We start from the raw sequence: 53,327 nt of genomic DNA, 5'->3' as shown, positions 1-53,327 counted from the left end.
CCTGTTTGGCCTGCCTGCTGCAAGCGGCTGGACTGGCTGGAAAGCCTTCTGGGTGCTGTTCTATGCCGCAGCCACCTACGGCAATGCGGGCTTCCTGCGCGAACAGGTGTGCCGTTCGCTGTGCCCGTTCGCGCGCCTGCAGCCACTGCTGACCGATCCGCATACGCCGCGCATGCTCTACGACGCCCGCCGTGGCGAACCGCGCGGCGCGCGGCCTGCCGCCCTGGGTGGCGTGCTCGGTCGCGGCCGTGGCCTGCTCGACCCGACAACGGCACAGGACTACGTATTCCGCGCCGCCCATCCGCTGCTGGCCGGGCCGATGCCCACCTTCAGTGCGGACCGGCTGGGGGATTGCACCGATTGCGCGGCGTGCGTGACCGCCTGCCCGATGCAGCTGGATATCCGCCATGGGCCACAGGCCGATTGCCTTGCCTGCGGCGCCTGCCTGGAAGCGTGCGCGCAGCAGCAGCACCGTGCCGGCTTCGGCGAAGGGCTGGTGCGCTACTGCAGTCCGCAGTCCATGGCCGGGCAGGCGCGCCGCCGGTGGCGCACACGCACCACCGCGCTGGCATCGCTGCTGTTGGCCCTGCTGGCCTGCGGCGCCTGGCGCCTGTGCTGACTCAGCGCGGGCGCCCGCCGTCCGGCGGCACCAGCTGCGCACGGCGGACGATGCCGAGCTGCTCGATGATCAGCGCCAGATCATTGGTGACTTCGGTACGCTCGGTTCCCTGCGGAACCAGGCGGTCAAGCACCTGCTGGTAGGTATCCCAGAACGCCGGACCGCATCCGTGTTTGTGGTAACTGGCTTCCAGTTCGCGGCGTACCCGTTCAGCCAAGCCATGCATGCCGTATTCCATACGACCTCCGTTGGACTTGTCCTGCATCGTTGACGGTCAACCGATCCACTTGCGTGCTACTGAAAGACTCCCGGTCTTCACGGCCGATTGATGCCAATTAGTCATAATTTTCACGACAGGTCAATTACAGGGGGCGACTTTTGTGATTGAAATTATTAATCGTTCATGATGCGAGAGGCGTCACTGCCTCACCCCCGGGTCGCGCCAAAGCCGACACCGGCGCCCGCTCCGGACCTGCCGTCCACCCGTCGTCCCGTTGTCCCGTTGTCCCGTTGTCCCGTTGTCCATCGAATTCGCCTATTGCGATAAGCACGCTTAACAAAATGGGTGGACCGATCCGGATGCGACATTTTCGGTCGTTAATCAGACCGATTCTGCCTGATTGCTCTTTTCCGCCGGGAACAGATCCGGATAACGCTGTTGCAGCATGTAGCGCCGCAGCGCGGGAATCGGAACGTCGCCGGGCCATTGCGAGACAGCGGATCTGCTGATTCCAAAGAGCCTGGCCAGCTCAGCGTCGGTGCCCAGGCCCAGCCGCATGCGCACGTGACGCTTGCACCACTTTTCGTCCATTTTCGATCTCTTTCGTCATCAGACTTATTTTGGTGGCAAGGATTCTTTTGAATCCACGCGTTAAGCTGGCTTGCATAGATGAATACTCTTGGACAACGACTCGCCGCCGCCATGAAGGACGCCGGGCATACCCGCCCGGCTCACCTGGCCCGCGCCGCGAAAAGCACCACGGCCACCGTCAGCAACTGGCTCAACGACAACGTCAAAGCCGACCACGTAAAAGCCGAACAGCTCTTCCGCATCGCCGATGCGGTGAAGATGGATCCACGCGAGCTGCTGTTCGGTCCGGTCGATGGCGCAGTGGGCGAACGTGGCACCGCCTACATGTACCTGCCCAGCGAGGCGTATCTGGATGTCTGGGAAACGGCCTATGAAATGGTGGCCAACATCCTGGCCCGGCGCGGGCTCGACGTTGGTTTCCGGCGGCAGGCATCGCTGGGGTTGATGGCCAACGACCTGCTGCGCGAAGGCATCAGCCGCAGCAAGGTGGCCCGCGTGGTGGCGACCGCCCTGCCCTGACCGTTCCTGCGCAGGGCAGCCTGTCGCTGGTAGCATGGACGGTGATGGGGATGGGGCTCCCCCGATAACCGCCTTTGATGGCTGATGGCTCCTGTTGTTGACGAACCCGGCGTTCGTCGATGGCAGGCCGTGCCCGCCATTGCGTACGCCGTCGATCCTGCGAACCAGCACTCGAGGCAAACGATGCAAGCACTGAACAACTATGTCCTGGTCTTCCTGGGGGGCGGCGCGGGCGCGTGCCTGCGCCACGCCTGCAACCTGCTCGGCGCGCGGGTTGCGGTTGGCAGCCCGTGGCCCTGGTCCACCTTCCTCATCAACATCAGCGGCGCGCTGTTGATGGGCGTGGTGGTGGAGGCGTTCGCCCTGCGCAACGGTGCATCACCGCAGCTGCGGCTGCTGCTGACCACCGGCATCCTCGGTGGCTACACGACGTTCTCCACCTACTCGCTGGAAATCGGCCTGCTGCTGCAGCGCGGCCAGCATGGGCTGGCCGCCCTGTATGCCGGCGGTTCGGTCGCACTCGGCCTGGCCGGCCTCTTCGGCGGCATGAAGCTGGCCCGGCTGGTGATGGGCTGATCGCTCAGGCGGCGCTGGCGCGATCCTGATCGCGCCACTGCCGTGGCGACTGCCCGGTGTGCGCCTTGAATGCACGTGACAGCGCAGCCTCGCTGCCGTAGCCGACATCGTCGGCAATGCGCTTCAGCGGGCGGCCCTGGCGCAGCGCCTGCTGGGCCAGGCTGACGCGCCAGCCCTGCAGGTACTGGCCGGGCGTGGTCCCCATCGCCTCGCGGAAGCTGGCGGCGAACACACTGCGCGACATCCCTGCGGTTTCGGCCAGGTCCTCCAGCGTCCAGGCCTGCGACGGCGCCTCGTGCATGGCCACCAGGGCCAGCCGCAGGCGCGGGTGGCCAAGCCCGGCGAACAGGCCGCCGCGCATCTGCCCGCCTTCCATCAACTGGCGCAGCACCTGGATCATCACCACCTCGAACAGTCGGTTGACCATCACCGTGCGCCCGCAGCGCTGCTCGAAGGCTTCCTCGAACAACAGGTCCAGCGCGGCGCTGCCGCCATACAGATCGGCCAACGGCATGCAGATGAAATCCGGCAGGGCCGCGCTGATCGGATTGAGCCGGCCGCCTTCGAAATGCAGATTGGCGCAGGCCATGTCGGCGCCGTGCTGCGGATCGGTGCTGAAGCGGTGCGGCATCGGCCGTGGGTACAGCAGCAGGCTCGGCGCATCCACCTGCACGGTCTGCTGGCCATGGCTGACCTGCACCGGCCCGCGCCGCACCAGATGCAGCTGGCCAGCCTCGTCCTCGCCCTGCAGGCTGTTGATGCCACACAGCGCGCCGGCATGGAACACCGAGGCATTGACCGCGAAACGTTCCAGCAGGATGGCAAGGCGGTCGACCATGGCAGGACTCCAGATCAAGCAGATGATGGCTGATGCGACCCATCGTATCGAATCCGGCCGTGCCGTGGGCAACCGCGTTGTTCAACCGGCCAGCGTGGCCTGCAGCGCCCCCAGGCCGTCACGGTAGATGCCCTCGAACAATGCCGAGGCCGCTTCATCGCTGACGCCCACCGGGGTGAACGTGCCGGACCAGTCGATGCGCGCACCGTGGTCCAGTTCGACCACGCGCAGGGTGGACCGGTAGCCGGTCACCGGGAACGGTGCCTGCAGGATCGAGTAGGTGTAGCTGCGCCCGGCCTGGTCGAACGCCTCCAGCCGCTCGACGATGACATCACCGTCGGGGTTGGCCAGATGGCGCACGCGACCGCCTTCGCTGAGCGTGCTGGTGGGAATGTACGGCAGCCAGTCCGGCAGCGAATCGAAGCCGCCGATCAGGTTCCAGACGCGATCGGCGCTGGCCGGTACGGTGAGTGATGCAGATGCGGTTGCCATGGCAGGTCTCCTCCGTGCTCAGCGCAGATCGATGGGCAGCGGCGCGTCGGCGGACACCAGCCCCTGCGCGCGCAGTTCCTGCCAGAACGCAGGCGGAATCACTTCCTTCAGCGCCGCGTAGTCTTCGGCGATGCGCTCGGGACGGCTGGCGCCCGGGATCACCGCCGCGACGGCGGGGTTGGCCAGCGAGAACTGCAGTGCGGCGGCCTTGATGCTGATGCCGTGCGCAGCAGCAATGGTCTTCATGCGTTCAACCTTGGCCAGGATCTGCGGCGAGGCCTGCTGGTATTCGAAGTGGCTGCCACCGGCCAGCACGCCGGAACTGTACGGCCCACCCACGACGATGCCGGTGTTGCGCTCGGCCGCCTTCGGCATCACCCGCTGCAGCGCGCGCTCATGGTCAAGCAGCGAGTAGCGGCCAGCCAGCAGGAAGCCATCGGGGCGCGCCTCGTCCAGATCCAGGGTCAGTTCGATCGGCTCCACGCGGTTGACGCCCAGGCCCCAGGCCTTGATCACGCCCTCCTCGCGCAGCCGGGTCAGCACCCGGAAGGCGCCGCGGCGTGCGGTCTCGAAGTAGGACAGCCACTCATCGCCGTAGAAGTCCTGGGCGATGTCATGCACCCAGACAATGTCCAGGCGGTCGGTCTTCAGCCGCTTCAGGCTGTCGTCGATGGAGCGCAGGGTGGCGTCGGCCGAGTAATCATTGACCAGCTTGTTGGGCCGGCCGGCGACGAACAGGCCGCCCTTCTCGCCCAGGTCGCGGGCGCTGGTGTCTTCCACTTCATCCAGGATCAGGCGGCCGATCTTGGTGCTCAGCACGAAATCTTCGCGGTTGCGCCTGGCCAGCGCGTCGCCCAGGCGGATCTCGGCCAGGCCGGCGCCGTAGAACGGGGCGGTATCGAAGTAGCGCGTGCCCTGCTCCCAGGCCGCGTCCACCGTGGCCTGGGCCTCGGCTTCCGGGATGTCGCGGAACATGTTGCCCAGCGGGGCGGTACCGAAGCCGAGGGTCTTGCCGGCCAGCAGTTCATTGATGCTCATGGGGGTCCTCTTGGGGAGGTTGTTGAGGTTGAGGCACAGGCTAGGCTTGCCCGGTAAGACTGTCCAAGACATAATTTTCCAATCTTGAGTCCCGGACGGTCTTATGCTCGATCTCCGCCAACTTCGCTACTTCGTGGCTGTCGCCGAAGATGAACACGTCGGCCGCGCCGCCGAGCGCCTGCACATTTCCCAGTCCCCGCTCAGCCGCCAGATCGCCCAGCTGGAGGAACGGCTGGAGCTGCAGCTGTTCGAGCGCTCGCAGCAGCGCATCCGCCTGACGGCCGATGGCCGTACCTTCCTGGCGGAGGCGCGGGCCCTGCTGACCCACGCCAACCGGCTGGAGTCGCTGGCCCGGCGCCTGGGCCGGGGCGACGAGGGCGGCCTGTGCATCGGCTACCTGGAATACGCCATGCACTCGGGCGTACTGCCCACCGCCCTGCGCGCGCTGCGCGGCGATCGCCCGGCCGTGCATATCGCCCTGTACAACCAGCAATCGGACGTGCAGCTGGAAGGCCTGCGCCAGCGCAGCCTGGACATCGCCCTGGTCTGCGAACCGCCCGCGTTCGACGATCCTGATCTGCAGGCCACGCAGGTGCTGAACGACCCGATGCTGCTGGCCCTGCCCGCGGGACATCCCCTCGCCAGTGCCGAGCAGATCACACCCGATGACCTGGCCAGCCAGCAGTGGATCGGGGTGATGCACAAGGAAAGCGCGCTGCGCCACGACACTTTCATCGCCGCCTGCGCGAAGGCCGGTTTCACCCCGAGCATCGCCATGGAAGCCAGCGAGCCACTGGCCGCGCTCGGCCTGGTGGCTGCCGGGCTGGGCCTGACCACCCTGCAGCGCAGCCTGGACCACCAGGCACCGGCCGGCGTGGTACTGCGCGAGCTGCCGTGGTTCAGCTACCGCACGCCGTTGTGGGCCGCCTGGCACCGCATCAACCTGCGGCCGCTGGTGGAAACCTTCCGCCATACGCTCATCGAAACCGCGACCGGCCAGCAGCCGGCCTGAGCCCGGCATGCGCGTGCTGTCGCAGTGCAGCGCGCGCACCGCAGGGGCTGCGCCTATGCTCGGCACATTCCTGCAAGGACGAACGCGATGCGCCTGCTGCTTCTACTGGCCTTGGCCATCGGCCTGTTGCTGCCCACGACCGCACTGCACGCCGCCGCCCCGCCTGCGCCACGCTCGCTCAACGGCGAACTGCAGGGCGCGCCATGGCGGCTGGATGTACCCACGCACTGGAACGGCGAGCTGGTGATGCTGGCCCATGGCTACGAACCGGTCGGCGTGCCGCGCGCGACGCCGATGGCCGCTGCCGACAGCACCCAGGCGCTGCTGGATGCGGGTTACGCGGTCGCGCAGAGCGCCTATTCCAGCCAGGGCTGGGCGGTGGCCGACGCGGTGGCCGACATGGAACGCCTGCGCCAGCACACGCTGGCCGAACTGAAGCCGGTGCGCAGGACGTGGATGCTCGGCTTCTCGATGGGCGGCGCGGTCACCGTAGCCAGCCTGGAACAGCATCCGCAGGCCTATGACGGCGGCATTTCGCTGTGTGGGGCCAACCTGCCGGGCGAAGCGCTGGCCGAGGATCTGCTGACCACCCTGGTGGCCTTTGATTACTTCTTTCCCAAGGCCGACGGCCTGCCTGCAGGCGGCCTGGTCTCGCGCGAGGCCGCTGCGCTGCCACAGATGGCGTTGTACCAGGGCATTGCCACCGCGCTGGCAACCCGGCCGGCAGCTGCCGCACAGCTGGCCACCCGCCTGCAGGTGGCGCCCGATGCACTGGCCGGTGTGATCAGCCTGCACGCACTGGTCCTGCACGAACTGGCGCAGCGCGCCGCCGGCATGCCGGCCGGCAACGTCGGCACGGTCTACAGCGGCTTCGGTGACGATGCCGCCTTCAACGCGGGCGTGCAGCGGTTGCAGGCCAGCGCGGCAGGGCAAGCCTACGTGCGCGAGCGGCTGGCCTTGAGCGGCACCCTGCAGAAGCCGCTGGTGATCCAGTTCAACCACGACGATCCAACCATCGTGCCGCGCATGCAGGCGGTGTATCCGCAACAGGCGGCGCGTGCGGGCAGTGCCGCGAAACTGCGCGTGCTGCCTCTCGCCGGCGAAGGGCATTGCGGCTTTTCCGGTGCACAGGTGCTGGATGCGTTGAAGGCGGCCGCTGCGCGTTGAGGCGTTCGCGCGCAGGCGAGGCTGCGGGCGCGGCGCTACGATGGCGGTTCGGCGCACAGCGCGCCGCGCATCCCATTCCACTGCCCCGTGAACCGATGGCCTTCTTTGAACGACTGAGCGACACCCGCTACCTGCCCACCGCACACGTGGGTGGCGCCTGGAACACCCACGAGCAGCACATCGCACCGGCGATGGGCCTGCTCGCCCACCATCTTGAGCGTGATGCCGCCGCGCGTGGCCACGGCTTCCTGATCGGCCGCCTGTCCTACGACATCCTCGGCACCATTCCGATCGAAGCGATGGACGCACACGTGCAGGTGCTGCGCGGTGGCCGCACCATCGAGCTGGTCGAAGCCACCCTCAGCCACCAGGGCCGTGCGGCCCTGCGCGTGCGTGCGTGGCTGATGCGCCCGAACGATACCGCCGCCATTGCCGGCGCGCCGCTGGCGCGGATCGCCGCCGCAGACACCATGCCCGAATGGGACCCGGCGACGGTGTGGCCGGGCGGCTTCATCCAGAACGTGCAGATCCGCCGTGATGACCAGGGCCCCGGCCGTGCGACCTACTGGGCACGCGCGAAGCAGCCGCTGCTGGATGGCGAGACGGTGAGCCCGCTGGCACGTGCCGCCACCTTGTTCGACCTGTCCAACGGCATGGCCGTGCGCGCCGACCCGAAGGAGATCGCCTTCCCCAACCTCGACCTGACCGTGCACCTGTTCGGCACGCCGCAGGGCGACTGGCTGGGCTTCGACACCTCGGTCTCGTTCGGCAGCGAAGGCATCGGCCTGACCAGCACGGTGCTGCACGACGAACGCGGCCCGATCGGCAGCATCGGCCAGGTGCTGACCGTGCGGCCCTGAGGCAGTGGAGTGACCGCAACGGGCGGCGTCAGCCGCCCAGCGTGCCCATGGTGAAGGTGTAACCCGAGCGCATCAGGAAATCGCGCATGCGCAGTTCAGCGCGGCGCGGTGATGCGAGGTCGGAGGGGCCATACAGGGCGTAGACCACGCCCGAGCCCTCGATGCGCTCGCGGCGCACGCCGCAATGGCGCGTTTCGGCGGCGATCACCCAGCCGTCCTTCAGTTGATCCGGCCCGATCGACTGACCGTTCTTGAGCCGGAATGTCAGCCAGCGCACATCCGCGGAGGATCTGCTCATCGCTGGCCTGCCGCGTGCTGCATGCGGTGTTGCATGTCCCTGCGTGCCATTGCTGCTCCCGAAGACCGAACCTCGACCATACCCCCTTCTCATGTCGTCCCGGTTTGAGATTGGTGACGCGGCCAGCTCACCCGCCTGCTGGCCCCGCACTTGGATGCGGTGCTGGGGCTGGATTCCAGCGCCGACCAGCTTCGCAATACCGAACCCACACCCGGCGTCAGCTACCCGTTGGAGCAGCGGGTACCGGATGCAGGACGCCCCGGCGCAGTCTGAGTACGCGTTGGCTTCTGGCGCGGCGTATTGCTGCTGCACCCGGTCTTCCTGGTCACGGCGCACGGACGCACAGCGATCGCGTGCCGTGGACATCTGCGCATCGGCGGCGACCCGCTCCGAACTCAATGACTGCTGCAGGCTGGAAATCTGCGCACGGATGCCCGACTCGAGGGTCGCATTGGGCAGCGTGCCGCCCGCATCCGGCGGTGTGCTGCGGGCGGCTGCCAACTGCCGGTCCAGCTCGGCCACCTGACGGTTGACCGCCTGCGTGCGCGACTCGAGCGGACCATAGATGCGCGACTGCTCGCCCTGCAGGCAGTTGCGCTCGGCGATGCCCGCATCGCTCATGCCGGTGGTGCGATACACCGCCGCGCGGTTGGATGCTTCGCCCGCGCTCTCGGAGGCAGCGCGGTTGGAGCGCAGTTTCATCGGCTCGCTGCCCGCACCGCAGGGATCCTGCGAATAGATCGTCTCGCCCGACGACCCCTTGCACTTGTAGACCTGCGCCGAAGCCAGCGGTGCCAGCAACAGCAGCGCCAGGCCAATACCCGTTTTCACGTTCATCCAGACCTCCTGTCCGTGGCCATGCCGGCCCGCTGGCGATTACGCTACGACGGATTCCCGGCAGCGGCAAAGCCCTGGCCGGCCCGTGCAACGCGGTTCCGTTCATACAACGCGTCCGCCAGCACCTGGATTTCCGCGCGCATGGCCAGCACCTGCAGCCAGTGCGCGGGGATGCCCGCAGCGCCATGGAAGGCGCCGGCCAACTGGCCGAGCACCGCGGCGGTGGTATCGGCATCGTCACCGAGGTTGGCCGCTTCCAGCACCGCAGCGGCGAAACTGTCGTGCTGGTGGAAGCACCAGAGCGCCGCCTCCAGGCTGTCCACGACATAGCCACTGCCGCGGATCTGCTCACGGCTTGCGTGCTGGTAGTGTCCCGCGGCGATCTGCTGCAGGCGCTCGCCCTGCACCGGGATGTCACGCAGGTCCAGTACCGCCTGCTTCGATTGCCCGTCCAGCGCGCGCTCGATCGCAGCAGCCAGCAAGCGGCAGGCATCCAGGCATTCGCGCGCGGCATGGGTCGTGCGCGAACCCAGCTCGGCCATCGCCGGCAGTTCCGGCATTCCTGCATAGCGCAGCACCACCGGTGCCAGGCGCATGATCGAACCGTTGCCGGCACTGCGCGGGTCTTCATTGCCCGACAGCGGCTCGCCACTGAGCAGGAACTGGTCGATGGCCGCGCGCGTGGCCATGCCGATATCAAAGCACTCGCCGGTCGCGCTCCAGTAGCCGTTGCGGTACCAGTTGGCATAGCGGGTCATCTGGTCGTGTGCATCGAATTCGTCACGACGCACCAGGCTTTCGGCCAGGCACATCGCCATCGACGTATCGTCGGTCCACTGCCCCAGCGCCAGGTTGAACGGGCCACCGCCAACCATGTCGGTGAGCGGGCTGAAACTGCCTCGCGGCTTGAACTCCACCGTGGTGCCGACGGCATCGCCGCAGGCCAGTCCGAGCAGTGCGCCGCGGAAGTTGTCGATCTGGTTCATGCCCCGAGTGTAACCAGACACGGCATCAGGTGTTCCCGAACACCCGTCTCAGTTCCAGCGCTGCAAAGGTGTACCAGCCAAATGCAGGCAGCAACGCGATGCGCTGGGTCAGCCCATGCCAGGGCTGCGGATCGAAGCCGGACAGCATCAACCACAGATAGAGCATCCCCAGCAGCGAGGTCGCGCGCGCAACCCAGGCGATGCGCCGGGAGGCATCAGCCCCGAGTTCGACCAGGAACAACAGCGGCGTCAGGATGGAAAAAATGCCGATGGAATACATGCCATGCAGCGGGCTGCCCGTAGTGAACACCCCGTTGCTGAGCATGGCCACGCCGAACAGGAGGGACGTGAGCGCGGTGAGTGCGAAGCGGCGGCCCCAGCCCAGCAGCGCAAGACTGAAGACGATGATGGCCGCGCCATTGACCGCGATACAGGCCGTCAACGTGTTTGCCGGCAGGCCTGGCATCAACCCCATTTCGCTGAGGTGCTGCGACAGCGAGCTGTAACCGGGCACGGTGAAGCCGAACGCGATTGCGGCGAACATCGCGCCGAGGGGAATGTAGATCGCCTGCCGGATTGCCATTGCGCGCACTGCATGCCCCTCTTGCTGAGTGTGAAGGCGGACGTTAGCAGGGGCGGCTGCGGGCCAGCAGTGCGGTTTGGCAGGGGGCCGCGCAAAGAAAAAGCCCTGACCGGAGTCAGGGCTTTTCAATTGGAGGCCTCAAGCGGAATCGAACCGCTGTAAACGGATTTGCAATCCGCCTAGAATCCATATAAATCAACAGCTTAAAATTGCACGACACCCGCCACGCCACTTCTTGGCACTTGATTTTTTCTTTTCCCTAACCTTTTCCCGTTCACACCGAACCTCAGTGCCAACAGAATGCGAGCTTCACTAGTGCCAGACCAGCGTCGCTGAGGCCGCCCTCCAAGGCGCTATCCAGGGATGCATAAGCAGCAAAGAAGAAGACCAGTGCCGATAGGGCGAGCACCACATTCAGCGTTCTTTGCTGGGTGTTGACTCGCCTCTCCAAGGCGGAAAAAGCGGGGATGTACATTGCCGCAACGGCGTCTGGCTGACCCTCAAGATTGGCTCTCCGAAGTGCAATTTCCGCACTGATTGCAGACACAGAATTTTTCTGATTCCTAATCAGTAGAAACATAAGGACCACAAATATAGCCACACCAAGAAAAATGGCCGCATTCTTATAGACCTTGCCCGTCTCGAAGGCGGCGCCGGCAACGAGAAGCGCCGCGGGCAGTGCTAGGAGCTGGTTCTGAATTTCAGAGAAGGTCTTATTGAGGCGCAGCGTATCCTCCAAATTCTGTTTATCCACTTCTTTCTGAACGGATGCCGCAGAGAACTTTGACAGTAGCAAAGCGTAGGAAGCCTGAGCGTTCTTCATCACCGCATCGAATCCACGGGCCACTACAACGAGCGGGACCGTAGTCATGCCCTTTGCCAAATCGGCCAAGCAATCCCGCACGATCGCCCGCTTCTCATCTACGTGAAAATCAGAAAGAAGAAAGCCCGATGAAAACTCTTCAATCCCCATAATGGGAACCAAATCCGTAGCTGAGAAATCCATCTCTACACGAAACTTCGCATCCGGCCGTACAACAAAATTGGCAAACCTATCCGCTGCGGAAGGATAATCCGCTACGTTCCTTACTATTTCGGCCAAGCAGATCATGTCGTAATAGCTTGCGACGTCGGCCGGAGCCTCGTTGCGCACCCCGGGCCCGAAATACCGACTATCACGGATGAAGAAACGGGCGGGAACGGTTCTCCGATGACTCACGCTGGCGGACAAGAACTCCGACAGCGACGTATACACGCCTGCATTCTGAGGAGTGAACGTAATAAGACGCCCTCGCTCCTCAGCGGCCCATACAAGTCGCGGTGCGACCTGAGCCAAGCGCTCGACGACACCTAAGAAGTCGTGACCTCGGGAAAGACGACCCTGCAGTAAAGCGTCATCCAAATCCGAAGGCTGTACTTCTTCCAGCTGATCTAGAAGCCATATGGCCGCAGACTGAGCATCATCAGGAACCAGGTGTGACATTGTCCTCGATTTCCTTCTTCAACTCTGCAGAGGGTCCGAAAATCAGAAGGGCATCGCTATTTTCGTCATATGCAACGCGCCCCTGCCGCACATCCTCGACCTCGAAAGCTACCGCTACGGTACCCATTTTCCCACGAATACGACGCAAACTGCTATAGGTCGTCCTATCAGGCTTGAACTGATGGCTGACCTGATACGTGCTCGCCCCCGCCCCAGTCGTGACGTACTCTTCAAACAAATGAGGCTGCAGAGGATCTACTGCCACTGCAATTGCGGCCAGAACCACCTCTTCCTTGTTTGATGAGAAACAGTCAAAAAGGCGCTCTCTTACATCAGTCCACACCTTCTTCTTAGACTCCTGGTCAAGCAGCGGCAAATCCGCAACATATGCACCAGCCGCAGCGATCATCTGTGAGGTGTGATGCCTACTACTCGTATAAACGACGCAAGAGAGTGCCTCTCGGAAATAGGCGGTGACCTCATCGGCTCCACGACCCTTGATAAAAGTGAGGTAAGGCTCGTCGCCGAATTGCCACCTCGAGACATTAAGCCTTGCGGCCTCATGCAGCTTATCGGTATCGATAACCAACGTCGGCATCAGATCCAAACTAATCTCATCGATGCCAGCGCCCTCGCGCAGTTTAAGCATCGCGATCAACAGGAACTCATCACCACCCGAAGTGTAGTGAACGAAGAAGGCGTGCCCACCATTTGAAAGAGGAGCCTGCTCCATTTTGTCGCCGATGATCTTGACCACATGGGCGGTAAATTCACTGAAGGTCAACTGTGAACGTACAAACTCTCCGACGCGCACAGGGAACCTATGGATATCCACATCGACACCAAATGTTCCGGTGTTATTGCCTTTGCGCTGGAAGAGATTCAAAGTCTGTGAGCAGACGGACGTAAGCGTGCCATCGAGCGGCAATGGATTATCGCGCAGATGTACCTGCACGCTCCCTGGGCCGGACGAATGCTGATCCTTGCCAAGCTTGTGAACAACCGCACCCTTGATTTCCATTGCGCCCCCTTGGCACTTCCATGCGTTATCGCGCCGTAGCTTATAGCGCATTAGCGGCGAAATTGCCCCATGCCAAAGGCATTGAGGCTCCCGGCCTTACCCTTGAGTTGGCCGCCTCAGACCCACCCTCACCCTCGCCTTCATCGGATCTTTCGCCCTGGGCTTGGTGACTGCCGGCGGCCGGATCGGCTCCAGTGCTGCGAACACCCGAGCGGATGCAGCTGCAGCCGCCTCATCCAAGCGCTGGGCCTGCAGCTGCTGTTCGCGGGTCGGCGGAAGGCCTGGCAACGGCGGTGCCGGCTGGATCGGCGTGCTGTCGGTCAGGCGGACGACCGCCTCTCGCAGAGGCAGGTCCGGAAACAGCCTAGCGGCGCACCAGCGCTCGGCGAAGCGCTTGCCCTGTCGGATGCTGGCGACCCGGGCGTTCTTGGTCTGCCACATCTTCAGGGCGTTCAGATGGAGACGATAGCCACCCTCGCGCGTCGGGGTGACGCTGGCCACCTCGCGCCCGTTCCACCACAGCGCCCAGCGCTCGCCCATCTGCACCCAGCCGGACGGGATGGGGGCGGTACGAAATCCTTGGTAGCCGAGGGAAGGAAGCATGGCGGCAGCATACGCGCGGCCGTCGCAGATCCTGCGAACGGGGCGTCGGCCCTTGATGAACATTTCACCCCAACGTGCGAGACTGCTGTCTCTTGGCTCTTCTCCGGCGGGATATCCCTCTCGCCCGTGTCCAGCCCCAAATTGGCTGGACCCCATGACCACCTGTACTTCGTTCCGGATCCTTAGGATCTATGCTTTGCTGCGCGCCAATGGCAGCCTTGATGGCATCAAGGCAATGATTTGCAGATGCCAAGTCTGCAGAAACGAGTCAAAGCTTTCTCACGGCTTGGGACTTGAAGAACTTCCCACGGGCGTTCAGCTTACCTGCCCGGCATGTGGCGCCAACACTCATGTGCCAGGGGCGCATATCTGGGCAGAATGGGCCGAACAGTTGCGACGTGACCGCATGCTGGTCCGGGCAGGAATTGATCCTCACGACCTATATGGCCCCTAGATCGGAAATCACAGTGCCCGAAATGCGCACCTGGGCAGCAAGCAATCGGCCACCGGCAACCTGCTTCCCGCAAGCGTTGTTCAGCCAAGCCGCCTGAGATCGTCCTGCTGCCAACACATCCTCAGGCGCGAAGCTATCCGGCCTTCCCCGCAATGGCTCACCAGGGGAAGCGAGTCCGCCGAGAAGCGGCTGCACTCGAGCAGGAGCCTCGCTGACGCTTTTGGCATATGCCGTGGCCACCATACGGTTCGCCTGCGGCGACCACCCGCCCAGCACGAGCTCGGTCCCTATAGCTGATGGTGCGATACCGGCCTCCAGCGCGGCCTTCTCGTAGGCCGGCCACAGCTGGTCAACGACTAAGCCAAGCTCCCTGCCGAGCTGCTCCATGGTGAAGTCCGCGCGGAAGCTTGCCTGCAGGGCCAGCTCGTAGATTCTGAGGAAGAATAGCGCGCTGCCACGGCTGGCCAGCACCAGGTTGTGCTGGGGGATAAGAAGCAACTTCGCGCCGGCCGACTTGGCACCCGTCCGCGAGTCCTCAGCCAAGGTATCTACAGCAACCAATAGTTGATCTGGGGAAAGCATTACGTTCAGGATGCTCATGGCGCCTGCCTAGTTGCCTGCGCGGACTATCACTTCTATTCATGCTCTAGTCGAGCCCGCCATGACACCCGCCTTGAATCAACTTGCCGACCGCCTGCAGGCCTGCGAGGCAGAACTGGAAGCTCAGCGTGCCTATCTGAAGGCGCTGGAGTACGGCTTACGCTTTTCTCTAGCGACTCACCCGGCCCGCGCGCAGCTCTCCGACGCGTGGAAACACCTTCTACCCAGTATTGCGGCGAAGCACCGTCAGGACGGCGGCGAACTTTTCGCCGCCGCGTTCCAGCAAGCACTCACAGTCCTAACGGAGCAAATAGGCGAGCCCAGTGAGCAGACCTAGGCCACCCTGGCGTGGGGCTCAACCAGTGCGACCAAAAGATCCATGGCCGTCGGCTTAGTACCTTCGGCCTCCCCACGCTGGTTGAACTTTGTCCAATCCGCATGGGCTATGCGCCTCAGTTCCTGAGAATCCACAGGGAGCCACTTCATCGGCCAGAATGGCAGACGCCGCTGCCCCACCCTGGCCCGTTGCAGCTCCACAATCCCGCTGTGGCTGGTTGCACCCAGGACTCGGGAATAAGCAACCGATAGGCCATCCTCCGGGCCTTCCATGTACTGGAAGAATCTGTCTCCATCGAACAAAAGAACGCCTGTGACACCTGCGCCTCGGTTAAAACGTGCCGCGTCGTCTACTAGAGAGTCCAGCTTCTCGCTATGTAGGCCAAACCTGTCGCCCGCAATTGCGGGACCCGCCTCACTTACGTAGACAACCGCCCTGATGGGCATTTGATGCTTCTCCTTAGCAAAGATCCCCCCGGTTCAGTCAACGCACCGTACCACTTAGGACGGGAGCGAATGTTCCTTTGGGGTGATTACGCCAGGGGGTAATCTGAAGGAGTCATGCGCTGACTTACACTTCAGGCGTAGTCTGCAGCCATGTGCGGAAGATTCGTTCAGCTCCCCGTTGTCGACTTTGGCCAGCCCGGTCTGGCGGACCTTGCCCCGGGCCTGGCCGAGATCCAGCCGAGCTTCAATCTGGCCCCTACCCAGCGGGCATCGGTAATCCTCGATCGCGGCGAAGGCCGCCACGCCACCCGGCTGGCTTGGGGCCTCCTGCCCTTCTGGGCCAAGGCCAAGGGCCTGCAGGGCTCGACCATCAATGCCCGCATCGAGACGGTGGCCACCAAGCCGGCATTCCGCACGGCTTTCAAGAAGCGCCGTTGCGTCATACCCATGGCCGGGTACTACGAATGGTCGGTGAGCCCAGAGGACGGGAAAAAGGATCCGTGGTTCATCCACGCCGCCGGCCCGCTGCTGGCGGCCGGCCTCTGGGAAGACACCAGCCCGCTACTGCCCGATGGCAACCTGGGCACCTTCACCATCATCACAGGCGACAGCAGCGGCGTCTCTGCGGATATCCACGACCGCATGCCGGTGTGGCTGCAGGCCGGCCAGATCGATGACTGGATAGCAGCCAGTGCGGAGGACGCCATGGCGATGCTGCTGGCGAGCCAGACGCCCGCCATGGAGGCGTACCGTGTCAGCCGGGCGGTCAACACCCCTCGCAACAACGCCGAGGGGTTGCTAGACCCTGTCGCCTGACCGCTACAGCAGGGCCGCCTGCCTATCATCCCAGCTCTTGATGATCAGCTCGCCGAACTTGCGCCCCCGGCCCTGCCCGCCGCCAATCGTGTAGTCGAGCTGCAGAGGGACCAGGTCGAACCCGGCGAACACCTCCCGGATCTGCGGGTGGTCGTTGATCGAGACCACGAACCGGCCAGCAGCACTACGCATCAGCCCCGCCATCGCCTCGTACTCACTGAAGGGGAAGTCGACGCCGTAGCCCTCTGTCTCCCAGTACGGCGGGTCCAGGTAGAACAGCGTGCCGGGCCGGTCATACCGGCGCACGCAGTCCTGCCAAGGCAGGCATTCGATGATGGTGTTGGCCAGGCGCAGGTGGACCGCACTGAGCTCTTCCTCGATCCGCAGCAGGTTGAACCGCGGGCCGCCCGTGGTCACCACACCGAAGGTCTGCCCCTGCACCTTGCCGCCAAATGCCAGCTTCTGCAGGTAGTAGAAGCGGGCCGCCCGCTGGATGTCGGTCAGGGTTTCGGGACGCTCCATTTGCGCCCACTCGAACATCTGCCGCGACACCAGCGACCAGCGGAACATCCGCACAAATTCGTCCAGGTGATGCCGGACGCAGCGATACAGCCCGACCAGGTCGCCGTTGATGTCGTTGAGTACTTCCGTCGACGCTGGATATGGGCGCATAAGCAGCGAGGCGGCGCCGCCGGCGAATGCCTCCACGTAACAGTCGTGCTCAGGGAAGTGTGGATACAGGTGCTTCAGGAGCCGGCGCTTGCCGCCCGGCCAGGAAATGATGGGCTTGGTCATGGGATCTCAGGTTTTGCGATGGGTAGGTCCGACAATCCCAGCCGCTCTCGAGGGCGACAGGGACGCGGCCAATGCCAGGTGCTGAGATCACCTGTGTTGAGGTACTGCCCGGGCGCTTGCCGGCGCCCGGGCAGTGCCCTGTTTCTTTAGACGGTCAGTTCGTAGAGCGGGAGGTTTGGCGCAGCCTCAATCAGCCGGCCGCCACGCACCCACACGTTGTAGGGCAGCGACAATGGCAGCTGCCCGAAGGCGCGCATCTGCACGCCGTCGTAGGTGGTCAGGCTGCTGGTGCCATCAGAGTTGTGCGCGGTGACGGTGGCGATCAGCCGCGGGCTGCCGCCAACCAGGTCGCCGAACTGGTCCCATAGATCAGTCCGCATCGGTGTAGTGCCTCTCCAGGGTTGCTGTCTGTTCGATCACCACGGCCTGGTCGTCGGCCGAAACCTCGATCCGCAGCGACTCGCACTGCCCGTGCCAGGTTCCGTCAGCACCGACCACTTCAACCAGGTCCAGCGGAAGCACCAGCCCGACCTGCCCGGCCTTGAGCGGCTGCGCGAACAGCGGCACCGTCAGGTCGACGGCCGCCTGCTCGCCGCGATCGCAGAGGACGTTCCTACCTCGCTCCGCGCCGGCCGCAGGCACCGTGATCAGCGGGCTGCTGACCTGCTGGGCATAGAGCCGCCCTTCTTCTCCCGACCTGCGCACCTTGCAGGTGACACCCTTGCCGGCCAGCTCGCCAGTCACCACAACGGCGTCGTACAGCGGCGCGCTGCGCATCTGCAGGCTCTCCGTAAGCACGATGTCCTCCTGCAGCACGTGGTCCGGCGGCGTGGTGCGCCAATCCCAAGGACTCACCGGATAGGCCGCACGGACACGCATAGCGAGGGCGGCAGGGTCCGACTGTACGACACCCCCGCCTGCCTCTGCGAGAGCGCTGATGGCATCCAGCGGCGTGCTGGCGTCATAGAACCAAGCACCTGCCGGAACGTTCCAGTCGACGGTGTCGTATTCGCTGGTGAAGCCCGTATCGGCGAGCTCCTCGGCGACCAGCTGCGCCATGCTGCGGTCTTCGGTCGTGGCCTTGACCCGAGCCGGCGCGTACGGCGCGGCCAGCAACGCGGTGCGCGAGCGACCGCTTAGTCGCACGCCGCCGCCACTGAACTCCCGCTGCTTCTGGAAGCTCTCGATGATGCCCGTCCAGACGTAGCCATTGAGCGTGACCTCAAACTGCCTGGGTCCGGCGGCAGTAGGCTTCAGCAGCGCCAGCTGCTGCGGGTCTGCCAGCTCGATGTCGAAGGTCCACCCCCAAGTGCTGCGACTGGAGCTGAGCGAGATCCGCACGACCTCGATAGGCGCGCGATCAGGGAGGCGGACAAAAGAAATCGTGTTGATCACGACATGGGTCCTACGTTGGGGACGCACCACATAGCAAGCGGCGACGCCAAGATTCAGGGGAACCGAACGGAGGGCGCCGACAACCGGGCATCCGAGGTTCAGACCAATCTCATTGCCTTTGGGAAACGGATTCTCCGGCTCCGGATCTGGTCCAGGACCCGGCCTCGGGCGCACGCCCCACGGAATTCCCTCCGCTGGACCCCATGGCAATCGGGCAAACCGTCTAGACAACGACGGACGCATCCACATAGCTGACACTCTGGCGGCAACAAGCCGAGTGCTCCCGCGCCAAGTGAAGCCACTAGCCGCAGCGGCCAAGGCAAGAGATCGCCACGCCACAGCAGTTCCCTCAGTCACGGTGGCGCTCACTTGGCGCCATCGAACCTGCTGGCTACGCTCAGCCAGCCCTAGAGACCCCCACCCCAACGAGCATATGGCTGCAGCCGATCCCATAGCCTGGCTCCACAACAACTGACGGTCACCGCGCAAGACAGGGGCCGTGTTCCACGCGACCCCAGCTGACTGCCACAACGGCTTGGAGCTATGCCAAGAGATGCCAAGACTTGGGGTAACCCGGCCCGACTCGCTCCAACCGAAGCGCACCACCCTTCGATGCTGGTCGGCCCGTCGCCACGGCATTAAAGCCGAATGGCGAATCCCACGGATCACTGGCTCAGGAAGCTCGCTGCCATCATCAACCCCTAGGTTGAGGCCAATCCACTGGCCGGCTGGCAGCTTGAGGGTTCCCAGGCTCAGGCCTACAAACTTTCCGTCCGTCCCAGCCACGGCTTACTCCATTGGGGCCGGCACGACCCAGTCCTGCACAGCAGCGTTCACGTTTCCGCGATCGTCTAAGCCCACTACCAGGAGCTGCATGCCGAGCATGATTCGGTCGACCCGCCAGGTGCCGTCTGGCCGAGATCGAGTCGTTGCAATTACTTCAAACGTACGGCGATCCAGAACCATGATTCTGCCAATGGCGGGTTGGTTCAATATCCGCAACCGACCATCTGGAGCGTCAGGATCACTTGACACTGGCGCACTGCCAGCGAGAAAACCAAGGCCCGCCCATCTGCTGCCAGTGGAGCATCTGACACGCGCGATCTCTCGACCATTCACTGCCACCAGTCACCCCCTTGCTGAAAGATGACCTGCCCCTCCTGACTTACACCGGCACCAGAATAGATCCAAGCGACGAAGTTGACTGGAAACAGCGACGTAGCGCCCCCCATGCCTTGGCCCGCAGCCTGGCTGACCAAGGCCGGAAAGGGACGGTTATGCAGAGGCACAATGATTCCGGGGAGCTGGCCCCTGGGCCGAGTGCCCGTTTCGAAAATCTGGACGGCGCTGAACAACAAACCCTGACTGATGGGATCAGGGTAGGTGACAGAATAGAAGCTATCCCCGCCCCAAGCTGAGTAACTGCCCTGGCGATAGCCGCCCACCAAGTAGCCAGGTGCAGCCTGCGTCGGACTGGCGACGGTTGTGGGCAGGAACAGTGCGGGCCGACTGCCGTCCATAGCGCCATAGGAATTGAGCGTCGTAAAGATGTACTGGTCCAAGTCAATGTTTGATGCGAACGATGCAAGCCCGTTCGATGCGATGCACCAGTTGGCAGTGTCCCCCGCCTTGTAGGAAATGAAATCCCCAAAGAAGTACGGGTGATAGTTGTTTGCCGCCGGCCAAGGGTTGACGAACAGATAGATGATTCTTTCGTCGGCCACGATCAGCCATCTACGCGAGTTTCCGTCCAAAGCAGACGACTTGGCGACGACGACGCCATTCGCATTGGAGGCAAAAGAAGGGGTCGGGTTCTGACCATTGTCGAACCCAGTCATCGCCGAGAAGCCTCTTACGAAAGCGTATCCCGCGTTTCCCGCGGCGCCCGGGTCATCCACCTGAAGGTGAAAGCCTGTTCCAGAAACCGGACTATTGCGATAAACCCGCTTATTCGCTCCGGTGAATTCCTTCGTCCACCCTGCACCGTCCTTTCGTTCAACCCCGACACCGTAGCCGTCAACAAGCACAGCATCCAGCAAGGAAACCAAACTACCAGGTTGGCCGGAGAGCTGCGGAGCACCGCTGTCGGTGCTCATATAAACTTTTGCCATCTTATTGCTCCCCCGCCACATTGCCGACGACTTGCAGTCGAGTTGAGTCTGTCGCGCCCTCCGGAGTGCCCGGCAACGTCGTGCGAATCATCCACACGGGAGCCAGCCCACCCACCGTGTTGAAGCGCACTACGTTGTTGGTGGACCAGCCGCCGCCCCAGCCCTCCTTTCGCATCAGGAAGTACGGCTGATTGGTTCGCGGATTTACCGGCGCGAGGTCCGAGGTCGTCGCGCCAGTGGCGATCACACCGACCGTCTCACCGATCAGCTCGAACTGCGTAGCGGACGTGAACCGCACAGCCCAGCGCTCAGTGATCGCATCCGCATTGGTAACCACCAGAGGATAGTCAGTGTCGTTGTAGGTGCCCGGCGCCACGCTCCCGGAAGGCAGATCCGCCCACACGTTCGACCAGGCTGCCTGATCGAACAGGCTCACCACTCGCGCCTGCAGGTCCAGCGAGCCATTCGCCTCGCCCAGGCGAAGCGCAGTGCTGATCATCGACTCGCCAACCGGATAGTCATGAGTCAGGCCAGTGTTGATCTCGATCTCACCCGTGATCTGCGCCTGCACCACCAGCCGACGGTCCTCCACGCGATCACTGATCGTGATGGGCAGCGCATAGGCAGAGAGGTTCAGGGGATCACTGAACTTGAGCGTGCCCAGGTCGAGGTCCGCCACGAACCACGCCGCATCCACTGGTGCGCCGAGCGCGTCGCGAACCTCGATTGCAGCCACCCTCCCTCGGCCGAACGAAACCGCCTGGTTTGCCTGCGGCGAGGCCACCACATGCTTTGCGGTGTGGTGAATCAGAACGGTCTGCCCAGGCTTGAACGCCGGGGCGCGGCCATCGCTGGGCAACCGAACGGACGACAGGCCGATGACGACCTCCGAAAGCGGGATCGAGCGATAGACCACCGCGCCCATGTAGATCGATCCTGCTTTGACCAGCCCCGGCCGCCAGATCTGGTCGCCCTCTACCAGATCAGGATCGAACCAGGGCTGGCCTTCATTGCCAGCCACTGGCACCAACTGACCAAACTGCACCTTGGCAACACCGCTCTCCCAATCCACGGAACCCCGGATCTGGGTACCGGAAATCCTGCCGTTGATGTCGGCCGTCGCCGTGAGCAGCTCGCCGTCCAGCCGGTTAGCTCGCAGCGTAAACATACCCGGCCGCAACGGCGACCCTGGCGCGCGGAAGAAGCTGTTGGCAACGCCGGGGTCACCGATGCGCGTCAGCAGCGACTGGATCTGCACGCTGTTGGCGCCACCAGCCAGCCACTGGGTCAGGCTCACTACGCCGGCGCTGTAGTCGATGGTGCCAGCGTAAACACCCGCCCCGGTCAGCGGATCGACGGTGTGATAGAGGCCGCCGTTGCGATCCACGTAGGTACGGCCACGGAAGGTAAACCTCACGCTGCCAGGCACGATGCTGTCGCTGATGGTCGGCGTCAGCTGCAGAGACACCGGCGGAAGCTGCAGCGATTCTTCTGCCGATTCGGCTCCCGCGCTCGCGAGCGTCCAGCCAGCGGAGACCAGGGTGCCGGCCGAGAACTGCGCCAGCACGTCCACGCGGCCATAGCCCACCACCTTCAGTCTTCCCGAGCGCAGCTCGTATTGCGGGTAGGACACCTGGCGGACCATGAACTTGCCGGCCTGCAGGGTCACCACGCCGGTGCTGTAGTCGACGGCTCCCAGCGCCGTGGTCGCCGCTGTGTCGCCCACCGAGACTGCCACCAGGTTGCCGTTGCCGTCGTCCTTGGCGATAACGCGCATGGGCTGGGGCGCGGAGGCCAGATCGTAGGCGTCCCGCATCACGGTGATGACCCAGTCCAGCATCAACGAGCCCGGCCTGACCGGCCCCTGCGGCAGGCTGAAGGACACCAGCCCGTTGCCGTCTGGCGCGGGCTGCGGCGCGGCGTGAAGCGACTCTGCCCAGTCGTACTTGACCGCCAGTTGGGTGTTGGCGTCCGGCAGCGTCTCCAGCTGCAGCAGGCATTCGCCGGTAGCATAGACGACCGAGCCACGAAGCTGCCCGGCGATGAGCAGGCCACCGATGCCATCGTCGATCACGCTCACATCAGCGCCGCCCACCCGCACGGTAAGGCGCACGGTGCCAGGTGTCGCGCCGGAGTGCCCCAGCAGGAACCGCAGCGCAGGAGGCTGGATGTTGGCGTCACCCGCGCGGGCCTCCGCAATTGTCGAGGTGCCCCACGCAGAGATGATGCTGCTGTCCAGGTCGGGCAGCGCTCCTGTGGTCAGCACCAGAGAGCCGGTCACGTAGTTAACGGTGCCGCTGCCCTGCCCCGGCTTGCCAATAAGCTGGCCGCGGCCATTATCGGTCAGACGGTACCAGCGCCCGAGAGCACGGTAGTCCACAACTACGGTGCCTGGCGCCGGCAGCGGCTCAAGCTGCGTCAGCCAAACCATGCCTTGATTGTTCTGCGTCACCGCGACCTCATCGGTGAAGCCCTGCATGGGAATGGTGCCAGCGGGCGTCGCGGTGATGGTGACGCTGGTGCTGCCCGCACCGGTGGCGTGAACCAGCGATACTGCACCGGACTGGTAATCGACACTGCCCGCCCAAGGCGTCACAGCGGAAGATGCCAAGCCACCAGTGCCGTCATCCGCCAGCTCGCTGCTGCCGACCAGCACCTTCACACTTCCCACAGCCATGCCCGTGCCCAAAAAGCGGGTTACTGCAACGCCCGCCATGAAGTCGCTGCTGAAATTCAGCGCCAGGCTGTTTGCCGGACCCGAGGGAACATGGCTCAGCGTACCCATGCCGGCCAGCACGTCGCTCACGGCCGTCTCAGCGGTGGAGGTGGGGACGATCGGCACATAGGGCGAGTCGATCTGTACCGACAGGTCGCCGGGCTTCCCGACAGCCGTGAGCCGTTTCACGCTGTGATAGCTGGTTGCGTCGACCACATTGGTCTCATACACCCGGGTGCCTGGCTTCGTGGCCGAGTAGCGGATGACTTCCTGGCCGTAGAAGTTGAGCAGCAGCGCGTTGACCAGCTCGATCACCAGGACATCCCGCTCGAAGGCGCCTTGGTCATCAGTGAAAGTCCGCGTTGTCCGAGAGAGCACGTTCTTCACCCGTACGTACTGCTCCCCCAGGTCGCGGCCCGAGGCAGCCGCCGTCAGCAGGCTCAGGTTGTCGTTGATGTCCGGGCTCGGCGCATCCTTCGTGGTGTAAACCTGGATAGTCATCTGGCCGATGAAGTGGTCGCCCAGCAGAATGAACCGCGATTCGGTGCCGCGGGTGATATAGCTCTCCACGCGGTTCTTGGCGTCCAAACGCACGTCGCTGTAGGAGCCGGTAGCGAACATGGTCACCGTCACGCGCGAGTCGGATGGCGGGTCGATCAGCACCGCGATCGCATCCTTCAGTACGTCCGGACCCGGGGTGTCCACGTGGACGAACATCTTGCGCAGCGTGGAACGGCCGGTAGTCCGCTCTTCATCGCCGATGTCGGGGAACAGGTTGTTCATGGCCCCGTCGATGATCTCGGCCTGGACCATACGGCCTCCGCCATCCGGGTTGTCGGTCAGGCGCTGCGACTGGCGCATCTTGATATCAGTTGCAAGGATCGTCATTGGTCAGACCGTCATAAGGCGAAGGGTGATGGAGAAGTAGTCGGCATCGAGCGCCGGCACCGCGAATCGGCAGGGATCAGCCTCCACGGCGGCACCATCGGTCCGGCGCCACCGGACCTGGAAGGTGCGGTCGCCGCCGTTGTGCGCCGGCAGGGTCAGCGTCATCGGGGCAACCTGCAGCTGCCCGCTCAGCTCCTGCAGCTGGCGCAGCACATCCAGCTGCACCGGACCGACGTACGCCTGGCCATCGCGGGTGGTTTGCAGGGTGATCGGCCGACCGGACTGTCTCGCCGACTCCTGCACGATCAGCGCCCCGCTCAGGCTGGTACGGACCTGTTGCCCGATGCGCCACGCGGTGAACTCATCGGTCCACTGCAGGTCCGCCGGCAGCTCGACCCCGGCAAGCACGACCCGGCTCATCGGGCGCCCCTTACCGAGACCGCGCGGCTGCGCTCGATTCTGCGAAGCACGATCGGTGCGACCAGGCCAGCAATGCGCTCCGCCTGCTGGATCTCGGCCGCAGTGGCACCGGCCACCACTTCCTTGCTGGGAGCCTTCCAGTCGATGGTCAGAACCTGTTCCTTGTTGTCGCCGGCCTGGATGCGGGAGGCGTCTGCCTTGGCCTGCGCCTCAGCCTCAGCAAGGGCGGCGCGGCGGCGGTCTTCGGCCGCCTGCTTTGCAGCCCGCTCCTTTTCCAGCCGCTTGGACTCGATCTGGTTTTCCAGCTGCACGATGGCGTCCAGCTCGCTCGCTCCAACCATGTCAAAGCGCTCGGACAGCTCCTTCCGCTTACCGGATACCTCTTCCATGCCGTCCAGCAGCTTCTTCTGCTCCTCGGTGTATTTCGCCAGATCCTGTCGCTGCTCGAACAGCGCGTTCCAGACGTTGGCGAACTGCTGCAGGCCATTCGGCCCGTTCATCTGAGCAAGCAGATCCCTGGTGTGTTCCGAGATCTCACCCATATTGAGAGAGAACCCGCCGGCGGCGCTGGATGCGCTTTCCAGGCTACCGCCCGCACTGGACGCACTCGCCGCGACTTGATCCACGCCACTGCTGGCTTCGTCAGATGCCTGCTTGACGTCACGCAGTGCACCAGAAGCCCTCTGCGCCCCCTGTTCAACACGGCCCAGAGCCGACTCGCCCTTGGCACCAAGCTCACCCATTGCTTCGCCGGTCTCATAGATGGCGCCCTGAACATCCAGCTGGGACTCCACTTGAGCGCGCCGCCAGGCATCGCTGTCTGCCACGGCGGCTTTCGCCGTGTCGGCGTAAGCACGGAAGGCACGACGAACATCCTCGACCGAGGCCTTGCCGTTCGCAGCGCCCTTACGGATGGTCTCGAACGCTTCCCAAGCTGAATCGCGCGCAGCGTTCAGCGACTGCTGGGACTGGATCCCCAGCCGCTGGAACTCATCAGTCAGTGGATTCAGGCCTGCCTCGATCTCCCGCAGGCGGGCACGCAGCGCGGAGGCTGCTCGTGCAGCAGAGTCGAAGCCTACCCGCCCCTGCTCGCCGGCTGCCTGCAGCAGGTTGCCCAGCGCGCGCGCTTCATCCAGCGTGGCAACATTACCCAGCGCCGCCTTGAAGGCCGCCTCGATCTGGGTGCCCGTAGCCACCGCGTTCTCGGTGACGGCGCCGAAGGCGGAAATGGCGTCCCGGCCTGATTGGGTGAAGCTGACCCCCAGCTGGCCCGAGGCCACGCCGAGCTTGGTCATCGCCGCCAGCAAGGTGGTCTGCAGCACTGCCGCAGCATTCACGGCCGCCTGCGGCAACGAGTCGAACGCCGCCTGGGCAGCGCCCTGGAACCGGGCCAGCTCTTCGCCCGACAGCTGCTGCAGCGTCGCCAGCAGCCCGTCACGCACGTTGCGCTCTGCTGCGCCACCTTGGGTGGCAATGAAGCCCAAGGCCTCGCCTACGGAGGCAAGGGTGGCCGTGTCGGCGAAGTTGAGCCCGGAGAACATCTTCTGGATGGACTCGTTCGCCAGCTTGGCGTTGCTGCCGATGCCTTCGAGCTGCGTCACAACCTGCTGCGCCGCGCCGCCGATACCGTTTTTCATCGCATCGGCGGCAGTCTGGACGCCTGTTCGCAGCGCGGCGAATCCGGTCGATACGTCCAGCAGCTGCTGCGTCACCTGGCCCAGCTGCTGCAACTGCTCCGCCGTCGCCATGCCGGACTTCTGCTGCATCAGCAGGAAGCCTTCTTGAGCGGTCAGGTACTGCTCAAGCCCCGCCAAGCGCTTTTCGTAGGCCAGCCGCTCGGCCTCTCCCAGCTTGGAGACTTCCTCGGCCGACTTGATGACCACGTCACGATAGGCGATGAACTCCAACGACTGCTGCCGCAGCTGTGTCGCCGAGTCGCGCACCTGGTTGATGTACGCACGCTGCGCCTCACCCGCGCGCTTCAGGGCCGGGTCGTGATGCTTCCAGATGTCCTGGGCGACGATCTTGAGAGCGTCCAGGCCACCAATGGCCGCTTCCAGCCCCAGCACCGCCACGGTGATGGGCACGGCCTTCGGCAGGCCGCGCAACAGCGCGCCGAACCGGGTAATGCCTCGCCCGCCACTGGCAACTGCGGCGTTGTTGGCGATCTGGGCATTCGTGGCCGCGATCAGTCCAGCACGCCAGGCGTTCAGCTGGACCAGCGCACCGACGATCTTGAACTGGGCGTAGGCGGCTGCCATCAGCCCGATCACGCGAGCGTGGTCCACCACCCACTGCGTCGCGCCCTTCACCGCCTCGGCCATGGTGATGATGGCCTGCGCGGTCTGCTTGGCCCAGCGCGACAGGCTGCCATCGGCGGCCAGTCGATCCAGCGTCCCCAGCAGGGTGGTGAGCTGTTCCTTGAAGTAGGTCAGCACGCCCTGGTCGGCGACTTCCTGCTTCCAGTCCTTGAAGCGATCAGTGGCGGTCTTCCACAGGCCGGCAATGGTGCCCACCTTCGCGGCCGCCGCCGCGCCGCCGTAGGACTCGGCCAGCAGATCGAGGATGATCCCCTGCGCCTTGGCCACCTGGCCGGTTGCCTCCAGGCTCTTGATCAGCGCTTTCTGGCTGTCATCCAGCGTGAACCCCTGCTTGCTCAGGCTCTCCATCGCCTTGGACGGCGTTTGCAGAGCCTTGCCAACGGTCTCGGCCGACGACTCCAAGGAGATTTTCAGGCGTTCAGCCTGGTCGATAGTGACCTGCATCGCCGCGGGGAACTGCTCGCCCACGATGTTGGTGTAGGACAGCAGGCGCACCTGGGCAGCGCTGATCTCTCCATCGTCAAAGAGTCCACCCTGAAGCTCCTTGCGCATGGCAGCCAAGCTCTGCGCGGTGAATTCACCGGCTCGCCCTGTCGCCAGCAACGCTGCCTCCAGCTGGCCGACCTCCTGCTCGGCGTCGCTTCCTTCCTTGACGATGGCCTTGATGCCATCGACCACGCGGCTCAAACCAATGAACGCTGCAGCTCCGATGACAGCCGCTTTCAGCTTTCCGAACCAGCTGACCGTGCTCTCGGTGGCAGAGGCCAATTCGCCGCTGCCGGCGGCAGCATCAGCGGCGCGCTCGCGGTATTCGGCCAACGACTTCGCAGCCGCCCTGCTGGTGTTGGCCTGCTTCCGGAACGCGGCCTCGCCTTCCTCGATCTGCTGCTTGCGGCGGCGCCCGGCCTCGGCCTCGGCCGCAGCGGCGCGGGCCTGCTCGGTAAGGGCGGCCGCGCTGCGGGTGGCTTCCACACGTAGGCGCTGCTGGTGGTCGGCCAGGTTGGCCGTGTTGACGCCCAGCGCGGAAAGTTCGGTATCAGCCTTGGCAACCGCGTCCCACTGTTCGGTGAGCGCCTTCTGCAGCCGCTCGCCCTCTTTGCGCAGCTCGCGCTGGGCAGCCAGCACCTCACGCGATGGTTTGTCCATCTCGCCGATGCCGAGGCTGAGCGACAGGGCAGCCTGCTGGTTCTCCCCGAACTGCTTTTCCAGTTCTGCAAGGTCGGTCAGCATGCCTTCGAAGGCATCCGCCTTCGCTGCCGCCGCGTTCAGCCCGGTGAGCGAGTCGAGCAGCTTGGAGGCCTTGCCGGCGGTCTCGACCGACACGTCGCCCAGTTCGCCGAACGCCGCGCGCAGGTCGTCTACGCCCTCACGGCCTTGGGTTTCGATGACAACCCGAATTGCCTCTTCCAGCCGATCAGCCATTGGAGCTTCCGTTGATGCGCCACTGGCGGCGCAATTCAGTCACGTAGGTGGTGTGCAGCCGGTCCATCAGCCGACGCCGTGCGGTGAGTGCACGGCTGTTGCCGTCAGCGCCGGAGAGCATCTCGAAGGGGCTGGGCCCGCGAAGGATGCGAACCGGACCGCGGCCGTGGCGCTTCTGCGTGGCACGGTCCCAACTGCGCACGCGGATGGCCTTGCGGCCCTTGATCGTTGCAATGAAGGCACCGTCGTAGGTCTTCGCTTCGCCAAGGCCGATGCTGGCCGTGGCGCCCTTGGACTTGCGGCCGGTCCAGCGGCCACCGAACTCGATCAGCGAGATCTGCCGGGTGCTGGCCCAGATCGCCAGGAAGTCATCCCTGCCGCGCTTGCCCTTGCTGTAGCCCCGCTCACCCGTCTCCACCCGGTACTTCCCACGGAGGGCAGAAGCGCGGATGTTGTAGGAGGCACGGACTTCCTGCGTAGTAGCCGGCCCGGCGCGGCGCTGCAGACCGATGAAAGCTCGCTGCACCGACAGGTCGTAGCGGTTCAGCACTTCGCCAGCCAGGTCGGTCAGGCCGTGGAAGCCCTTCGCGCGACGGCCGCTGACGTAGTACTTGAGCAGGTTGTTGGCGCGATTGGATGCCACGAAGCCCTTCCTGATTCATCCCAGGAGGGCGCCACACAGGCGCCCTCCCCTTGCCGAGGTCAACAGCCCGCTCAGTCCGCCGACTGCGCCGCGATCTTGAAGGTGTAGAGATCGGCCTCGCCGGACTGGAAGATCACCGGCCCGGTCAGGGTCACCTGGATCGGCTCATCGCTGAACCAGTCCACATCGCCATCCACGGTCAGGTCGACGTTCGGGATCGTCAGCAGGCCTTCATCGCCACTGATGCGGTCCTGCATATCGCCCAGGATCTGGAAGGACTTGCTGGGCGTGGTGCCGCCGCTGATGGCGGTTTCCAGATAGGCGTCGTAGGTGTAGTTGGCCACCACGGTGTTGCCTGCCTGCAGCGCGCCGCCGGGCTTCGGGATCAACAGGCCATGCACCGAATCGAGGGTGTAGTCGGTGCCTTCCACCAGGTTGTCGGCACCCTTCTTGAAGACCGGCGCGGTGTCGGCCAGCAGGAAGTTGTGCGGCAGCTTGACCGGCGTATCCACGTTACCCACGGTCACGGACACGTCGGTGGCGGTACCGGCGGCGACCTGGGTGGCCACCAGGGTGCCGTACAGCATGCGGGCCAGGATTGCGGTCGGCACTTCCAGCGCGGTGATGGACACGCTGGTGACACCAGGGTTGGAGTCCTTGTGGATGATCTGCTGATAGCGCGCATCACGGCGCTTGCTCTTGATCTCCACCGAGTCGCCGGCTTCATAGCTGAACGTCAGCGACGACTGTTCCAGCGGCTGGTTACCGAACTTGTCGGCCGGCTCGGGGATGACGGGAATGCGGACGCCGTTCGCGCCGTGCTCCCAGAAACGCAGATCACCTGCGAACTTGCGGACTTTGGGCTGTGCCATGGTGTTGCTCCTACGGGTTCGGGTTGGGGACGGGCTCGAAGGTCTCGGTCAGACCAGCCCGCGCGGTGATCTGAGCGACGACGGCGGAGTGCCCTGCGTCGTCTTCCAGGGTTGCCATCTGGGTTGTCAGCAGTTCGAAGGCGGTGACGCCTATCGGCAGCATCTTGGCGTTCAGCGTCAGAGCGCGGATCAGGTCGTGCCTGGCACGGTGAACCAGCAGCCGTGGGTTCTCCCGACCACTCCCGCGAGGAACTTCGAACTCGATGGTGATAGCGGCGTCGGAGCTGGCCTGGGCGCTACCGCCGCCACTCCGCGAGAGCTGCTGGACCGAGATGACGGTGGCAGGCTCGTACTGGTCCTCGGGCACCTCATCATCGTCCACCACGATCAGCCCGCTCCCAATATCGGTGCGGAATCCGGCCGAGGTGCGGATCAGCTTCACGCGATCGCGCAAGAACTCGACCAGCTGCCAGGAGAGGGGCTCTGCCAGCTCAGGCACGGCGCACCAGCCACCGGCTGCGGGAGCCGTCGTCACTGAGCTTCTTCACGTTCACGAAGGCCTCCCCAGCTACCTCCAAGCGATCACCTTGCTCGGGATCGACATCGGCTCGCAGGTAGACAACCTCTACGCGGCCAGCAACGAACTGCTGCAGATCGCCGATGGTCTCCACATCCCGGTCGATGTAGATCCGCACACCCTCAGTCAAGGCGCCGGACTTCGCCGACTTGACCGTGGCGGTGGAAACCATGCCTGCGATTGCCAGCGCGCCATGAATGGTTGCGTCCATCTGGCGTAGGAAGTCACGTTCGCTCACCGGGCACCTCCCGAACACAGAAGCGCATACGCCTGCAGGCCCCTCACCTGGGCGTCGCACTGGGCGGCGGCGCCAACAGCTCGACCCGCACTTTCAATTCGGTCGTCGGCTCGACCATCAGGCTGGCTGGCGGCAGCGGCGGCCGCGGACAGCTCTGCGGTGGCGACGGATGCTTGCCAGCGCTGGTGCAGGCGCTGGTTCCCAGCGCGCAGATCAGCAACAAGGCGATCAGATGCTTTCTGTGCATCGCTCTTTTCCTTTTCGTACTGGGAAGCCAGGGCGTTCGCGGCGGCAGCGCTGCCGCGCTCGGCCTTAAGGGTTACGGCCACGGCATCAGCCTCAGCGCGGGCTGCGTCCCGTTCGCCTTCCATGGCATCACGGCTCGACGCAGCCTGGTCAGCCGCACGGTGTGCGCTGGAGACCGATCCGCGCTGCCATACGACGACGGCCAGCAGCAGGAGGATGGCGACGATGAGGGCGCGGATCATGCTGATTCCACCGGGTCTTCGGGGGGGATGACCGCACCAACTCCGCGCATCGCCGCCTCCAGCGACATGATCCGCAACCGCAGCCGGTGGGCCTGCTCTTGCGCGGTCATGCGCAGCTTGATCTCTTCAGTGAGCTTCATCGTCGTCTGAGCCTGCGACTCTTCCAGCGACTTCACGCGCTGGATGAGCCCATTGAGCAGATCCACGTTGGCATCGGTTTCGGTGCGGTCTTTACGACGCGCCAGCAGTGCCGTCCACACCTCCCGGAACAACCAGAGCGCGACGACGCTCCCGGCCGCCCACCAAGGCGCTTGGGCGGTAACGCCGCCGCCGACCATCAGCGCAGCGCCTCGGCTACGCCGGCGTCGATCACATCCTGCCGCCAGTACATGCCGCCGTTTTCGTGCCTGGCGATAGCGGTAGCCATACGGCTCAGGGTGACCGCGTTGTCCAGGCGGATGACTTCCGAGGGCGCGACGCCCACGGCAGTGGCAACCTGCTGGACATAGGCACCGGTGTTGTTTTCCACCGGCGGGGCCCAGCGCCCGATGATCTCCTTCACCGTGCGCAGGCCGTGCTTGCGCTGGTAGGTGAGCAGGGTTTTCGCCAGGGCGCGGAACCCGGCCTGCGGGGTCAGGAACACGCAGAAGCGCTGCTCGCGGGCGATTGCCGCGGCGGACCGATCCTCACCCTGCCACGGCGTGCTGGTGCGGTCGATGTTGCCAGGATTGTTGTTGCGTACGCCGCGCGGCGTGCTGGTGGTGCCCATGCGATCCCCCGTTGTCGCTGTGGAAGAACCGGCACCGCCCACGCCACCCGGGCGTATGTGAGCGGTGCCGGCCAAGACTTACGCCGACTTCAACGAGCCGGAGCCCGGGGTCAGCTTTGCGAACACGGTTGCCGTGCCGGTACCAGCGACGGCGACGGCCACCGCGCAGTTCTCCAGGTCGCCAGCATCGGCGCCGCTCACGATCAGCTGACCGGCCTGGGCGTCCCAGGTCAGGCCGGCACCTTCGAGGATGTTGGCGCTGGCAAGCTTCGGCAGTTCGAACACGCCCTCGATCTGGGCACTACCCTTGGCGCCAGCAGAAATGTCCACCAGCGCGACCGCCAGCAGCTTGCCAACGATGGATGCCTGGCCACTGACCAGGTTGGTGGCTGCGGTGATATCGATCACTGCACCCGGGAACTTGTAGTTCTTCGCCATGACGATGGTCCTCAGTTGGCGTCTTGCATGGATGAAGTCGGAGACCGCAGCTGCGGCAGGAGCGCCGCAGCTGCGTAGCCGGTTACTCGCCCGGGTTGTAGGCTGCGCCGCGCCAGCCCACTGCACCCACGCCGTACTTATGGACGACCTTCCAGCTGAGTCCGTCAGTCCGGAAGTTGGTCTCCTGCTCCAGCACCGGCGTCTGCACGCCATTGAGGAAGGCGACTTCGATCACCGGCTCCACGTTCGGATCAGCGAAGCCATACCAGCCCTTGCCGGTACCCAGGCGCGGGGAGGTGATGATGTCGCTGAAGGTTGCGCGCGAGGTGTTGTTGACCTGGAACCGACCGGTCACGTCCGGGTTGTACTCGCTGTTGTTCACCAGGGTCGCGCGGCCGTGCATGGCCACCGTGCCCAAGAAGCGCGACAGCGAGATGTCCAAGTAGTCGTTGCCACCCGGGTCCATCTGCAGCGCCATCAGCTGACGCATCGCGTCGAAGGAATCGACCGAGACGGCAGCACCGGCGGTGATGTTGCCGTGGGAGGCGTGGAACAGGGTGTTCCCGTCCTTCATGACCGGGCCCAGCCCGTCGTTCTGCTTCAGAACGTCATAGACGTCCTTTTCGATGGTGCGGCCTGCAGCCTGGCCCAGCGCCGTGGTGATGCGAACGAACGCGCCCAGGTCATCGTTCACCAGCACTTCCGGGGTGATCTGCAGGATGCGTCCCTTGCGGGCACCCTTGATGGTCTCGGCTTCACCATCACCCAGCACGCCGTTCTCATACTCGCCCGCTTCGTTGACCGGCTTCAGGTCGGAGAACGACGACAGGTGGTAGCGGCTGTGCGGGCGGTAGTCGGACAGCGTGCCGGTGGCGCAGAAGCGGGTCCAGGTGAACTGCTGCAGGTTGTAGGCGCCAACCAGCACCCGGTGCAGCACGTTCTCCAGCAGAACGGGGAAGTCGCTGGTGGTCTGCACAGCCAGAACGCGGCGCGCCATCTGCTCACGGTCCATGCCACGGGTGTTCACGCCGGCCTGGATCAGGGAGCGCTCGGCCAGCGCCATCAGCGTGGTGTGCGTGAAGGGGTTCCCGTTGCGGGCAGTCTCGGCTTCAGCACCGGTCAGCACGCCGGCACGGGCGAGCAGCGCGTTGACCTGGGCACGGCGCAGGTTGTCTTCCTCCGGCACCACGTCGGTGATGCTGGAGCTGAAGTTGCCGGCCAGCGGCTGCCCACCGGCCGCCAGCTTCGCCAGCAGCTTGCCGCGGGCGACATCCTCGGTAATCGCCGCATCGGCCAGGCACTCGGCCTCCAGTGCCTGGACGCCGCTGACCTCACGGAAGCCAGCGAAAACGGTGCGGATGGCCGTGTTGCGGGCCGAGATGGCCGCCATCACCTGCTCGACCGTGGCGCCCGGGGCCAGCGGAGCAGCCACGACAGGAGCGGCCGCGACCGGCGGAGCCGGAGTAGCGGATGCGGGCGATACAGGAGCGGCGAGGGCCGGTGCAGCCGGAGCGGTGCCCGCCTGCGCCATGATCAGTTGGCACTGCTGTTTCATGCTGGTTTCCTCAAGGTGGGCCACAACGGCCCGCTGGTGAACCTCGCGGAGCGAGGCGAAGGCTGAAGCGGTGGTGGTTGCCTGGATGTGCTTGCGCAGCAGGGCATGCACGGCGCCCTCAGTCCCGGAGATCGCGCTCACATAGGACAGCAGCGCTGCTGCCGCTACGGAGTCCGCAGGCTCGGGCTGCACGTCGGGAATGACTTCGCTGATCAGGCCCAACGCAAGCGCCTCGGCCGCGGTAAGCCAGTGGTCCTTGCGATCGGTAAGCATCGTCTCGATGTCGGCCGGGTTCTTGGCGCGGCCCGAGTACGTCACCAGCATCTGGCGCCCATACACATCGATCTGATCGGCCCGCTCGCGCAGGTCGCCAGCGAAGCCCCAGCCACCGCCCTGCGGGCCGTGCAGCATCAGCATCGTGTTCTCATGCATGCGGCGGGAGCTGCCAGCCATGGCGATCAGGCTGGCGATGCTGGCTGCAACACCGTCCACGGTGACGTTGATCGTCGCCGGGTGCTGCTTCAGGGCGTTGTAGATGGCCAGCCCATCGGTGACCACGCCACCATCGGAGTTGATGCGAACGTTGATCACGCTTGCAGTCGTCCCGGCCAGCTGCTCAACCACGCTGGCAGCAGTGACGCCCTCACCCCAAAAGTAATCGCCGATTGGGCCATAGATCAGCAGCTCGGCCTCACCGCCGCTGGTGGTGTTCAGCGCGAGGACCGATTTTCCCTTCGCCTCCGGCTGCAGAGCCTCGATGTCGCTTGCGTCGAATGCGAAGGTCGCAGCCAGGACGGCGCCAAGCGCCGCTGCCATGACGTTGCGGGTGAGGTGATTCATTGCACATCCTCAGAAGTGGTTGGAATGGAACTGGCATCAGGGTTGGCCTGGGCCACGCCGGCGTCACTCACCTGGCCTGGATCGCTGTCCAAGGTGATTCCAAGGTCACGCGCCCACTTACGTTCGTTGCGGATCTCTTCCAGCGTGTCGTACATGCGACCGCCTCGCTCGCTGATGACCGACGTGAGCGAGCGGATTCCGGCGCGGATCATCATGCGAAGGCCGGTCGCTTCATGGACCGGGTTGATCCACGGCATCACAGGCGGCATGTACATCGCATCGGTGATCGTGGTCAACGAAACGCCGCTCGGAACGACCAGAGCGCCGGAGGCAATTGCAGCCTGGATGAAGCGCTCGTAGATCGGCCGCACGATCTGCGAGATAACCTCATAGGCCAGAACACCGTATGCGCCGTACTGCTCAACCAGCTCCTGCCGCTGCGCGGAATATGTGCCGTTGTAGTTCTTCGACAGCGACGAGAACGAAACCCGCATACCGCCGGCTACAGCACGCAGCTGCCCGTTTCGGTAGGTCTCCAGGTTGGGGTTGGGGCGATTGGTATCGACGGTACCAACGCTCTCACCCTTCACCAGGTCATCGAACACCATGCCGGGCTGGAAGCGCATGGTCCTGCGTTCCGGCACCGTCTCGTTCTCGCCGTAGCTCTGCGCATCACCCTTGATGATGAAGGCAGCCATGCTGGCCGCGATCTTGGCGGCGACGCGCTCGGATTCCTCGTAGTCCTTCAGGTCATCCAAGCGGGTCAGGACTGACGCCAGCAAACTGACACCGCGCACCTGGCCGATGCGATCCACCATCTTGGCGTGGTGGACGAAGTCAGCGCTCACGCGCTTCACCTCCGGCATGATCGCGTTCGGGTCGCCGGGATGCTGTTTGTACAGGTGGTACGCGATGGGGCGATTCCATGCGTTTCGCTCCACGCCCTGCAGGATGTTCCGGCCGGGATCGTTGAGATCCATCGGCAGAAGATCAGGCTCCATCATCTCGATGCTGTAGGGCACAACGGTGCCATGGTCGAGATAAGGGACCGGCCCGATCAGATCCTGGTAAAGAACCTCTCCGTCGCGGAACAGGGTCCGGGTCATCAGGCGCTGTGCCGCGCCGAAGTCATGGCACCAGGTGACCTCCGGGCGCTTCCAGAAGTCCCGCAGCAGCGGGGCAATCTGATCGACCAGGGATTCCACGATGTTCCCGTTCGCGTCGCGCGGCTGCGGCTCGATGCCGATGCCATCGCGCCCGATCACGTTCTGGACCATCTGATTAAAGCCGTTGACCACGATGTCGTGGTTACGGTCGAGGTGCCGCGCCTGGGTGCGGATGCGAGTCGCACCGCTAGCCACCGCCGTGTTACCGGAGCCAAATTCACGCGCGGCCTCTCGCAGGCGGCTGGGCGTGGCACCGTCGTAAGCGCTGCTGTAGGCCGCAATGCGCGCACGCGCCATTGCACGCTTCGCACCCCAGCTGGGCGCTACGGCAGCAATCGCACGGTCAAGACGGTTCACTCACGCCCCCGGAAGTCTGCAAGCGCCACAGATACGCGGCTACCGCCTCGCGCCTGCATGCTCACCTTGGCCTCCCATTCGCGGCGGCCTGCGCGGATCTCCGCCAGGTCCGCGCGGTTCAACTGCCGCTCGCCCATGCGGAACGACTGTCCCTGCAGTACCGCCACTTCGGCGGCCAGGTACATATCCAGCATGGTTTGAGCGGGCGTCGGCATGGAACTAGTTTGGAGACGGAGCTGTCTCAACCGTTACCAGCGAAGTGAGACGACCACCGCGCAGCGCTTCGTAGAATCAGACACTTACAAGACGGCCGTCTCAATCTTTGCCAGAAGGTGAGACGGCCTCCGGATTCGTCAGCCGACTCTGGACGGTTTCGGCAGTCCACCCGGGAACATTCGATACAACGCGGCTCGCGATACACCGTGCCGGCGGCAGACCAGTCGCCAGTCCTGGCCTTCAGCCAGCTCCGTGCGAATCACCTCCACTCGTGAGCACGGCTTGTCCTGCGCGGCAGCCTTAGGGATGTGCAGGCGCTCACCACCGTACTCAGTCTGCAGAACGGTCATCACCGCCGTCGCGTAGGGCATGGCGTGCTCCTCGTTCAGACCCGTCTGCTCGACAATCCCGCGGACCACCAGCCGACGCAGCTGCTCCGCCGCGTCAATGTCACGCGAGTTGCTCATAGGCGGCTGCTCCAACCGCTCGACCCGAAGTCGTCGCGCGACGTTTCACGGGAATCGCGCGCCACTCGCACGGGCGCCGGCGAGGGCTTCTTCTCGACCTGTGCCACTGGCCTCACAGGCACAGCAACGACAGCCCCAACTGCGGGAACGTCCGCAGCAGGCGGAAGGCTGAACAAATCGTTCTCAGGCTGCACCTGCTCCTCCAACTGATCCCACCACTTCGCCTTTTTGGGCCCCCACAGATCGAGCCGTTCCTCCAGCCATATCTCGTAGGTCAGGCAGTCCTTGACCTCGATCCGCTTTCGCGTAGCAGTCCACCTGGACTCAGACCCGCCCTTCATCCTCCGCGTCGCACGGATCTCGCCCGCCAGCTGCTTGAACCACTCGGGCGAGAGCTGATTGGAGAGGTGCACATAGCCAGGCCCCGGGGTGGCGACGTCCAGCCTCGACTGGAACCTGTCCTTTGCGAGGTTCGTACCCACGTGCCAGAGCACTGGCCCGTGCTTCTCGATGCGGCCGTTGAAGCGGTAGCTCACACGGCTGTTGCCATTCTCAATGGACCGCTCCTGGCCACTGTAACCCTTGACGGCATACACACGCAGCGCCTTCAGCTTGTGCGCGAACGCATACACAGCGTCAGCGTGGTGACCACCGGAGTCGATGGCAGTGGCGTAGATCCGCTGCGCCCGGCCGCCGGCGTGAGTGTATTCCTGCTCGCGCAAGAACGCCTCCGCCTCGTTCCAGACTTCCATCTTGGCGGGGTTGCCGAAGAACACGCGGTGGTCGATGGTCCACATCTGACCACCCCGCCCCACGCCCCATATGCCGGCCTCAAGCCGATTGTCCTGGGTATCCATGCCACACAGGAGCAGCAAACAGTCCCGCGGCATCGTCTTCAGCGGGAATGGTTCCGCCCGGTTAGCCAGCTCATCGGCATCGGTCCGCTCGACCTCTCCCTCCCAGGTCTCACCAAGAGTCGTGTTGGTCCACGCTTTCAGCTTGCTGTCGTCACCCTCCTGGTGCTTGGCGTACGCCTCCAAGAACTCGCGGACAATCTGCTGCCAGGCGACCGCCGGGCTGTACGCGGTCCAGATGTGAAGCGCCACATGCCGAGGGGCCGGGACTACCTGGTCGTCTGGCGTGGTGAAACGGCCATCGGCGCGGAGCCAGATGTCACCGCGCGAGTTAACCCATTCTCCCTGCTCAGCGGCCAGCAGGTACTCACCCTGCGTCATCGGGTAGGTGCAGTGCGGACAGAGGTGGTACACGTGAACGACGCCACGATCTGCATCGCGCTCGAACTTGAACCCGTGCGCTTCGTCCTTGCCACCCCAGGTCAGCGCATGGAAGGCATCGCACTGCGGGCAGCGCACCTGATAGGTGAATCGCTCATCCGCCTGCGAGTAGCGAGTGTCCACCAGGCTGAAGCCCTTGAGCTTCGGGGTGCTCCCAGCCACCAGCTTGGGGAAGGTCGCACCTTCCAGACGCTTGGCCGCCAGCGAGTCCGGCGCGCCCTCCTTATCGATGTCGTTGTCGAAGGCATCAAGCTCATCCAGCAACGCGACATCCACGGAGATACGACGGTAGTTCTTCGCGGCCTTGCCACCGCGCACGCGCAGCAACGAGCCGATGAACTTCTTCTGCTGCAGCGTGTTGTCTTTGTGCCGGGCCAGGTAGGCCGGGAATACTGCGCGCATGCATTCCACGTCGCGCAGCATCGGCTCCAACTCTGATTTCACGAAATCGTCGGAGTCATCGTCGGTGGGTTGCCAGATGCACTGGTTACGGCGGCGGTGCTCTGCGTTGTAGCCAAGGAAGGCGAGCAGGATCTTGGTGTAGCCAACACGCGCCGACTTCTTCACCGAGACCTCAGCCACGTCATCGTTGCTGATCACCGCCATCATGCCGCGCTGGAACGGCCACGGAGTCCACTTCTGCTCGACGTAGCTCGATTCGGCGGAGAGATAGAAGTGCTCCCGAGCCCAGGCTTCCAGCGTGATCGGCTCCTGAACCGCCCAGGATGCGAGCCCGCGCTGGAGATGCCGCTCCACGGCCTGCAGCTGGCTTGCATCGATTCCACGAAGAAGCGTCATTCGCCTTGATCCTCTGCATCCACCGGCGTCACCGTGGCCACGTCCTCATCCGCGTCATCATCGGCATCCACGTCAGCCAGGCGCATCGACGCGGCGAGGTTCCGCGCCTTGGCGACAATCTGAGCCACGACCTCGACATCTGCTGCCTTCAACTGCGGAAGCCGGCGGCGCAGCGTGCCCGGGATCGTCTCAAGGATGCGACCCGCCCGCGCGCCAACCTTCGACAGCACCTGCTCCATGAGATGCGCCGGCGCCAGCTCGCCCCGGGTCACAGCGTTCTGCATCGCCAAGCGGTCAGCCTGCTCACGCGCCAGCCGGGCTCGTTCGGCGGTCAGATCCTTGCCCGCCTCGCCGCCGCGGCCCGCAGCGACCTCTCGCAGGTGGTCGCAGTAGGCAAGCAGCCACTCATCGCCGGCAGCACCATCTGCCAGTACGCCACGACGCACCAGGTCGCTGACTGCCTGCTGGGAAATGCCCACCAGATCCCCGAAGGCGCCCTGTTTCATCGGGCTGCTCAGATCAGAAACCACTACAACCCCCTTGGAAATGCTTCATGACTAGGCACAAATTGCGCGACCGAATACCCGTGGAATCTGAGGCTGGGGAGGACCCATCGACCTGCCCCCACCCCCCTGCCCCACCCGCCTGATGACCCAAACGATGATTCGCGTGGAACATGCTGGCTGTCCCGACCGTCCCAACCATCAATGCGGGTCTGGACGCTCAAAACCCGCGCCGTTTCTAAGCCGTCCATACTGTCCATACCGTCCACACCTATTTTTTTGATTTGAGTGATTGAGAAGTGAGCCGGTGTGTCGGTACATGTACGCGCGCGAGAAAAGGTGTGGACGGTCGGGACGGCGCTGGCGCAGTAGGCGGCAGGTCTGGTCAGTGGTTTGGACGGGTGTGGACGGAGCCGGGGAGGTCTGGTCAGAAGTCAGGTCCACTGCGGGCCTCCTGCCTTGACCGCTGAGCGGTTGCCAGCCAGTCATCAATCGTGAGACCAGGCCTGAACCACCGTGGCTCTCGCCCACCATCGGGCCAGCGCCTGCGCTGCTGCTCCCAGCCCAGCGTCTTCATGATGGCCGCCACCCGCATCTGCTCGGGCTTGCCGTGCTTTCCGGGGTCCAAGCCGATGGCGTACGTCAGCAGGTTGTCCGTGGTTGCCCAGTCGATCTCCGACGCCATCGCCAGGCGTATCGGGTACTTGCTCGGCTCCATCCGAACGTCGAGCCATTGCTCAACCCTGCCCTCCCAGCTGTCGCCCACGTACCTGCTGGCCTGCTCTTCCTTCGCATCGGCCGGCAGCTCCCACCACTCGAACCCAGCGTCGAACATGGTCACAGCCTCGGCCCAGAGCTGGTCGCGCAGTGTTGCGATCTGTGCGATCTGCACGTCCCCGTCCGTTCGCACGGGGAGGAAGCGCCGGCCACCGGTAGGGTCGCGCAGGTACTGATGCTCGTTCGTGGTGCCAGCGAACACGCATTCGCGGCGGTAGGACCGGGGCACACGCTCATAGGGCGCGCGGAACTTGTCCACGCGCCTGGTGATGGCGGTCTTTACGCTGGTCACGTCTGCCTTCGAGAACGAGTCCATCTCGCCAATCTCGACGCCCCACGCCCCTTGGATGACCTGGTAGAAGTCTTTGCTGCTGGGAGATTCGCTGGTCTCGACGAACCATTCGCTGCCAAAGATCGCGCGCAGGGCGCTGGACTTCCGCTTGCCCTGCTCACCTTCCAGGACCAGCATGAAGTCCACCTGTGCGCCCACGCTGGGCTGCTTGGCGTCTACCCACAGGATGCGTGCCACGGCACTTACCATGAAGCACTGCGCTGCGCGCAGGCTGTAGGCATTGTCCGCCGCGCCGAACAGCTCAACGAGCATCCGCTCGACGCGGGGTACCCCATCCCATTCCAAAGCACCGAGGTAATCCTTGATGGGATGACGGCGGTGCCGGCGTGCGACGGCGATGACCGCCTTCAACACCAGGTCATCGCTGCACTTCATCCAGTAACGGTCCGGGTGCTGCAGCCAGGCCGCCAGCTCGTAGGCATCCGAGTCGATGAACTCATCCCGGCTGCCGCCCGTCCACGGCGGATCTCTGTGCAGCTTCACCTGATTGCTGGAGTCGTTGAGCCACCACAGCCCCCTCAACCGATCATCGTTTTCCATGATCAGGATCAGGTTGTGCAGCGTCCCCTCGACGTTGCCGTCTCGATTTCTGGTGAGGTTCGACTTCCAGGCATCGGGATCTACCCCGCCATCGCCTGGCGGTGGCGCGCCGCCACCATCGATCACCGTCATCCTGCGCCTTGTCCCCACGCTCATTGCCGCATTGCCTTTTCGTAGCCCCGCGCCAGGCGCAGGTATTCTCTTGCCCGCTCCCGGCGCAAGCGCCTGGAGTGCTCATGTGGGTTTTCCAGTGCCGCCTGCGCAGCCAGCCGGTAGGCACGGGCAAGCTTGGCGTCGGAGTGCAGCAGATGTTCTTCCAGCCTCCTGTCACGCGCCATTGGCGGCCACCACGTCAAGTTCAATCACGCGGTTTGCTGCCCAGGCCGCAAGCTGCCGAGGTGACCAGCCATCACGCTCCAGTGCATCTGCGATGTCCCAGCCATCGGGCTGGCCCGTCACATCCACGAAGCGGATTGACTTGGCGCCTGCACGCTTCAGCAGCTGGGCGACACCCGGCTTGAACTGCTCAGCGTCATTCCTCCACCCCAGCATTGCCTGCCGCCCCGGATTGTCGGCGTCGGGCCAGAGGACACAGTCCCGGCCAGCCAGAGGCGACCAGTCCGCTTTCGTGACTGCCTTGCCGCCCCCTGACCAACTGATTGCCGCGTATCCAGGGAACGCGCGCGCCGCCACGTCCCGACACTTCTCTCCTTCCGCAATCAGCACCGGCGCTTCGGGCTTCGCGGCCAAGGCATCCAGCCCATACAGCGGCCGCACACCAGGGAAGCTCTCAAGGCACCATTGCTTCTGGCCGTCAGGTCCGACGCACCAGGTCACTTGGGGCGTCCACTTCTTCAGCTTGCGGCTGTCGCGGTCAACGAACTCACAGCGCAGCACGTAGCCGAGGGTCTGCCCCTCCGCATTGCGGTAGGGAAACACCCTTGCTGGCTTCATTCGACGGAGCTTGTCGCGCTTGGCGTTCCAGATCGGCACCGTCCAGCCGCTGTCGGTCAGCAGCGACGGCGCGTCATCCGGGACAGGCAGAATCGGCACCCACTTCACCCGCAGCAACTCTTGGCTGGGGAGCTTCTCTCGTTCAGCTGCAACACCCAGCTGCCCGCCGGTGAGCTGGGAGCAAGCCTCAAGGAAACCGACCTGCAGGTGCTGCACAAGGAAGCCGATCACATCACCATGCGCGCCACAGCCAAAGCAGTGGTAGAAACCCTTGATCTCATTGACCGTGAAGCTCGCCGATGACTCATCGTGGAAGGGGCACAGCCCGCTGTACTCGCCCCGACCGGCAGGCCTGAGCTTGACGTAGCGGCCGACGACTTCAGCGATATCCGCAGACTGGCGGATTGCATCAGTGTCCACGTGGCTGTTCGCCATCAGCGACGCCTCCCAGCTGCGGCTTCGCGGCGCTCGATCATCAGCCACTGCACCCGCAGGTAATCAGCGACTCGCTGCCGGCAGCCCTCGCGCCCCGTGCAAACACCAGGTGCCTGGCAGGCTTCTGGGATCTGCTCGATCTGTGCGCGCCACTGCTCGCGTGGCTGACGTGCAATCAGTAGGGCCTGATGCAGACATTGATTCACACCCAACGGATACCTCCTTCATCGAGCTGGCGCTGGGCGCTGTCTCTACGTTCGGTTTCTTGGCGGATGCGCTCGCGCTCTGCCAATGCTTCTTCACCAATCAACCCGGGCACCGCATCTGTCAGTGCCAAGGCCGCCAGTTCCATCGCCTGCCGTGCAGACGCGCTGGCTATGCCACGCCGTCGATACCGGGATCGATGGGCGTGGTGAGTTGCCACGTCAGTCCTCCGTCCCCTGCTGACCAGCAGCACGGCAGGCGTTGCGCTCGAGGCGGTAGCAGAGCCTGCGCACGTCGCGCGACAGGTCCTGGATTCGATCGGCCTCGGGGATGGTCAAGCGCTGGTCTGCCAGCGCGTCGATACCTGCACCGGCCAGCGCACCTGTCAGCTTGTGCAGCTCCAGCAGCTTTGCCTGGATCGCGGCCAGTTCGTTGGGCCAGCCACCCTCGGGCGGCGGCGGGACGTAGTCGACCATCAGGTCGTACTGGCCTGCGAGCGAGCAAACCCAGTCGGTGGCAATGTCCTGCGTCACCACGAACTGCTGCAGGTAGTCGGTCAGGATCTCGGCCATCTCCATGGAGATAGACTCGCCATCAATGCCTCGCAGTTTCTTGCGCAGCGTTTCGGTCGAGATCGACCTTCCTCTGCGCTTGCTGATGTGGGCCGCGGCATCCTGCAGACCACCTGGGGCACGGGCCACAGCGCTGTGCAGCGCGTCGCGCCAGTACAGGTCAGAGCGAAGGCAGGTCATGCTTCCCCCTGAAACGCTGCACCATTCATCGTGGGAAGGCGGGTGGCAGCCGGCGCAACATTACCGGCATGGCAGAGATCATCAGCTTCCCGCAGCGCATGCACTTCACCGCTCTCCGCGCCTATGACGCTGCAACCGGCATCGGTGGCGTGGTGGCGGTACTGTTCGCCCCTGTACGCCAAGCTCGTGCATCCAGAGCACTTCATGCCGTCTCAGCCGGCCAGATGTCGGGGCGGATTGCAGCAAGAGCCAACGGCTCGCACCCGAGCTCGCCACCGATCTCGACCGATGCCTCCTGAATCTTTCTCGCCAAGGCCGGGCTGGGCTTCTTTTTCCTCCATCCGGTCGCGCACTGCCACAGGTAACCCTCAGAACTGCCGGTCAGGGCAGCGAGGCGCCGCTTACGTTCGGGATCCGAAATGAAGGTGAGTAGGTCCATAGGGCTAGTATTTAGCCCGCAGCTAAAGCCCGTTGTCAAGCTGGTGGCGAAACAACGGTGTTTAGCTAGTAGCTACGCTTCCCGGATGGACGCCATAACCGCCAGACACCTCAACCTTCAGGCCTTGGTTGCCACGCTCAAGCCGCAGCTCGGCACGCAGAAGGCGATCGCCATCCATCTGGATATGGCGCCCTCCTACCTGAATCAGCTACTGGGCGGGAAGAAGCTCGGCGACGACGTCGCACGCAAGATCGAACGCGCAGCGGGGTTGTCACACGGCTGGTTGGATCAGCCCAGGCCTGAAGACGCTGCTGTCGATGCCGCTACTGCTGGTTCTCAGGATCTGCGAATCGACCCTGAGATCATCGCCTCCGCGATCAGGCTCGTCAGGCTCACCTTCGCCAACCTTGGAATTGATGACTTCAGCAATGAGGACGACGGTACGCCACTGGCTTATGCCTACGAGTACCTCTATCACCGAGGCGAGGCCACGGTAACCCCTGACAACCTGATTGATTTCAGCAAGGCGCTTGCGCAAAGGCTCAGGGAGAAGGATGGAGAACCAAAAGAAGGAGCCCCCAGCCGCGGGGACACTCGAGGCATTGGCGCAGGTGATCGCCCAGCGCGTCGCAAGGCGTGACGGGCAGAAGCCCAAGCTGCGCGTGGTCGCAGCGCCGAAGCCATCAACCATCGATAACGTGACGCGAGACAGCATCCTCCGCCGCATCCGCTGGCTGCGCGATCACTACAACCTGGGCTGCTTGATCGATCAGGCAACGTTCAACACGCCTGGCATCGACTGCCTGGAAAACGATGCGCTGGTGCAGCTGCATCGGGAAATGGAGGCTGCCAGGGAATGCTGCATGGAAGGTGTCCCCTTGGATGAAGCCGGCTTCATCAGGGATGTTTCGATACAAGACGTCTGACCGAGAGCCGTGATCAGTGGGCGCACCTGGCGCCCACTCCTATCATTTACCACCGGCTGAGTACTTCTCCCGCGTGGCGCGCTCACGCTCACTGCGAGCATCACCGCATCGCCTTCTGGCTTCCGCCATCTGGCTGTCTGCCGAGGCCCTATCCGCCGCTTGGGTTTGCTGCAGGCTTGCGATCTGCGCGCGCAATCCTGACGCATAGGTAGCGCCGGCAAGGTTATTCCGCGCACCGGCCAGCTGCCTGTTGAGGGATGCAATCTCACGCGATGCATCCTGCCCGCGCGCGTTCACCGGGCCGTAGATCCTGTTCTGCTCCGAGGACAGGCAGTTCCGTTCTGTTATGCCTGCATCCGCAAGCTCTGTCGTCTGGTAAACGGCGGCACGATTGGCAGCCTCGCCCGCGCTTTCTGTTGACGCGCGGTTGGACCGCAACTTCATGGGTGCAGCTCCTGCGGCACAGGGGTCCTGCGAGTAGACAGTCTCTCCGTTTGCCCCCTTGCACTTGAAGACCTGCGCCGAAGCCCAAGGCGAAACCAAAAGCGCAACCCCTAACACCAACAATCTGCCGAACATCGCAGCCTCCCTGGCCCTGATATGCCCGGGAATTATCCGGGGTGTCCCGTCCGTTTTCAGCCCTCGCGAATAAATTTAGCTGTCAGCTATTGCATTGAGAATTTAGCTGTGGGATAAATTGCTCCGCCGGCACCCCACCGGCGGGCGACCGGCGGGTTGCCAAGCGGCCCGGGCCTCCCCTCCTTGCCGCAGCCGCTCCCCACGGCAGATGACCCGCCGGCGCCCTCTCTTAACCAGGAGCGCGCCATGTCTCATCGCCACGCCGATCCGAGCCCAACCCTGCTGCCGCTGCTGGCCGTCAAGGCCCTGCTGGCGCTGGCGGCCCGCGATCACAGCACCGCCCGGACCCTGTGGACCCGCAGCAAGGGCGAACACAGCCGCAACCAGCTGCGCCGCTCGCGCCGCATGGGCATGGCAAGCCTTCGCCTGGAAGCCTGTTCGCGGGATCTGTCGGCTGAGGTGCGGGCATGAAACGCCGTCTCCGCATCACCTGGCTCGCAGTTGGGCTTCTGGCCGCCGTCGTCGTGCCGCTGCGCATCGCCGAGATCCGCAGCGCCCATGCCTACCACGATGCCGCGAAGGCCCGCTGGGCAGCCAGCAGTTCGGTGAGGGGCTGAGCATGCGCCAGACCTCACGCCCGCTGCCTGCATCGGTTCCCTCCTGTGGCCACGGCCACCGGCCGCAGATCGTCACCACCAGCGGCGCGCCCACCGGGCATCGCCTCGGCACGGCCTGCCCCGACCTGGTGCACATCGAGTGCCACCGCTGCGGCATTGCTACCCGGCCGGTTCCCTACGACCGCGCCGCGCTGGCCGAGCTGCGCTGGACCGACAGCACCTTGGCGCACTACCGCATTCCGATCTCCCACCTCGCCCGCCACCGCGGCGAAGTGCTGGCCGAACTCGCTTCAACCGCCCCTTCCACCTCCATCGCAGCCTGACCAGGAGACACGCCATGGCCGCCGCACTCAAGCCGAAAGAACGCGCAGCGCTGCTGGCAGCGCATGCCGCTTCGGACCACGCGCTTCACCGCACCCGCGCGGGCTTCGCACCCAACAACCGACCGGAGAAGGTCTTCACCCGCCGCGTCATGAACTGGCTGGATGAGCGAGTCCTGATGCGCTTCGACGATCCGGAGCTTCCGCGCACGGCGACCTTGACCGCCGCCGGCCTTGCCGCTGCCGAGGCCGAGATTGCCAAGGCCCGCGACCTGGCGCTGTCCGCATGAGCGCTGCAGCAACCCTCCCGGTCGAGCAGCAGTTCGCCACTGGCCACCAGGGCGAGTCGCTGGTGCTGATGGTGTGCCAGGGCTGGATCTGGGCCGGGCTGTACACCGCCGCACCCCGCCAGTCGCTCACGAAGCTCGCCGCCAGCGCCAGCCGGAGCGTGGGGGTATCGCACAACTCGCTGCGCTTGGGCGGCACGACCTTCCCCCTCAACCGTCTGGCCGCTCAGGCCGCACACCGCTGGCTCGACCGACAGGGCGTGCGCGTCCGGTCGATCTCCCCCAACAACCGCGCTACGCGCAGCACGAAAGGAATCCACGCATGAGCCGCTCTGTCGTGATCTATGGACCGAAACGCTGCGGCAAAACCGCCAACGCGCAGGAGCTGCGCGAACACTTCGGCATGAAGGACGTGGTGGACGACTGGGATGGGCACACCGCCTACCCGTTGGACGACACCTTGGTGCTGACCAACAACGCCGATGCCGTCGCGCATCAGTCGTCGCGCGTGCTGCACTTGGGCAGCGCGATGCGCCAGATGGTTGCTGGGGCGCGCGCATGAGTCCTCGCCCCCAGCACACCGGCCGCGCCGACCTGGTGCGCAAGGCCCTTGCGCAGTTCCCGCAGGGCGCAACGATTGAGCAGCTGAGGACCATCGGACGCATCAACGAGTCGAGCCACGTTATCAGCCACACGCTGACCGGCTTGGCGCGCAGTGGCCAGGCTACCTGCGCGCGCTCCGGACGCACCGGCATCTGGCGCCTTGCAGGCCACGTACAGCACGCCATTGCCCCGCTGCACGCGGCCGCACCCCGCGAACGACGGACGTTCCGCGCCCTGGTCACGGCGCTGCCCGAGAACGGCCGCGCGAGTGATGCATCGACCACCGTGCGGCACAAGGATTACGAGCGCGACCAGCTGGCCGAGGATCTGGCCGCGTTCCGCGCCAACGGCGGGCGTATCGAACAGCTGGGCACCACGCCGCTGCGCCCCACCTTGAGCCGCCATGCCGCCAACCACGGCGGTTACATGGATCGCTTGTCCGTCCAAAACGCGGACTGACCTCGATGAGCGCCCCTTCCACAGACCGCTCCACCGACGCTGCAACGGCCCGGAAAGTGCTTTACGCGACCGGCCCTGCTCACCAGGCATTCGGACAGTCCCGCGCCGCGTACCACGTGATTACCCGGCGGACCCTGCAGTCGATGCCCGCGGAGTGGCAGGAGCGCTACATCGGCCTCATTGCGGAGGCCAGAGCCTACCTGCCGGCGGACGCGTTCCCGCAGTACCAGGTGATCCGCCTGAACGATGGTCGATACGCGACCGATCCCCACCGCCGGTACCGCCGCGGAGGGCCGATCCCCCCTCGCCCGGCTGGCGCTGCAGCAGAGCCCAACCTCGCGCCGCTGGGCGGCGCATTCGTCAACACCGACGTCGACTTCTAGCAGGAACCCCAATGACCGCGACCCAACAGACGAAAGAGTTCCCCATCGCCTACGCGTGCCCTGAGCTGCGCGAGGCCGTCCGCACCCTGGAGGCAATCGCCGTTGAGGCGGTGTGGATTCCCAACGCTGCAAAGGCGGTTCCTCTGGCACAGGCCGCGACCGCGCTGCTCGACCTGTATGCCCGGCTTCCTCGCGTGCAGGATCTGCGCGTATTCGAGGCACCGGTGGCGGCTTGGTACAACGCGCTCCGCAGCAGCTTCCAAGAAGGCGACGCGCCGCTCTGCGATATCACCAAGGCCCGGCTGGCGCAGGCCTCGCAGCTGCTGCAGCTGGTGCGCGGCCAGACTGGTACCGGCGTCGATCCGGCAGATCCGTGGCGCGGACTGTATGACCCTGCACGGCTGCCGGCGCGGGACGGCCATGGCGAAGTCATGTGCCATCCGGATGTGCCTGCGTGGGCTGATGGCCGCGAATCGTCCCTCCTGCCGCTGTTCTACGCGCAAGGATTTGACCTGGTCGTGGTGGAGGCAGAGTTCGAGGAGGAATCCGTCGGTACCGGTGTCTACGCCAACACCCAGCGGATGATCGACTGGAACCCGGAGGCGCCGGGGCCTGACTGGCGCCTGGTGTGGCTGGGCGAGACGGAGGACGGCCTGGCTGCGTGGTTTGTGCGGCCCTTGGCTATCGCCGCTCTCGAAACGATGGGGGCCCGCGCATGAACACCTCTATGGCAGACGGTGCCGCCCAGCGCCTTGTCGCAAAAATGGCCCAGATCCTGTTCGGCCAGCCGGGCCTGACCCTGATGGAGCTGACGGAGAGGGTGAAGGGGATGCAGCCCTCCCGGGCCGGTCAGGTGGATGCATTGGTAACGGACCAAATGGTAATGGCCGCACTCCAGGCCGTAACCAGAGAGACGCTGGCAGGCGTTCTCGATTGCGACAGCAAAGTAATCGGCATCCTGACTGCATACGGGATCGATGGCGCCGTGCATATCCCGACCATGGTGCGTGCCATGCTTGAAGCCGCGCTCGCCGCCCGCCCGCCGGTGCACGCACTTGTCAGGGATTCCTTGACCGTTGGCCGTGAGCACCAGATGGGGCAGGAGCCGGCTGCGTGGGCGACACACCACGATGAGCCAATGCTCTATCCCACATTCAGCGAAGCAGCTGCCCACTGCGACGACAATGAGGCGCCGATCCCGCTCTACCCCATCCCGCTCGCGCAAGCCGACGACGTGGAGCCACGTGCGATGGACACCGCGCCACGCGATGGAACCATGGTCCGCCTTCTGGTGCAGTTCGAAGATAACGCCACCGAGGACACCGCAAAGCCGGCGTGGACCATCGGCGCGTGCAACGACAACTACCTAGGCGAGGACGAAAGGACCGGCTGGCGGTTCGCAGGCTGGTGCTGGACACACGACCATTTCACCGAAGGCAAGGGCGTGCCGGTCGGCTGGCTGCCGCTGATCAACAGCCGGGCGGTGGGCAGTGGCTGACCTTCTACCAAATATCAGGCGGTTGGGGCAAAGGAAGAAAGCCGTCGCCACTGTAGATAACCCTATCAAGGTCTTCCGCGGAATCATTCGCAAACGGTCTTATCAGTGCAGCGACTACTCGAATCTCATGCATCAATGCAGCGTGTCGGCTGTTCAATTCATCGACTTCGTACTCGAGAAACTGAGAGCCAAGCTCGGGATCATAGGTGAGATCAAATGTCGAAACAGTTTCATTCCATCGGCCTATCGCTCGCCTGAGCCGGTTCAATCCATGAACAAGAGGCAGCGTTTCAGGTGTTGCCTTGAGCACCGGAACGGACACCGGCCTACTGAGTCCGCGAACACGAGCGTTGTTTCGAGCTGCATCACCATCCGGTTTGACAAAATTAAGGGTCAGACTCACCACCCCCATCCTTTCTCGAAGATCAATCAAATCGCCGGCAAAATCCTCCATTGCAGCCGATGCAACTGCATGGTCCTCCCCCTTCCTGCGCTTGATAGGAAGAACTACAGCCCAGTAAGTAACAGCAGCAGCAATCCAACTTCCGGCCCCACCAAAAACTGCGGCGGCGACTGCCCAAGCTTCCCACTCCGGGATGCACTTGCTTCCCAACCACCAGCATTGGCTAAGCGCGTCCAGCATGCTCATTCCTTGATCCCCCTATGGCGTGGACGAAATTCTGCCATGTGGCAAAGTGCAACGGTGCGCATTTATGGCTGATCAGCAGCGGTGGCCCCTGCCGTCAGAATCTGACGATACGCTGGGCCTTGAAGGCGCAGCTAGGATGATGCGTCTTGGACTAGAGGCGATGAAAGACCTGGTGGACAAAGGTGAAGTGCCGGCCGTGCGCCTGAATCAGAAGCACACCGTCATGCTCCGCGAGGATCTGATCGACTTCCTCCGCTCAGAAGGTCGCCGGCAGGCAGCCGAACGGAAGAAGTCAGCGACCGGCAACCAGCCGGCCGCCAACGCCCCCGCAGGCTCCCCCCCCAAGCGCAAAGGCAAGGCGCGGCGCATCACGCCTCCTGACCTACGGGCCTACGAGCAAGCCGATCACCAGAGCTGATCGGCCAAGTCCGAGGCACGCAGGTTGGCGTATCGCTTTAGCTGCCGCGGATCGCGATGCCCTGTGATGCTCGCTATCTTGATGTCCGTCAGCGTGGTCTTCTCATAGAGTCGGCTTGTTGCTTCGTGGCGCAGATCGTGGAAGCCAAGGTCCGCGCAGCCCGCCGCAACGAAGATGCGCTCGAATTGGCGCGAGAGCTTGCTCGAAACACGGCGCAGAGCCAGCGGGCTACGCTCGCCCTCCCAGAACGGAAACAACCGCCCGCCGAAGTCACCCTTGTACGCCGCGAGCTTGGCTAGCAGCACCGACGTCATCGGCACCTGGCGCTTGCTCCCGTTCTTTGTCTTGTCCAGGAAGATCGTGCGGCGCGCAACATCTATCTGGCTGTGCTCCAGCGTGTAGATCTCCCGCATGCGCATGGCCGTTTCCAGCGCCATCTCGAACATCAGCACAAGCGCATCACGCTGTGGAAGATCCAGCGCTCTCTGGCGGCCCTCGGGCTTAGCCCCAGCCATGATCTCTCGAATGCGAGCTTCCTCGCCCTCTTCTAGCCGGCGATCGCGCTCCTGATCATTTTTCGCGTGCCCATCGATTTTCGCCACAGCCACCTTGTCGTCGGGCGTGTACGTCGAATAACCGCGCGGCAGGAGACGAAGCGGATTCATGGGCAGCGCACCGTGAGCGGCCAGCCAGTCGAGAGCCCGCGACAACGCCCCCACGTAATGCCGAATGGTGGATGGCGCGAGGTTCTGCTCGCGCTTCATTGTGGTGACCCAGTCGGTGGCCCAGGTAAAGGTGAGCTGCGGAAGCGTGATACCTATCGGCAACCGCGACAGCAACACTGGCAGTAACTGCTCATCATCCAGCGAGATATGCTGCGCACCCCGGTATTCACTGACCTGGCCACGCAGATCTTTCGCCGCCGCCTTAGTGTTCAGAAGCTCGTCGGGAACGACTCCCCGATCAAGAAGCGCCTCAAGTCTCCGCACATATTCATCACCCTCCGCCTCAGAGCTAAACGTCAGATAAACTGGCTGAGGAAGCACCTTTGCTCGTCGAATGGTGAATTGCCACGAGCTCCCCCTTCGCCTTTTCGTCGCCATGGTCGCTCACGTGAATTCGATACTAGAAACCATACCAGAGGCTGGGGCGCATCGCTCCCCTGATCGCAATGATCTATCAGGGAAGCCCTTCAGCCGCAGACAGCGAAAATTTCCATCAACAGGAAAACGCACTCTAGAATATTCAACTAAGCGTTTTCAGCAACACTTCCGAGATGTACTCTCCGCGCAGCTGCCTAGCCTTTGTACCGTTCACTGCTTCAGTTGCAGAGAGCTTGTAGTCGGCCGGAAGCTCTGCCTCGAATTCCTTCAATGCGTGCGCAACGCGCTCCTTATCCAACTTTCCACCATTAACCTGAATACTCGCAATGACAATAAGAAGAGTGAAAACATTCGCCTTATTAAGCCAATAAGATTTACCCTTGAAACCAAGCGAAAGAATCAATTCAGCCGCTGCCTCAATTTGCCTAACCACATTATCGCGCTCACCAAATGAGAGTGCGTAGTCGTCGAGCAAATCGTTTGCCTTCTCGTTTCGATTCGAGTATCCGGCAAGCAAGGTGGCCATGACGTTCAAAATGTGCATCAAATTCGTCTTTCTAGCTATTTCCTGATAACTAAAGACGCCCTTCTCACTCATCAACTTTTGAATCGACTTAACTTTCTGCTTGGCAGCCCAGTTATAGAAATCTTCGGGAATATTAGGATCCTCCCTGAAATCTTCGTCTGCCGAAGCTTTGAGGCTTACTTGATCGACCAGCAGTTTACCAACCAGCATAAATTCTGAAGTGGAATACTGCGACGCCAGCTTCTCGATCGACGTCAGCGAAGATGAAGTCCGGTTAATGCGCTGAAAGATCTCCTGAACCTTGGGGTCATCATTTTCCAAATCAAGCTCAATTACCGGAACGTCATATTTGAGAAATGCTGACTTTTCTTCATCTGTAAGGTTAGAGAATGTTCTCCCCCCAACTTCAAACTGCTCAGAAATGTACGCCTCTATGGCGTTACAACGCTGCTGCCCATCAACAATACATGAGACAGTCGACATCTCTTCAACGTCAACCTTGCCCTTAGAAATGAAGATTTGCGGGAATGGATAGCCCTTCAAGATGGTTTCGATGAACTCCCGCTTATGCACATCCCGCCAAACAAGATTCCGCTGAAAATAAGCATCAGGGATCAACCTACGATTACGAATATCGTTGATCAGATTTAAAAGAGAAACCGAACGGACTTTGTATTCAATCACTTTACCACTCCCATACCAACCCGCCCACGGATGACAGATCGCTGTTTAGATTCAAAAAATCGTTCAGATAGATAGATCATCGCGGAGATCGACTTAAATTCCCTATTATGTTTCGCACTCAACCTGCCAAAGAAAT

At 63.8% G+C, this 53,327-nt stretch carries 65 protein-coding genes, 1 pseudogene and 1 riboswitch (2 of these 67 running past the window's edge); of the genes and pseudogenes, 22 read left to right on the top strand and 44 right to left on the bottom strand.

Features of this window, described 5'->3' with window-relative positions; translation table 11 throughout:
• Positions 1 to 619 carry the 3' portion of a 4Fe-4S dicluster domain-containing protein gene (locus C1927_RS08275; protein WP_108746421.1) on the top strand. It extends 431 nt beyond the left edge of the window, so the window shows 619 of its 1,050 coding nt (coding positions 432-1,050); the start codon falls outside the window, past its left edge; it ends in the stop codon at positions 617 to 619.
• Between the two features lies 1 nt (position 620).
• Here C1927_RS08275 and C1927_RS08270 read toward each other — a convergent pair whose 3' ends face one another.
• Positions 621 to 857, bottom strand: coding sequence for a hypothetical protein (locus C1927_RS08270; RefSeq protein ID WP_079221405.1), 237 nt, complete (start codon positions 855 to 857; stop codon positions 621 to 623).
• Positions 858 to 1,220: 363 nt separating this feature from the next.
• On the bottom strand, positions 1,221 to 1,430 hold the full coding sequence (locus C1927_RS08265; RefSeq protein WP_079221404.1) for a hypothetical protein: 210 nt from the start codon (positions 1,428 to 1,430) through the stop codon (positions 1,221 to 1,223).
• Positions 1,431 to 1,508: 78 nt separating this feature from the next.
• Here C1927_RS08265 and C1927_RS08260 point away from each other — a divergent pair, with 78 nt between their 5' ends.
• Both C1927_RS08260 and crcB read left to right on the top strand, forming a co-directional pair.
• On the top strand, positions 1,509 to 1,949 hold the full coding sequence (locus C1927_RS08260) for a helix-turn-helix domain-containing protein (RefSeq protein WP_234458485.1): 441 nt from the start codon (positions 1,509 to 1,511) through the stop codon (positions 1,947 to 1,949).
• A 37-nt stretch (positions 1,950 to 1,986) separates the two neighbouring features.
• Positions 1,987 to 2,050: riboswitch (Fluoride riboswitch) on the top strand.
• Positions 2,051 to 2,132: 82 nt separating this feature from the next.
• Entirely contained in the window at positions 2,133 to 2,525 is a 393-nt protein-coding gene (gene crcB / locus C1927_RS08255; protein WP_079221402.1) for a fluoride efflux transporter CrcB, read from the top strand.
• A gap of 4 nt (positions 2,526 to 2,529) precedes the next feature.
• Here the strand turns inward: crcB and C1927_RS08250 are convergent, their stop codons facing one another.
• The 3 genes from C1927_RS08250 to C1927_RS08240 form a co-directional block, all read right to left on the bottom strand.
• A complete protein-coding gene (locus tag C1927_RS08250) occupies positions 2,530 to 3,363 on the bottom strand; it encodes an AraC family transcriptional regulator (protein ID WP_079221401.1) in 834 nt (277 codons plus the stop codon).
• An 81-nt stretch (positions 3,364 to 3,444) separates the two neighbouring features.
• A complete protein-coding gene (locus tag C1927_RS08245) occupies positions 3,445 to 3,855 on the bottom strand; it encodes an SRPBCC family protein (RefSeq protein ID WP_079221400.1) in 411 nt (136 codons plus the stop codon).
• A gap of 18 nt (positions 3,856 to 3,873) precedes the next feature.
• A complete protein-coding gene (locus tag C1927_RS08240; RefSeq protein ID WP_079221399.1) occupies positions 3,874 to 4,893 on the bottom strand; it encodes an aldo/keto reductase in 1,020 nt (339 codons plus the stop codon).
• Between the two features lie 103 nt (positions 4,894 to 4,996).
• Here C1927_RS08240 and C1927_RS08235 point away from each other — a divergent pair, with 103 nt between their 5' ends.
• The 3 genes from C1927_RS08235 to C1927_RS08225 all read left to right on the top strand — a co-directional run bounded on the left by C1927_RS08235 (position 4,997) and on the right by C1927_RS08225 (position 7,932).
• A complete protein-coding gene (locus C1927_RS08235; protein ID WP_108746420.1) occupies positions 4,997 to 5,905 on the top strand; it encodes a LysR substrate-binding domain-containing protein in 909 nt (302 codons plus the stop codon).
• An 87-nt stretch (positions 5,906 to 5,992) separates the two neighbouring features.
• A complete protein-coding gene (locus C1927_RS08230; RefSeq protein ID WP_108746419.1) occupies positions 5,993 to 7,072 on the top strand; it encodes a hypothetical protein in 1,080 nt (359 codons plus the stop codon).
• A gap of 95 nt (positions 7,073 to 7,167) precedes the next feature.
• The gene (locus C1927_RS08225) at positions 7,168 to 7,932 is read left to right on the top strand and encodes a thioesterase family protein (RefSeq protein WP_108746418.1); all 765 of its coding nucleotides are present in this window, start codon (positions 7,168 to 7,170) and stop codon (positions 7,930 to 7,932) included.
• Between the two features lie 28 nt (positions 7,933 to 7,960).
• Here the strand turns inward: C1927_RS08225 and C1927_RS21870 are convergent, their stop codons facing one another.
• The 8 genes and pseudogenes from C1927_RS21870 to C1927_RS08180 form a co-directional block, all read right to left on the bottom strand.
• A complete protein-coding gene (locus C1927_RS21870) occupies positions 7,961 to 8,230 on the bottom strand; it encodes a hypothetical protein (protein ID WP_108747800.1) in 270 nt (89 codons plus the stop codon).
• Between the two features lie 663 nt (positions 8,231 to 8,893).
• Positions 8,894 to 9,067: pseudogene (locus tag C1927_RS21865) on the bottom strand (DUF4124 domain-containing protein); the annotation flags it as partial.
• Positions 9,068 to 9,111: 44 nt separating this feature from the next.
• Entirely contained in the window at positions 9,112 to 10,053 is a 942-nt protein-coding gene (locus C1927_RS08205) for an ADP-ribosylglycohydrolase family protein (RefSeq protein WP_108746417.1), read from the bottom strand.
• A 25-nt stretch (positions 10,054 to 10,078) separates the two neighbouring features.
• Positions 10,079 to 10,765 carry a DUF998 domain-containing protein gene (locus C1927_RS08200; protein WP_159095333.1) on the bottom strand — a complete coding sequence of 229 codons (687 nt, stop codon included), beginning with the start codon at positions 10,763 to 10,765 and terminating at the stop codon, positions 10,079 to 10,081.
• Between the two features lie 157 nt (positions 10,766 to 10,922).
• Positions 10,923 to 12,119 (bottom strand): hypothetical protein, encoded by a 1,197-nt coding sequence (locus C1927_RS08195; protein ID WP_159095332.1) that lies wholly within the window; start codon positions 12,117 to 12,119, stop codon positions 10,923 to 10,925.
• A complete protein-coding gene (locus C1927_RS08190) occupies positions 12,100 to 13,140 on the bottom strand; it encodes a nucleoid-associated protein (protein ID WP_159095331.1) in 1,041 nt (346 codons plus the stop codon). Before C1927_RS08190 ends, C1927_RS08195 begins: the two co-directional genes overlap by 20 nt.
• Before the next feature lie 96 nt (positions 13,141 to 13,236).
• Positions 13,237 to 13,743 carry a hypothetical protein gene (locus C1927_RS08185; protein WP_108747799.1) on the bottom strand — a complete coding sequence of 169 codons (507 nt, stop codon included), beginning with the start codon at positions 13,741 to 13,743 and terminating at the stop codon, positions 13,237 to 13,239.
• Between the two features lie 439 nt (positions 13,744 to 14,182).
• Positions 14,183 to 14,797: a hypothetical protein gene (locus C1927_RS08180; protein WP_108746413.1), complete on the bottom strand. Its 615-nt coding sequence runs from the start codon at positions 14,795 to 14,797 to the stop codon at positions 14,183 to 14,185.
• 61 nt (positions 14,798 to 14,858) lie between these two features.
• Here C1927_RS08180 and C1927_RS08175 point away from each other — a divergent pair, with 61 nt between their 5' ends.
• Positions 14,859 to 15,134, top strand: coding sequence for a hypothetical protein (locus C1927_RS08175; RefSeq protein WP_108746412.1), 276 nt, complete (start codon positions 14,859 to 14,861; stop codon positions 15,132 to 15,134).
• Here the strand turns inward: C1927_RS08175 and C1927_RS08170 are convergent.
• Positions 15,131 to 15,580 (bottom strand): BLUF domain-containing protein, encoded by a 450-nt coding sequence (locus tag C1927_RS08170; RefSeq protein ID WP_108746411.1) that lies wholly within the window; start codon positions 15,578 to 15,580, stop codon positions 15,131 to 15,133. The genes C1927_RS08175 and C1927_RS08170 overlap by 4 nt on opposite strands.
• A 150-nt stretch (positions 15,581 to 15,730) precedes the next feature.
• Between C1927_RS08170 and C1927_RS08165 the strand changes: the two genes are divergently transcribed.
• On the top strand, positions 15,731 to 16,396 hold the full coding sequence (locus C1927_RS08165) for an SOS response-associated peptidase (RefSeq protein ID WP_108746410.1): 666 nt from the start codon (positions 15,731 to 15,733) through the stop codon (positions 16,394 to 16,396).
• Positions 16,397 to 16,399: 3 nt separating this feature from the next.
• On the opposite strand, the gene C1927_RS08160 is transcribed toward C1927_RS08165, so the two are convergent.
• The 25 genes from C1927_RS08160 to C1927_RS08030 all read right to left on the bottom strand — a co-directional run bounded on the left by C1927_RS08160 (position 16,400) and on the right by C1927_RS08030 (position 43,700).
• A complete protein-coding gene (locus C1927_RS08160; RefSeq protein WP_108746409.1) occupies positions 16,400 to 17,191 on the bottom strand; it encodes a DNA adenine methylase in 792 nt (263 codons plus the stop codon).
• Positions 17,192 to 17,337: 146 nt separating this feature from the next.
• On the bottom strand, positions 17,338 to 17,571 hold the full coding sequence (locus C1927_RS08155) for a hypothetical protein (RefSeq protein ID WP_108746408.1): 234 nt from the start codon (positions 17,569 to 17,571) through the stop codon (positions 17,338 to 17,340).
• A complete protein-coding gene (locus C1927_RS21660; RefSeq protein WP_254051558.1) occupies positions 17,561 to 18,586 on the bottom strand; it encodes a hypothetical protein in 1,026 nt (341 codons plus the stop codon). Before C1927_RS21660 ends, C1927_RS08155 begins: the two co-directional genes overlap by 11 nt.
• Positions 18,587 to 19,701: 1,115 nt before the next feature.
• Complete coding sequence (locus C1927_RS08145) at positions 19,702 to 20,682, bottom strand: hypothetical protein (protein WP_159095330.1); 981 nt, start codon at positions 20,680 to 20,682, stop codon at positions 19,702 to 19,704.
• Between the two features lie 16 nt (positions 20,683 to 20,698).
• Positions 20,699 to 24,301, bottom strand: a complete 3,603-nt coding sequence (locus C1927_RS08140) for a hypothetical protein (RefSeq protein ID WP_108746405.1) — start codon at positions 24,299 to 24,301, stop codon at positions 20,699 to 20,701.
• A gap of 3 nt (positions 24,302 to 24,304) precedes the next feature.
• Positions 24,305 to 24,721, bottom strand: coding sequence for a hypothetical protein (locus C1927_RS08135; RefSeq protein ID WP_108746404.1), 417 nt, complete (start codon positions 24,719 to 24,721; stop codon positions 24,305 to 24,307).
• A complete protein-coding gene (locus C1927_RS08130; RefSeq protein ID WP_108746403.1) occupies positions 24,718 to 28,464 on the bottom strand; it encodes a phage tail length tape measure family protein in 3,747 nt (1,248 codons plus the stop codon). Before C1927_RS08130 ends, C1927_RS08135 begins: the two co-directional genes overlap by 4 nt.
• Positions 28,457 to 29,107, bottom strand: a complete 651-nt coding sequence (locus tag C1927_RS08125) for a hypothetical protein (protein ID WP_108746402.1) — start codon at positions 29,105 to 29,107, stop codon at positions 28,457 to 28,459. Before C1927_RS08125 ends, C1927_RS08130 begins: the two co-directional genes overlap by 8 nt.
• Before the next feature lie 71 nt (positions 29,108 to 29,178).
• Entirely contained in the window at positions 29,179 to 29,979 is an 801-nt protein-coding gene (locus C1927_RS08120) for a hypothetical protein (protein WP_108746401.1), read from the bottom strand.
• 10 nt (positions 29,980 to 29,989) lie between these two features.
• Positions 29,990 to 30,478 carry a hypothetical protein gene (locus C1927_RS08115; RefSeq protein ID WP_174208680.1) on the bottom strand — a complete coding sequence of 163 codons (489 nt, stop codon included), beginning with the start codon at positions 30,476 to 30,478 and terminating at the stop codon, positions 29,990 to 29,992.
• Positions 30,471 to 30,794 (bottom strand): hypothetical protein, encoded by a 324-nt coding sequence (locus tag C1927_RS08110; protein WP_108747797.1) that lies wholly within the window; start codon positions 30,792 to 30,794, stop codon positions 30,471 to 30,473. The genes C1927_RS08115 and C1927_RS08110 overlap by 8 nt, the downstream gene beginning before the upstream one ends.
• On the bottom strand, positions 30,791 to 31,282 hold the full coding sequence (locus C1927_RS08105) for an endopeptidase (protein WP_108746400.1): 492 nt from the start codon (positions 31,280 to 31,282) through the stop codon (positions 30,791 to 30,793). The genes C1927_RS08110 and C1927_RS08105 overlap by 4 nt, the downstream gene beginning before the upstream one ends.
• The gene (locus C1927_RS08100) at positions 31,279 to 31,620 is read right to left on the bottom strand and encodes a hypothetical protein (RefSeq protein ID WP_108746399.1); all 342 of its coding nucleotides are present in this window, start codon (positions 31,618 to 31,620) and stop codon (positions 31,279 to 31,281) included. Before C1927_RS08100 ends, C1927_RS08105 begins: the two co-directional genes overlap by 4 nt.
• Complete coding sequence (locus tag C1927_RS08095; protein ID WP_108746398.1) at positions 31,620 to 32,051, bottom strand: structural protein P5; 432 nt, start codon at positions 32,049 to 32,051, stop codon at positions 31,620 to 31,622. The genes C1927_RS08100 and C1927_RS08095 overlap by 1 nt, the downstream gene beginning before the upstream one ends.
• A 78-nt stretch (positions 32,052 to 32,129) precedes the next feature.
• Positions 32,130 to 32,489 (bottom strand): capsid cement protein, encoded by a 360-nt coding sequence (locus C1927_RS21390; protein ID WP_159095329.1) that lies wholly within the window; start codon positions 32,487 to 32,489, stop codon positions 32,130 to 32,132.
• Between the two features lie 82 nt (positions 32,490 to 32,571).
• The gene (locus tag C1927_RS08085) at positions 32,572 to 34,884 is read right to left on the bottom strand and encodes a ClpP-like prohead protease/major capsid protein fusion protein (protein WP_254051557.1); all 2,313 of its coding nucleotides are present in this window, start codon (positions 34,882 to 34,884) and stop codon (positions 32,572 to 32,574) included.
• Positions 34,881 to 36,347 carry a phage portal protein gene (locus C1927_RS08080; protein ID WP_108746395.1) on the bottom strand — a complete coding sequence of 489 codons (1,467 nt, stop codon included), beginning with the start codon at positions 36,345 to 36,347 and terminating at the stop codon, positions 34,881 to 34,883. The genes C1927_RS08085 and C1927_RS08080 overlap by 4 nt, the downstream gene beginning before the upstream one ends.
• A 56-nt stretch (positions 36,348 to 36,403) precedes the next feature.
• A complete protein-coding gene (locus tag C1927_RS08075) occupies positions 36,404 to 36,601 on the bottom strand; it encodes a primosomal replication protein PriB/PriC domain protein (RefSeq protein ID WP_254051556.1) in 198 nt (65 codons plus the stop codon).
• 159 nt (positions 36,602 to 36,760) lie between these two features.
• Positions 36,761 to 37,090, bottom strand: coding sequence for a hypothetical protein (locus C1927_RS08070; protein ID WP_108746393.1), 330 nt, complete (start codon positions 37,088 to 37,090; stop codon positions 36,761 to 36,763).
• Positions 37,087 to 39,183, bottom strand: a complete 2,097-nt coding sequence (locus tag C1927_RS08065) for a terminase gpA endonuclease subunit (RefSeq protein ID WP_108746392.1) — start codon at positions 39,181 to 39,183, stop codon at positions 37,087 to 37,089. Before C1927_RS08065 ends, C1927_RS08070 begins: the two co-directional genes overlap by 4 nt.
• A complete protein-coding gene (locus tag C1927_RS08060; RefSeq protein WP_108746391.1) occupies positions 39,180 to 39,689 on the bottom strand; it encodes a terminase small subunit in 510 nt (169 codons plus the stop codon). Before C1927_RS08060 ends, C1927_RS08065 begins: the two co-directional genes overlap by 4 nt.
• 424 nt (positions 39,690 to 40,113) lie before the next feature.
• Positions 40,114 to 41,487: a VapE domain-containing protein gene (locus tag C1927_RS08055; protein WP_254051555.1), complete on the bottom strand. Its 1,374-nt coding sequence runs from the start codon at positions 41,485 to 41,487 to the stop codon at positions 40,114 to 40,116.
• Between the two features lie 195 nt (positions 41,488 to 41,682).
• Positions 41,683 to 42,744: a CHC2 zinc finger domain-containing protein gene (locus C1927_RS08045; RefSeq protein WP_108746388.1), complete on the bottom strand. Its 1,062-nt coding sequence runs from the start codon at positions 42,742 to 42,744 to the stop codon at positions 41,683 to 41,685.
• 202 nt (positions 42,745 to 42,946) lie between these two features.
• Positions 42,947 to 43,096 (bottom strand): hypothetical protein, encoded by a 150-nt coding sequence (locus tag C1927_RS08035; protein ID WP_216821178.1) that lies wholly within the window; start codon positions 43,094 to 43,096, stop codon positions 42,947 to 42,949.
• 73 nt (positions 43,097 to 43,169) lie between these two features.
• Complete coding sequence (locus C1927_RS08030; protein WP_108746385.1) at positions 43,170 to 43,700, bottom strand: hypothetical protein; 531 nt, start codon at positions 43,698 to 43,700, stop codon at positions 43,170 to 43,172.
• Between the two features lie 68 nt (positions 43,701 to 43,768).
• On the opposite strand from C1927_RS08030, the gene C1927_RS21385 reads away from it, so the two are divergent.
• The 3 genes from C1927_RS21385 to C1927_RS08010 all read left to right on the top strand — a co-directional run bounded on the left by C1927_RS21385 (position 43,769) and on the right by C1927_RS08010 (position 45,065).
• Positions 43,769 to 43,999, top strand: coding sequence for a hypothetical protein (locus tag C1927_RS21385; RefSeq protein WP_159095327.1), 231 nt, complete (start codon positions 43,769 to 43,771; stop codon positions 43,997 to 43,999).
• Positions 44,000 to 44,224: 225 nt separating this feature from the next.
• Positions 44,225 to 44,779 carry a hypothetical protein gene (locus tag C1927_RS08015; protein WP_254051554.1) on the top strand — a complete coding sequence of 185 codons (555 nt, stop codon included), beginning with the start codon at positions 44,225 to 44,227 and terminating at the stop codon, positions 44,777 to 44,779.
• A complete protein-coding gene (locus C1927_RS08010) occupies positions 44,751 to 45,065 on the top strand; it encodes a hypothetical protein (protein WP_243402653.1) in 315 nt (104 codons plus the stop codon). The genes C1927_RS08015 and C1927_RS08010 overlap by 29 nt, the downstream gene beginning before the upstream one ends.
• Positions 45,066 to 45,107: 42 nt before the next feature.
• Here the strand turns inward: C1927_RS08010 and C1927_RS08005 are convergent, their stop codons facing one another.
• A complete protein-coding gene (locus C1927_RS08005) occupies positions 45,108 to 45,644 on the bottom strand; it encodes a DUF4124 domain-containing protein (protein ID WP_108746380.1) in 537 nt (178 codons plus the stop codon).
• 246 nt (positions 45,645 to 45,890) lie between these two features.
• Here C1927_RS08005 and C1927_RS08000 point away from each other — a divergent pair, with 246 nt between their 5' ends.
• Genes C1927_RS08000 through C1927_RS07960 form a run of 10 tightly spaced genes read left to right on the top strand, consistent with a single transcriptional unit; the run spans position 45,891 to position 49,811 of the window.
• Positions 45,891 to 46,115, top strand: a complete 225-nt coding sequence (locus tag C1927_RS08000; RefSeq protein WP_108746379.1) for a hypothetical protein — start codon at positions 45,891 to 45,893, stop codon at positions 46,113 to 46,115.
• On the top strand, positions 46,112 to 46,261 hold the full coding sequence (locus C1927_RS21520) for a hypothetical protein (RefSeq protein WP_174208679.1): 150 nt from the start codon (positions 46,112 to 46,114) through the stop codon (positions 46,259 to 46,261). Before C1927_RS08000 ends, C1927_RS21520 begins: the two co-directional genes overlap by 4 nt.
• 2 nt (positions 46,262 to 46,263) lie before the next feature.
• Positions 46,264 to 46,584 carry a hypothetical protein gene (locus C1927_RS07995; RefSeq protein ID WP_108746378.1) on the top strand — a complete coding sequence of 107 codons (321 nt, stop codon included), beginning with the start codon at positions 46,264 to 46,266 and terminating at the stop codon, positions 46,582 to 46,584.
• 14 nt (positions 46,585 to 46,598) lie between these two features.
• Complete coding sequence (locus C1927_RS07990; RefSeq protein ID WP_108746377.1) at positions 46,599 to 46,871, top strand: hypothetical protein; 273 nt, start codon at positions 46,599 to 46,601, stop codon at positions 46,869 to 46,871.
• The gene (locus C1927_RS07985) at positions 46,868 to 47,194 is read left to right on the top strand and encodes a hypothetical protein (RefSeq protein ID WP_108746376.1); all 327 of its coding nucleotides are present in this window, start codon (positions 46,868 to 46,870) and stop codon (positions 47,192 to 47,194) included. Before C1927_RS07990 ends, C1927_RS07985 begins: the two co-directional genes overlap by 4 nt.
• Positions 47,191 to 47,430 carry a hypothetical protein gene (locus tag C1927_RS07980; protein WP_108746375.1) on the top strand — a complete coding sequence of 80 codons (240 nt, stop codon included), beginning with the start codon at positions 47,191 to 47,193 and terminating at the stop codon, positions 47,428 to 47,430. The genes C1927_RS07985 and C1927_RS07980 overlap by 4 nt, the downstream gene beginning before the upstream one ends.
• Positions 47,427 to 47,930, top strand: a complete 504-nt coding sequence (locus C1927_RS07975; RefSeq protein ID WP_108746374.1) for a hypothetical protein — start codon at positions 47,427 to 47,429, stop codon at positions 47,928 to 47,930. The genes C1927_RS07980 and C1927_RS07975 overlap by 4 nt, the downstream gene beginning before the upstream one ends.
• A gap of 5 nt (positions 47,931 to 47,935) precedes the next feature.
• Positions 47,936 to 48,313 (top strand): hypothetical protein, encoded by a 378-nt coding sequence (locus C1927_RS07970; protein WP_108746373.1) that lies wholly within the window; start codon positions 47,936 to 47,938, stop codon positions 48,311 to 48,313.
• Between the two features lie 11 nt (positions 48,314 to 48,324).
• Positions 48,325 to 49,032 (top strand): hypothetical protein, encoded by a 708-nt coding sequence (locus C1927_RS07965; RefSeq protein ID WP_108746372.1) that lies wholly within the window; start codon positions 48,325 to 48,327, stop codon positions 49,030 to 49,032.
• Positions 49,029 to 49,811, top strand: coding sequence for a hypothetical protein (locus tag C1927_RS07960; protein WP_159095326.1), 783 nt, complete (start codon positions 49,029 to 49,031; stop codon positions 49,809 to 49,811). Before C1927_RS07965 ends, C1927_RS07960 begins: the two co-directional genes overlap by 4 nt.
• 4 nt (positions 49,812 to 49,815) lie before the next feature.
• Here the strand turns inward: C1927_RS07960 and C1927_RS21380 are convergent, their stop codons facing one another.
• Entirely contained in the window at positions 49,816 to 50,460 is a 645-nt protein-coding gene (locus tag C1927_RS21380; RefSeq protein WP_216821177.1) for a hypothetical protein, read from the bottom strand.
• A 160-nt stretch (positions 50,461 to 50,620) separates the two neighbouring features.
• On the opposite strand from C1927_RS21380, the gene C1927_RS07955 reads away from it, so the two are divergent.
• Positions 50,621 to 50,878, top strand: a complete 258-nt coding sequence (locus C1927_RS07955; protein WP_159095324.1) for a hypothetical protein — start codon at positions 50,621 to 50,623, stop codon at positions 50,876 to 50,878.
• On the opposite strand, the gene C1927_RS07950 is transcribed toward C1927_RS07955, so the two are convergent.
• From C1927_RS07950 to C1927_RS07940, 3 genes are all read right to left on the bottom strand, one after another.
• Positions 50,866 to 51,924 carry a site-specific integrase gene (locus C1927_RS07950; RefSeq protein WP_254051553.1) on the bottom strand — a complete coding sequence of 353 codons (1,059 nt, stop codon included), beginning with the start codon at positions 51,922 to 51,924 and terminating at the stop codon, positions 50,866 to 50,868. The two genes, C1927_RS07955 and C1927_RS07950, sit on opposite strands and share 13 nt — an antisense overlap.
• A 199-nt stretch (positions 51,925 to 52,123) precedes the next feature.
• Positions 52,124 to 53,191 carry a DUF262 domain-containing protein gene (locus C1927_RS07945; protein WP_108746368.1) on the bottom strand — a complete coding sequence of 356 codons (1,068 nt, stop codon included), beginning with the start codon at positions 53,189 to 53,191 and terminating at the stop codon, positions 52,124 to 52,126.
• Positions 53,188 to 53,327 carry the 3' end of a hypothetical protein gene (locus C1927_RS07940; RefSeq protein ID WP_108746367.1) on the bottom strand. 448 nt of this gene lie beyond the right edge of the window, so 140 of the gene's 588 nt are visible here — the last part of the coding sequence; its start codon lies off the right edge, out of view — the gene reads right to left on this strand; it ends in the stop codon at positions 53,188 to 53,190. The genes C1927_RS07945 and C1927_RS07940 overlap by 4 nt, the downstream gene beginning before the upstream one ends.

This window comes from Stenotrophomonas sp. ZAC14D1_NAIMI4_1 (assembly GCF_003086775.1).
In the GTDB taxonomy this organism is placed as follows: Bacteria; Pseudomonadota; Gammaproteobacteria; order Xanthomonadales; family Xanthomonadaceae; genus Stenotrophomonas.
This window is presented reverse-complemented; position numbering and strand designations above follow the sequence as displayed.

Excerpts from the sequence above, each read along its gene's own strand:
- C1927_RS08270 (WP_079221405.1), bottom strand. The coding sequence starts at position 857 with ATGGAATACGGCATGCATGGCTTGGCTGAACGGGTACGCCGCGAACTG.
- C1927_RS08265 (WP_079221404.1), bottom strand. The coding sequence starts at position 1,430 with ATGGACGAAAAGTGGTGCAAGCGTCACGTGCGCATGCGGCTGGGCCTG.
- C1927_RS08260 (WP_234458485.1), top strand. The coding sequence starts at position 1,509 with ATGAATACTCTTGGACAACGACTCGCCGCCGCCATGAAGGACGCCGGG.
- crcB (WP_079221402.1), top strand. The coding sequence starts at position 2,133 with ATGCAAGCACTGAACAACTATGTCCTGGTCTTCCTGGGGGGCGGCGCG.
- C1927_RS08250 (WP_079221401.1), bottom strand. The coding sequence starts at position 3,363 with ATGGTCGACCGCCTTGCCATCCTGCTGGAACGTTTCGCGGTCAATGCC.
- C1927_RS08245 (WP_079221400.1), bottom strand. The coding sequence starts at position 3,855 with ATGGCAACCGCATCTGCATCACTCACCGTACCGGCCAGCGCCGATCGC.
- C1927_RS08240 (WP_079221399.1), bottom strand. The coding sequence starts at position 4,893 with ATGAGCATCAATGAACTGCTGGCCGGCAAGACCCTCGGCTTCGGTACC.
- C1927_RS08235 (WP_108746420.1), top strand. The coding sequence starts at position 4,997 with ATGCTCGATCTCCGCCAACTTCGCTACTTCGTGGCTGTCGCCGAAGAT.
- C1927_RS08230 (WP_108746419.1), top strand. The coding sequence starts at position 5,993 with ATGCGCCTGCTGCTTCTACTGGCCTTGGCCATCGGCCTGTTGCTGCCC.
- C1927_RS08225 (WP_108746418.1), top strand. The coding sequence starts at position 7,168 with ATGGCCTTCTTTGAACGACTGAGCGACACCCGCTACCTGCCCACCGCA.
- C1927_RS21870 (WP_108747800.1), bottom strand. The coding sequence starts at position 8,230 with ATGAGCAGATCCTCCGCGGATGTGCGCTGGCTGACATTCCGGCTCAAG.
- C1927_RS08205 (WP_108746417.1), bottom strand. The coding sequence starts at position 10,053 with ATGAACCAGATCGACAACTTCCGCGGCGCACTGCTCGGACTGGCCTGC.
- C1927_RS08195 (WP_159095332.1), bottom strand. The coding sequence starts at position 12,119 with ATGTCACACCTGGTTCCTGATGATGCTCAGTCTGCGGCCATATGGCTT.
- C1927_RS08190 (WP_159095331.1), bottom strand. The coding sequence starts at position 13,140 with ATGGAAATCAAGGGTGCGGTTGTTCACAAGCTTGGCAAGGATCAGCAT.
- C1927_RS08185 (WP_108747799.1), bottom strand. The coding sequence starts at position 13,743 with ATGCTTCCTTCCCTCGGCTACCAAGGATTTCGTACCGCCCCCATCCCG.
- C1927_RS08180 (WP_108746413.1), bottom strand. The coding sequence starts at position 14,797 with ATGAGCATCCTGAACGTAATGCTTTCCCCAGATCAACTATTGGTTGCT.
- C1927_RS08175 (WP_108746412.1), top strand. The coding sequence starts at position 14,859 with ATGACACCCGCCTTGAATCAACTTGCCGACCGCCTGCAGGCCTGCGAG.
- C1927_RS08170 (WP_108746411.1), bottom strand. The coding sequence starts at position 15,580 with ATGCCCATCAGGGCGGTTGTCTACGTAAGTGAGGCGGGTCCCGCAATT.
- C1927_RS08165 (WP_108746410.1), top strand. The coding sequence starts at position 15,731 with ATGTGCGGAAGATTCGTTCAGCTCCCCGTTGTCGACTTTGGCCAGCCC.
- C1927_RS08160 (WP_108746409.1), bottom strand. The coding sequence starts at position 17,191 with ATGACCAAGCCCATCATTTCCTGGCCGGGCGGCAAGCGCCGGCTCCTG.
- C1927_RS08155 (WP_108746408.1), bottom strand. The coding sequence starts at position 17,571 with ATGCGGACTGATCTATGGGACCAGTTCGGCGACCTGGTTGGCGGCAGC.
- C1927_RS08145 (WP_159095330.1), bottom strand. The coding sequence starts at position 20,682 with ATGAGCACCGACAGCGGTGCTCCGCAGCTCTCCGGCCAACCTGGTAGT.
- C1927_RS08140 (WP_108746405.1), bottom strand. The coding sequence starts at position 24,301 with ATGACGATCCTTGCAACTGATATCAAGATGCGCCAGTCGCAGCGCCTG.
- C1927_RS08135 (WP_108746404.1), bottom strand. The coding sequence starts at position 24,721 with ATGAGCCGGGTCGTGCTTGCCGGGGTCGAGCTGCCGGCGGACCTGCAG.
- C1927_RS08130 (WP_108746403.1), bottom strand. The coding sequence starts at position 28,464 with ATGGCTGATCGGCTGGAAGAGGCAATTCGGGTTGTCATCGAAACCCAA.
- C1927_RS08120 (WP_108746401.1), bottom strand. The coding sequence starts at position 29,979 with ATGGCACAGCCCAAAGTCCGCAAGTTCGCAGGTGATCTGCGTTTCTGG.
- C1927_RS08105 (WP_108746400.1), bottom strand. The coding sequence starts at position 31,282 with ATGATCCGCGCCCTCATCGTCGCCATCCTCCTGCTGCTGGCCGTCGTC.
- C1927_RS08100 (WP_108746399.1), bottom strand. The coding sequence starts at position 31,620 with ATGGTCGGCGGCGGCGTTACCGCCCAAGCGCCTTGGTGGGCGGCCGGG.
- C1927_RS08095 (WP_108746398.1), bottom strand. The coding sequence starts at position 32,051 with ATGGGCACCACCAGCACGCCGCGCGGCGTACGCAACAACAATCCTGGC.
- C1927_RS21390 (WP_159095329.1), bottom strand. The coding sequence starts at position 32,489 with ATGGCGAAGAACTACAAGTTCCCGGGTGCAGTGATCGATATCACCGCA.
- C1927_RS08085 (WP_254051557.1), bottom strand. The coding sequence starts at position 34,884 with ATGAATCACCTCACCCGCAACGTCATGGCAGCGGCGCTTGGCGCCGTC.
- C1927_RS08080 (WP_108746395.1), bottom strand. The coding sequence starts at position 36,347 with ATGGCGCGTGCGCGCATTGCGGCCTACAGCAGCGCTTACGACGGTGCC.
- C1927_RS08075 (WP_254051556.1), bottom strand. The coding sequence starts at position 36,601 with ATGCTGGATATGTACCTGGCCGCCGAAGTGGCGGTACTGCAGGGACAG.
- C1927_RS08070 (WP_108746393.1), bottom strand. The coding sequence starts at position 37,090 with ATGAGCAACTCGCGTGACATTGACGCGGCGGAGCAGCTGCGTCGGCTG.
- C1927_RS08065 (WP_108746392.1), bottom strand. The coding sequence starts at position 39,183 with ATGACGCTTCTTCGTGGAATCGATGCAAGCCAGCTGCAGGCCGTGGAG.
- C1927_RS08060 (WP_108746391.1), bottom strand. The coding sequence starts at position 39,689 with ATGAAACAGGGCGCCTTCGGGGATCTGGTGGGCATTTCCCAGCAGGCA.
- C1927_RS08055 (WP_254051555.1), bottom strand. The coding sequence starts at position 41,487 with ATGACGGTGATCGATGGTGGCGGCGCGCCACCGCCAGGCGATGGCGGG.
- C1927_RS08045 (WP_108746388.1), bottom strand. The coding sequence starts at position 42,744 with ATGGCGAACAGCCACGTGGACACTGATGCAATCCGCCAGTCTGCGGAT.
- C1927_RS08035 (WP_216821178.1), bottom strand. The coding sequence starts at position 43,096 with ATGGAACTGGCGGCCTTGGCACTGACAGATGCGGTGCCCGGGTTGATT.
- C1927_RS08030 (WP_108746385.1), bottom strand. The coding sequence starts at position 43,700 with ATGACCTGCCTTCGCTCTGACCTGTACTGGCGCGACGCGCTGCACAGC.
- C1927_RS21385 (WP_159095327.1), top strand. The coding sequence starts at position 43,769 with ATGGCAGAGATCATCAGCTTCCCGCAGCGCATGCACTTCACCGCTCTC.
- C1927_RS08015 (WP_254051554.1), top strand. The coding sequence starts at position 44,225 with ATGGACGCCATAACCGCCAGACACCTCAACCTTCAGGCCTTGGTTGCC.
- C1927_RS08005 (WP_108746380.1), bottom strand. The coding sequence starts at position 45,644 with ATGTTCGGCAGATTGTTGGTGTTAGGGGTTGCGCTTTTGGTTTCGCCT.
- C1927_RS08000 (WP_108746379.1), top strand. The coding sequence starts at position 45,891 with ATGTCTCATCGCCACGCCGATCCGAGCCCAACCCTGCTGCCGCTGCTG.
- C1927_RS21520 (WP_174208679.1), top strand. The coding sequence starts at position 46,112 with ATGAAACGCCGTCTCCGCATCACCTGGCTCGCAGTTGGGCTTCTGGCC.
- C1927_RS07995 (WP_108746378.1), top strand. The coding sequence starts at position 46,264 with ATGCGCCAGACCTCACGCCCGCTGCCTGCATCGGTTCCCTCCTGTGGC.
- C1927_RS07990 (WP_108746377.1), top strand. The coding sequence starts at position 46,599 with ATGGCCGCCGCACTCAAGCCGAAAGAACGCGCAGCGCTGCTGGCAGCG.
- C1927_RS07985 (WP_108746376.1), top strand. The coding sequence starts at position 46,868 with ATGAGCGCTGCAGCAACCCTCCCGGTCGAGCAGCAGTTCGCCACTGGC.
- C1927_RS07980 (WP_108746375.1), top strand. The coding sequence starts at position 47,191 with ATGAGCCGCTCTGTCGTGATCTATGGACCGAAACGCTGCGGCAAAACC.
- C1927_RS07975 (WP_108746374.1), top strand. The coding sequence starts at position 47,427 with ATGAGTCCTCGCCCCCAGCACACCGGCCGCGCCGACCTGGTGCGCAAG.
- C1927_RS07970 (WP_108746373.1), top strand. The coding sequence starts at position 47,936 with ATGAGCGCCCCTTCCACAGACCGCTCCACCGACGCTGCAACGGCCCGG.
- C1927_RS07965 (WP_108746372.1), top strand. The coding sequence starts at position 48,325 with ATGACCGCGACCCAACAGACGAAAGAGTTCCCCATCGCCTACGCGTGC.
- C1927_RS07960 (WP_159095326.1), top strand. The coding sequence starts at position 49,029 with ATGAACACCTCTATGGCAGACGGTGCCGCCCAGCGCCTTGTCGCAAAA.
- C1927_RS21380 (WP_216821177.1), bottom strand. The coding sequence starts at position 50,460 with ATGAGCATGCTGGACGCGCTTAGCCAATGCTGGTGGTTGGGAAGCAAG.
- C1927_RS07955 (WP_159095324.1), top strand. The coding sequence starts at position 50,621 with ATGAAAGACCTGGTGGACAAAGGTGAAGTGCCGGCCGTGCGCCTGAAT.